The following is a 56,899-nucleotide window of genomic DNA, read 5'->3' as shown; positions in this document are numbered from 1 at the left end:
CCGGCCGGGGCGGTGAGCGGCAGGGCGGAGTCGTTGAGGCCGGCGGCCACGAGGAGTGTGTCCGGCCGGCGGGGAGCCAGCAGCGCGGGTGTCTGCTCGCTCACCTCGGACAGGTGACTTCCGGGTATCGCCAGGTTGAAGACCCGGTGCGCGGTCTCGTTCCGCGCGATGTGGGCGGCCGCCAAGCGCCCTGCCCATCCGCCGCGCGGGTCACAGCGCCCGTAGGCGATGCTGTCGCCCACGATCACGATGCGCTGCGCCGGGCGCAGCGGTTTCGCATCCAGGTAGGCCCAGACGCGCTCCCCGGAGGTGAGGACCACCTGCCGGCGGGCGTGGTCGTCGACTTCATGGGCGTCGACCGCGGCGAGGTCCTGGTCGGTGAGGCGCAGGACGGCGCCCTCGACCGCCGCGCCGAGCTTGCGCTCCAGGACCGGGCGGACGTCGAGGCCGCCGGCGGCGATCACGGACGGGCCGGTGATCGGCAGGGGCGGGGTGGTGTATCCGGCCAGCGAAGCCGCGGACGTGGGGACGGCCCGGCCGAACAGAGTGGTCTGTACCCGCTCGTCCGTCAGCGTGCCGAAGGAAAACAGGGTGTGGGGGCGTGATCCGGTCACTTTGAGTCGCGCGGCCTTTCCTGGGAGAGCGATCAACTCACCCTAACGGCCGGCCCCGTACCACCGAACGCAGGCCTCCCCCTCTGGTCAGCCCGGTACGCCGGGACGGCCGGGCGGAACGAGGGCGGGCCGCAGACCGACGGGATCCGGCCATGACCCCGGCGGTCGGCGGACGTGTGCGGCAACGCCCGGGCGGAGTCTTCCGGCTCGGGCTCCCCGCCCCGCGCCGACCACTGCGATCGGGCCAACCGGCCGAGTTCGGGATCGCCTTCTCCATGTCCCCCGCGGGACCGGAGAGGCCTTCGCCCACACCCCGGCGGGACAGGTACGCGTGTCGCTGGGCCCGGACGTCCAACGGCCGCGCAGCGAGCCGTCATGGCGTGGCGACGAGCCCGTCCACCAGTGCGCGGAGCCCGTCCAGGTACGTGTCCTCGGCGGTCAGCGGCGCCCAGCGGTCCGCGGCCTGTGTCAACCGGGGGAGCTCATCCGGGTCGAGACCGGCGAAGACCTCCTCCCGGTAGGTCGGACGCTCGTCGGCGCGCCGCCGGCCCGCCGCGGCCCGGACGATGACCTCTCCCGCCGTGTAATACCAGATCGCCCGGTAGCCGTGTACGGCCTGATCGAGGGTCAGTCCGCATTCGACCAAGCCGTCCACGATCTGCTCGACGAACCACAGTGCGGCCTTGGACATCAGGTCGTCGGCGGTCAGCACCTCCGCGACCCAGGGACAGTCGGCGAGCACCTCGTGGATCGCGGCCGCGGCGAGGACGACCCGTTCGCGGGGGTGGTCGGCCCGTTCCGGCCGGCGCAGTGTCCGCTCGGCGTGGTCGTCCAGCAGCAGGACGAGCAGTTCCTCCTTGTCGCGGACGTGGTGGTAGAGCGCCATGGGCGTGCTGCCGACCTCCGTGGCGAGCCGACGCATCGTCAGCCGGTCCACCCCGTCCTCGTCCACGATCCGGCGGGCCGTCCCGATGATCTCCTCACGGGAGATGCGGGGAGGCCGGCCGATGGTCTTGCGGGGTACGGATGGCTGAGGCATGCCCCCATCATCTCCCAAGGGTGTGCGGTCGGGTGAAGGCCCACGGTCCGGGTGTTCGCGCAGCTCCACCGGGGTCTAGGTTGGGGCCATGAGTGACAGCACTCCTCTGGGGGAGTTTCTCAGGGCACGGCGCGAAGCCCTCAAGCCTCAGGAGGCGGGCCTGCCCGGGCGCGGCCGCAGGCGGGTGCCGGGGCTGCGCCGCGAGGAAGTCGCCCTGCTCGCGGGCGTGAGCGTCGACTACTACATGCGCCTGGAACAGGGACGGGAGACCAGCCCGTCCTCCCAGGTCGTCGACGCGGTCGCCGCTGCCCTGCAGCTCGACGACGAGGCGCTCGGCCACCTGCGCAGGCTCCACCGGGCGCCCCGGGAGCGCCGCACCCTGCCCGTCGGCCACGACGGGGTCGGCAGCGGGCTGCTGCAACTGCTCGACAGCTGGCCCGACAACCCCGCCTTCGTCCTGGGGCCGGCCCTGGACGTCCTGGCGCACAACACCCTGGCCGCGGGCCTGCACAGCGGATTCCGGCGGTTCGACAACCTGGCCCGCATGGTCTTTCTCGACCCTGCCGGGCGCGACTTCCACCAGGACTGGGGGAGGGCCGCGCACTCCTGCGTCGCGGAACTGCGGGCCGCGTACGGACACGACCCCGTCTCCCCGCGGATCGCCGAGGTCGTCGACACGCTGGGCGCGAAGAGCCCGGAGTTCGCCGGACTGTGGGCCCGCCACGAGGTGCGGGCCAAGACCCGGCAGGCCAAGAGGCTCGCGCATCCCGAGGTCGGCGCTCTGGAGATCCGGTTCTCGGCCTTCACCGTCAACGATGCCCCGCACCAACAGCTGGTGGTCTACCAAGCCGAACCCGCCAGTGCCACCGCGGCCGCCTTCGCGGAACTCCGTTCCCGGGCCGGCCACGGCTTGTCCGCACGGGCGGATCAAGAGGAACCGGCGCGCCGGGCCCTCGGCGCCGTCTGACCTCCTGCCCGGCGAGGGCGCGCTCGTCGCCCTCGCGGCACCGTACGAGGTGTTCGCGGCGGAGGGCGCCGTGCGTCCACGGCCGGCAGGCACCCGGGCCGTTCTTCCGCGGCGGGGTCCACCCGGGTTCCGGCACCCGGCATGGCGACCGGCCGGCCGGACCGGTGCGGCGACCCCCGACACGGTGGCCCGGCGCGGCCGGCCGGCTCCACGGTGCGCACACCAGGTCAAGTCCCGTGCCTTTCCTGGGTGCGTGACACCCAGGAAGACGGCGACCTGGTTGGCGCGCCGAACGCCGACGAGGCTGGTGACCGGGCTGCCCCCGGGGCAGCCCGCCACCTCCCCCTCGTGCGTACGGAAGCAGACCTCCCATGAATCTCCACGACACCACCGGCGATGCCGGCCTGGACCGGATCCGGCGTCGTCCCGCCGACCGGCGGCGCATCCTGTTCACCGGCGCGACCATCGTCACCATGGATCCCGGCCCCGGCCCCGGTGTCATCGACCGCGGCGACCTCCTCGTCGAGGGCGACACGATCACCGCCGTCGGCCGCGGCCTCAGCGCGGGCGACGCCGCCGTCGTCGTCGACGCCACCGGAACGATCCTCACCCCCGGCTTCGTCGACACGCACCGGCATGCCTGGGAGGCGCAGCTGCGCCGGATCATGCCGGACGTCGACGACCTGGGCGGCTACGTCATGTCCACCCTGGCCGGCTACGCCCCCGTCTACCGGCCGGAGGACATGTACACGGGAACCAGGCTGGCCGCCCTGACGGCGATCGACAGCGGTATCACGACGATGCTCGACTTCTCCCACAACTCCCGCACCCGTGAGCACTCCGACGCCGCGATCCAGGCCCTCCTCGACACCGGGATCCGAGGCGTGCACGCCTCCATGGGCCCGCACTTCGGCGACTGGGACCGGCAGTGGCCCGGAGATCTGGCCCGTATCAAGGACCGGTACTTCAGCAGCGCCGACCAGCTGCTGACCCTGCGGCTGGCGACCCTGGCCACCGATGAGATCGCCGGCCCGGCCCTCGCCCATGGAGCCGAACCGGCCCGGTTCGCAGCCGAGTTGGGAATCGGCGTGAGCGTCGACGCCGTCTTCGGTGCGGCTTCCTCCGAGGCGGTACTGCGCTGGGCCGAGGGCGGCATCCTCGGCCCCGGAACCACCCTCATCCACTGCACCGGACTCACCTCCGAAGCATGGAAGGCCATGGGGGAGACCGGCACGACCGTGGCGCTCGCCCCGACCTCCGACGCCCAGATCGGCCTGGAGACCGCGATTCCCGCCATCGACGAGGCCCTGTCCGTCGGCATCCGCCCCGGTCTGAGCATCGACGTCGAAGTCGCTTTGGCCAGCGACATGTTCACGCAGATGCGGACCCTGCACGCCATCCAGCGGATGCGCGCGGTCGATGCCGCCTACGGCACCGGCCGGCAGCCCTCCCGCATCACGACCCGCGACGTCCTGGACTTCGCCACTCTCCAGGGCGCCCGCACCAACGGACTGGCGGGCGTCACCGGTTCACTCACTCCGGGCAAGAAGGCGGACCTGCTGGTCATCCAGGCCGAGGACCTCAACAACATGCCGCTCAACGACCCGATCGGCACGGTCGTGCTGGGCTCCGACGCACGCAACATCACCGCCGTCCTGATCAACGGCGAACCCCGCAAGTGGAGCGGGCAGGTCCTGGACGTCGACCTGCCGGCACTGCGCCGTGAGGTGCACGCCTCACGCGAGTACGTGCTGAACGGCACGGCCCGTTCCGGGGCGGGGGAGTGCCAGGGCCTCGACAGGGACGGTCGGACAGGTTAGTTTCTATACATGTATAAAAACTTAGGAGGGCGGCCGGGCGGCGTGCTCGCGGCAGCGGCCGTGGCCCAGTTCGTCGTCGCCCTGGACATGTCGGTGGTCAACGTCGCCCTGCCGGCGATCCGCACGGCACTGGGATTCGCTCCACTCGACCTCTCATGGGTCGTACACGTCTACGCACTCACCTTCGGTGGGTTGCTGCTCCTGGGCGGCCGTGCCTGCGACCTGTACGGCCGGCGCCGGCTGTTCGTGCTGGGCCTCGCCGTCTTCGGCCTGTGCTCGCTGGCCGGCGGCCTGGCCCAGGAACCCTGGCAGCTGATCGCCGCCCGCGCCGGGCAGGGCATCGGCGCCGCCGCACTCGCCCCGGCCGCGCTGGCGATGCTGACCACCACCTTCGCCGAGGGCCCCGGGCGCGTCCGTGCGCTCGGGGTGTGGAGCGCGGTGAACGCCGCGGGTGGCGCGCTGGGCGTACTGGCAGGCGGGCTGTTGACCGAGTACGCGGGCTGGCGCTGGGTGATGCTGATCAACCTGCCCATCGTGGCGGCGGCGCTCGCGCTGGTCCCCGCAGGCGTGCCGGCCGACACCCGGCAGACCCGGGGTGAGCGGCCGGACGCCCTCGGCGCCGTCCTCGCGACCGGCGGAACCGGGCTGCTGGTGTACGGGATCGTCCGTACCGATGCCCGGGGGTGGGGCTCCCCGGCCACGCTGACGACACTCGCCGCCGCGGCCCTCCTGCTGACCGCCTTCGCCCTCGTCGAGTCCAGGACCCCCGCACCGCTCCTGCGCCTCGGCCTGCTGCGCAGCCGATGGGTCGCGGGCGCGAACGTCCTGGTGTTCCTGGCCGCGGCCGGGCAGTTCGCCGCGTTCTACTTCGTGTCCCTGTACATGCAGCGGGTCCTGGGCATGGGCGCCGCTGCGACCGGCGCCGCATTCCTGCCCTTCTCCGCGGGTCTCGTCGCGGGGACCGTGGCCGCGACCCGCATCGCCGCGGCCCGCTCCCCCCGCGCGTCCCTGGTCCCCGGAGCCCTGGTGGCCGCCACGGGACTCGCCTGGTTCGCGTGCATCAGCCCCGACGGCGGTTTCCTCACCGACGTGCTCGGGCCTTCCGTCCTCACCAGCGTCGGCGCCGGGCTCGTCCTGGCCCCGGCCGCCGCCGCCGCGACCACCGGTGTCGCCCGTCGAGAGGCCGGTATGGCCTCCGGCCTCCTCAACAGCTCCCGCCAACTCGGCGGCTGCATCGGTCTGACCGTCCTGGCCACCCTCGCCGCACACCGTACCGGCACCGCCACCGACCCCGCCGCGCTGGGCGACGGGTACGCCCTCGGCCTGGCCGTCACCGCCGTCCTCTTCCTGCTCGCGGCGGCCGTGGCGATCGGCGTGCTGCCCCGCCGCGCGACCGCCACACGTCCCCTGTACTCCGCTGCCCCACAGAACACCAACGGGAAGGAACTTCCCAATCGTGTTGTCAAGCCGCTCCCGTGACGGGGGGTGAAACATGAAAGCACTCTCCGTCACGGATCATCGCCCACAGGACGTTGAGGCGTCGGCGTGCGAGAGCCGGCAGGGCCTGCTTGTGGCCCTTGCCCTCGCTCCGCTTCCGGCCGTAGAACGCCTTCGAGACGGGGCAGCTCTGAAGGCTCAGCATGGCCGACAGATACATGGTTCTCAGCAGACCGCGGTGGTATCGCCGGGGGCGGCGCAGGTTGCCGCTGACGCGTCCGGAGTCACGTGGCCTGGGAGCCGGGCCGGCGAACCCGGCCAGGCGGTCAGGGCTGCCGAAGGCGTCCATGTCGCCACCGGTGGCGGCGAGGAACTCGGCTCCGAGCTTGGTGCCCATGCCGGGCAGGCTGCGGATCACCTTGGCGTGCGGATGCTCGCGAAACCGGGCCTCGATCAGGGCATCGAGCTCGGCGATCTCCTTGTCCAGGGCCATCACCCCCTTCGCGAGTCGGACCACCATGGCGGCGGCCAGCTTCTCGCCGGGCAGCGCGGTCTGCTGGGCCTGGGCGGCCTCCACGGCCGTCTTCGCCAGTGCGGCGGCGCCGCGGACCTTGCGGTTCTTCAGCCACGTCTCGATCCGGCCCGCGCCTGCCCGACGAATCGCGGCCGGGGTCTGGTAGCCGGTCAGCAGCATCACCGGACCCCGGTTGGTCAGCTCCAGGGCCCGTTCCAACGCGGGGAATATTTCAAGCAGTTGAGCGCGGAGGCGGTTGATCTGCCGGGTCCGGTCGAAGACCGTGTCCAGGCGGCGGGTGGTCAGGGTGCGCAGGTCGACGGCGACCTCGTCGCCCGGCCGCAGCAGGCCGAGGTCACGGCGGACGCGGGCCTGGCCGGCGATGACGAAGGCGTCCTTCGCATCGGTCTTTCCCTCTCCGCCCTTGTAGGTCGCCGAGGCCCGGTGGACCGCCAGGCCGGTGAGGTAGGCGACCGGCTGGCCGTGGCTGACCAGCAGGCCGATCAGCAGCGCGGCACCGCCGTGGTTGAGGTCCACAGCCCACAGCGCGTCGGCGGAGATCTCCAGGACATCGCCGATCAGGGCGAGCAGTTCACTCTCGTCGTTCGCGACCCGGCGGGACAGCAGACGCTTGCCATCCGTGTTGATCACCACGCAGTGGTGGTGCGTCTTGCCGATGTCCACTCCAGCCCAGATCTCGGGCACGTTCCCCTCCGCCGGCTCGTCGTACATCGATCCCGCAGACGACCTCGCCGACGTTGTCCTACGCAGCGATCGGAGTCGCATCTCCCAATTGACGGTCGAGTCGTCGCGGGGCTCCGGGCGGCCAAGTTCCTTAAGCCATCGAGCGGTCTACGCCATGACAGCCATACCCAGAACCCCTGGGCCCTCCGATCTTACGAATGACCAGAGCAACCACACTTGAAAGGTAGGACACCGTCATGACGACGACACCCATCGACCTGTTCTCCTCGGCCCTGCACTTCCACCCCGACGGCGGTCTCCGGGCCGCGGACCGGCAGATGACGACCAGCGACTCCGGCGCCTGGCAGATCGCCGCCTTCCACGTGGAGAGCGCCGCCGACGTCCACGGCGACCACTGGGAGATGCACCCCGAGGCCGACGAGGCCGTGTGCTGCCTGACCGGCGGCGTGCGCCTCTACTTCCGCCCGACCCGGCCGGGTGCCGCCGAGGAGATGACGCAACTGCCCGCGGGCACTGCAGCGATCGTGCCCCGCGGCCGCTGGCACCGCCTGGAACTGGACGCTCCGAGCGACCTGATGTCGATCACCCTGCGCCGCGGTACCCGCGTCGAGGCGCGCACCGACACCCGCTGACCGGTATGCGGCCGGCCCGGCGGATCCATGCCGCCGGGCCGACCGCAGGCTCGCCAAGGGCTGCCCCTCCGTCCGACTCGCGTGTCATGATGTTGAGTCGCTGCCGAGGGGGAGGCCATGGCGAATACCGTGATCCGCGTACGCCTGACGCAAGGGGCGAGCGAGAGCGACATCGGGGCGTTGAAGGCGTGGCTCGAACGCGAGCAGAAGCTGGAAGCGCTCAGGAACAGCGGCATGCTGGAGATCCAGGAGCGGGCGGGAACCGAGGACGGGCCGGCCAGCCCCATGGGAGCCGGTATGGACATCACGCTGGTGCTGATCGGAGCGGCCGCCACCAAGTTATTCGACGAAGTGTTCGAGCAGGTGAAGAGCGGGGTCCGTGCGTGGCGCGAGAACCGCCGTGCCGTGGAACGCGGCGAACCACCAGAGGTCGATGTCGCGCCGGGCGGCGACGGGAGATAGCCCGGTGGTGCGCTTCGACCCGCGCGGGAAAGTCAACCGGGCGCTGCTCGTCGGGGTCCCCGACTACGACTACAAGCAGCCCGAGCACCCCTTCGGAGTGTCGGGCGATCTCAAGGCGGTCGGCCACAACCTCGCCGGCCTGGAACGGGCGCTCCGTGAGGGCGGGGTCTTCCCCGAGGACGGGATCACCGTCGCCCGGCCGCGCACCGTGGACGAGTTCGACCAGCACCTGGACACCGCCGTCGACACGGCCGAAGGGCTGCTCCTGCTGTACTTCTCCGGCCACGGCGCCGTACCCAGCACGGGTGACGAACTCTGGCTGCTGATGCGCCGCGCACGGATCGTCCCGGGCACCGAGTCCGTGTTCCTCGGCGCCGCCCCCTGGAAGAGCGTCCTCACCGTGCTGTCCCGCACCAGGGCGGAGCAGGTGGTCGTCGTCCTCGACTGCTGCTACGCGGGCAACGCCTCGGCGGCATGGGACGCGCTCGACACCGCCCAACGGCAGCGGACCTCGTTGCTGATGAGCGTCCAGGCCAACAACCGCATCGACGCGGGCGGGGGCGACACGCCGACGCCGTTCACCGCGCAGCTCGTCCGCTTCCTGCAGGACGGCCTTCCCGGACAGGACGGAGACGGCGACGGAGACGGCGGCGAGGTCGGCTTCGACGGCCTGGCCGACCGGCTCAGGACCCACATGTCCGCGCACCACACCACGCTGCGCGAGCCCCCCGAGCCATGGGAACCGCAGAGCCGCTCGGCCACCTCGGGCATCGACGTACTGCTCGCGGCCGCTGCCGGCCGCTCGCCGGGCGCGCCCTCGTCCATGCTGTTCGCCGACCCGGGCGGGGGTGGCGGCACGCGGCCTTCGCCGCATTCACCGGCTCCCGGAATCGGTGCCGGCGGCCCACGACCCGGTGTGATCGGCAGACTCCTCCCGCTCACCGGCCGCAGGCTCGCGGCCGTCGTCGGCGTGCCCGTGACGATCGCCTGCCTCGTCGCCACGGGCCTCGCCGTGTTCGGCGGCGGTGACCGGCCCCCTTGCAAGCCGCCCCTCGAACTCCGGCTGCTCACCGACCCCGATCTCGAACCCACCGTCCGCAAGGCGGCGGAGGCGTATCTCATGTCCGACGAGAACAGGACGGGAGACGGGTGCCGGCGCAGCGGCATCACCGTCTACAGCGCCGGAGCCGCCGCCGCTGTCGCCGCGTTCGGCAGGCAGTCCGACCCGTGGCAGCGTCCGGCGCGCGACGACAACAACCCGCAGCGCGACATCGGGCCCCAGCCGGACATCTGGATCCCGGCCTCGTCCGCGAGCGTCGAACGGACGCGTACCGCCACCTCCGAGCGGATCTACGCCGTGCTGGAGCAGGATCCCGAGCCGTTCGCGTACTCGCCGCTCGTACTCGCCGTACCGCAGAATCTGGCGGCCGAGGCGGTCGCCGACCGGGTGGGCGGCCTCACCGCCCTGCGGGATGCGCTGGGGAGGCGCGAGGTGAAGGGCGAATTACGGCGCACGGACCCGGAGAACACCGACGCCGGCCTCCTCGCGACGGTCGGCCTGTACGGCACCGGAGCGCCGGACCCGGCCGGCGCCGAACGCCTCGTGGCACAGCCGGGACCGCCCTCGCGCACCGGCGCGGACCTGCTGTGCACCCTTCCCGACAGCGAGGCGGACGAGCGGACCACCACCCTGGTGCCGGAGTTCCTGCTGAAGACCGCAGTGGGGTGCGACAGTGCGACCCGGGCCCGGCGGATGGCCGAGTACCCCGTCGACGTCCCCGGGCTCACCCCGACGTTCGTACGGGTGCGCTGGCGCGGCGCCGACCGGGACAAGGAGGCGCGGGACACCGCGGTGGAGGGGTTCCACGCGTGGCTGACCGGCAAGGAGACGGCCGGGAAGAACGGCGCGGCGAAGCCCGAGTCCACGGCCCGGGGCGGTCTCGCCGTATTCGGGCAGGACGGATTCCGCAGCGCATCGGGCGGCCACCGGCCCCTCGGCAACGGCACTGGCCCCTCCGCCGGCAGCGGCCCCGGTGTCGTCTTCAGTGACTTCGGGGCCCTGGAGGACCCCGGCCCGCTTCCGGCCTCCCCCATTCCGGCCGCGATGAACGCGGCGCTCAAGAGCTACCGGGAAGCCAACGGCCCGGGCCGGGTGCTCTTCCTGCTCGACTCCTCCGGATCCATGGGCGGCCTGTGGGAGGGCCCCGGCGGCGCGCCCGGCATCATCGGCCAGTCCCTCGCCGGACTCGGCGATCAGGACGAATACGGCGTCTGGGGCGTTGCAGCCGAGCCGGGCAGCCCCCGCCCGTACGGTGAAGTGCTGCAGTTCGGCAAACACCGCCGCGAGGAGGCCCAGACCACCATCGCGGCTTCCGCCCAGGTCAAGGACCTGGAAGCCGATCCCTACCGGGCGCTGGTGGCAGCCCTGGAGTTCATGGGGCAGCGCAGCACCGACGACCGCCGTCCGCAGCTGATCGTCTACATCACGGACGACGAGGACAACAACCGGATGACCGAAGGCGGCCGGCTCGGCGAGCTGCTCCAGACGGCGCGGGACAAGAAGACACCGGTGGTCATGGCGTCTCTCGACAGCGGTGGCTGCGACAAGGGCAAACCGGACGCGGCCGTCTCCGAGGCGAGCGGCGGCCGCTGCCTGGACACCAAGGGCGACCTGGTCGCCCGGCTGCGGGACGAGGTCGCCAGAACCGGAACGGGGGACCAGGGATGAGGCATGGCACCGGCCCCTTGCGGCGGGGCACTTGCGCGATGCTCCTCCTCCTGCTGTTCGCAGCAGGGTGCGACGCCGACGGACCGGGCGGCCCGGACGGTTCCGGCGGCGAGCCGTCCGGCGCCGCGGGCGCGGCCGACGTCCCGGGCGAGATCGTGCTGGCCAGCGGCCGGGACGTGACCGGCAAGGGCGGCATCCGCCAGCAGCTGATCGAGGAATGGAACCGGCAGCAGGAGAGCAAGGGCACCGGCTACCGCGCCCGCCTGGTCGAGCTGCCCGGCTCGGCGGACCAGCAGCGGAGCCAGCTGCTCGGCGCGCTCCAGTCCGACAGCGCCGAGTACGACGTGGTCAACCTCGACGTCACGTGGGTACCGGAGTTCGCCGCCGCGGGTCTCGTCCAGCAGCTTCCCGACAAGCTGGTCGATGCCGACGTCATCAAGTCCGTGGCCGCCACCGCCCGCTGGAAGGACAAGCTGTACGCCGTCCCCTTCAACAGCGACGTCGGGCTGCTCTTCTACCGCCGCGACTACCTGAAGAAGGCGGGCGTCACGGAGACCGACCTCGGCAAGGGCACCAGTTGGCCCGTCGTCCGCCAGCTGATCGGCGCGCTCGACGCCGCGGGCAAGAAGCTGCCCGCCTACGAGAAGGGGTGGACCGCACAGCTCGACGCTTCCTACGAAGGGCTCACCGTCAACGGCATCGAGGCCTTCGCCTCCGCCTCCGACGGGTTCGCCCTCACCGACAAGGAGGGCCGTTACGCCGGTTCGGTGGACGACCTGAAGGCAGGGCTCGACGAACTGCGCACCCGCATGCAGGCCGCCTACACCCTGCCGGACGCCGCTCACTCCGACGAGGCGGACACGCTCACCGACTTCGCGGGCGGCCGTACCGGCTTCCTGCGCCACTGGCCGTACGCCTACCGCACCCTTCACCAGTCCCTCTCCGAGCAGGACCTGGGCGTGGCCCCGCTGCCCGGCAGGGCGGTGCTGGGAGGCCAGAACCTGGCCGTGGCCCGGGGCTCGCAGAGGTCCACCGCCGCCCGGCAGCTCGTCGAGTTCCTCACCGGCAAGGACAGTGAACGCTGCCTGCTCGACGCGGGGTTCGCCGCCGCGAGGCTCTCCGCGTACGAGGACAACAACCTGACCTGCAAGGCGGCGAAGCCGCCCGGCCAGGCCACCGCGGCTCCGACGGCGGAGCGCACCGACCGGATGCCACGGGACGCCGCCGGCCGCCCGGCCTACGCACGGGACATTCTGCTCCCTGCCCTGGAGAACGCGGTCCAGCGGCCGCGCACCCCCCTCTACGGCGCCTTCAGCCAGACGTTCACGGCCGAACTGGCCCGGCTCCAGGGCGAGAAGCCGCCTTCCGACGCGGAACTCGCCAAGGATCTGGACGCCCGGCTGAAGAAGGCGCTGTCATCGGGCTGAGTCATCGGGCTCATGCCACCTGGCCGTCGTCGGCCTCCTGGTGCATGCCCCGGCACAGCGCCCAGACGATGAACAGGTTGACGGCGACCAGCGTGAGGGCCCACAGGGGGTAGTACGGCACCCACAGGAAGTTGGCGATCGCGCCGAGCCCTGCCACGAACACACCGAAGAAGCGCGCCCACAGTGCTCCGCCGAGCACGGCGAACCCGGCGAGGACGATGAGGATGCCCAGGATGAGGTGGATCCATCCCCAGCCCGTCAGGTTGAACTGGAACACGTAGTGACGTGTGGCGAGGAACAGGTCGTCCTTGGCGATGGCCGCGATTCCCTCGAAGATCGCCATCGCTCCACCGAAGATCATCAGTGCTGCCGCGAGGATGGTGGTGCCGGATGTGGGCCCGTGATGCGGCTGCGGTCCGGCGTGGGCGGATGCGGGTCGGGCGGGGTCACTGGCCATGTCGGCCTCCTTGCTTGGCGGCGCCCTCCGGTGAGCCGAGCGTGCCGGACCGGCGCGATCCCCCGTCCCAGCGTGGCACGGAGGCACTTCGTCGGCATTCCGGTGCGCGCACGGAAGTCAAGAATGCTTGACATGGTGTCGCCACTGCTTGACACTCCGAATGTCTGGTTTTCTTGACACGGCGTGGGGAGCGGGGAGTGGCGATGGCAGTCGAGGAGAAACGCGCCTGGAGCATGCTGGCGGTCACCGTCGGGTCGTACGCGGTGTACCTGTGGATCGTGCTGGGGCGCCCGGCAGGAGTGTCGTTGGCCCGCGCGCCCTATGCGGGAGCCCTGCTGTGGACGGTCGGCCTGTCGATCGCCGCGTCCATCGCCGCACACATCGCGATCACCGCCTTCTCGCCGAAGGAGGAGAACGCCAAGGACCAGCGTGACCGGGAGATCCATCGCTTCGGCGAGTACGTGGGGCAGTCGTTCGTCGTGATCGGGGGAGTGGCGGGCCTGCTGCTCGCGATGGCCGAGGCCGCTCCGTTCTGGATCGCCAACGCCATCTACCTGGCCTTCGTCCTCTCGTCGGTGCTCGGCTCGGTGGTCAAGGTCATCTCGTACCGGTTCGGGTTCCATCCGTGGTGAAGCCGACGAGGGTCACCAACACCATCCGGGCCCGGCGTTTCGAGCACGGCGAGATGACCCAGGCCGAGCTCGCCCGCCGGATCGGAGTGAGCCGCCAGACGGTCATCGCCATCGAACAGAGCCGCTACTCGCCCTCGCTGGAGATGGCCTTCCAGATCGCCCGGGTGTTCGGGGTCCCCCTCGACAGCGTCTTCCAGTACGAGGCCCCCGGCGGCGGCGGCACGAACGGCACGGGCACGAGCGGCAGTACCGGCAGCGAAGGGGGCAGCTGATGAGAGCCATCGTCCAGGACGTGTACGGACCGCCCGACGTCCTGCGCCTCGAAGAGATCGACCGGCCCCTCCCCGGGCCCGGCGAGGTGCTCCTGCAGGTGCACGCGGCCGGCCTCGACCAGGGCGTCTGGCACCTGATGACGGGGACGCCGTACGCGATCCGCGCGGCGGGCTTCGGCCTGCGGGCGCCCGGACAACGGGTCCGCGGCATGGACGTCGCAGGCTGCGTGGAGGCCGTCGGGCCGGGCGTCACCCGCTTCCGGCCGGGCGACGAGGTGTACGGCACCTGCGCCGGCTCCTTCGCTGAGTATGCGTGCGCCAAAGAGGACGAGCTGGCTCCGCGGCCGGCCCGGCTCACACCCGAAGAGGCGGCCGTCGTCCCGATCTCGGCGTGCACGGCCCTCCAGGCCCTGCGCGCCGGCCGGTTGGAGCCGGGAGGACGGGTCCTGGTGATCGGCGCCTCGGGCGGTGTCGGCACCTACGCCGTCCAACTGGCCCGGGCACTGGGAGCCGGACACGTCACCGGAGTGTGCAGTACTCCCAAAACGGACCTGGTCCGCTCCCTCGGTGCCGACGAGGTCGTGGACTACACCCGCGAGGACCCCGTCGACGGGATCCGCCGCCACGACCTCGTCCTCGACATCGGGGGCAACCGTCCCCTCCGCCGCCTGTGCCGGGCCCTCACCCCGCGCGGGAGCCTGGTCATCGTCGGCGGGGAGACCGACGGCCGCTGGATCGGCGGCCACGACCGACAGCTGCGGGCCCTCGTGCTGTCGCCCTTCACACGCCGGCGCCTGCGCGGACTCACCTCCAGGCCGCGCCCCGAAGACCTGCGCGTCCTCGGGGGGCTCATCGAGTCCGGTGCGCTCACCCCGGTGGTGGACCGTACGTACCCGCTGGCCGAAGTACCGGACGCGATACAACGCCTGCGGGAGGGCGGCGTACGAGGCAAGACCGCGATCCGGGTCGGGGGCCCGTCCGCACACGGCGGATGATGCGCGGAACCCGGGGCCGCCGGGAGCCGCCCGCATCGGGGGAAGTCGTGATGGCGACGTCCTTCGCCGCCCGGCCGCCCGCCACTGCCTGTCCGGAGGACTCCTCGCGCCTGATCCGGCAGGACCACACCATCCCGGTGGTGCCGCTGATCAGCCGGTGGCGTCGTGTGCCCGCCCTCGGCCGCGGAGAGCGGCGTCGAGTTCGCGCATGAGCTCTCCCACGCGCCCGCCGCCGGGCGGCGCTGCGGGCAGTCGGCCGAGCACCGCGGTGACCGCTGCGGGCGCGTGACGACAGGCCCACTCCAGGGTCCCGGCAGCGATGTGCCGGTCCTCTGCGAAGGCCAGCTCCTGTGCCCGGGCCGCATGCCCGGCCGCACCGAGAATGTGCTTCACCTGATGCGCGCTCGCCTTGGGATGAAGGTACGCGGCGGCGGCCGCGTGGCAAGCCGCTCGCGCCGCGTCGACCGCAGGGGGCGAAACGGCTTCCCCTGCCGCCCTGTACGCCGCCCACCCGCTCTGCCGCAGAGCATTCGTGCGCCGGCCGCCCCCGCCGAAGGCTTCTGCCGCTTCGATGGCTTCGCGGGGGCGCGGGTCGGCGGGAACACTCTGTTCGAAGATCGACAGCACCCTGCGCGCGCAATCGGCCGCGTAGCCCGCTATCTCACGAAGTTCGTGCTCGGTCAGTTCGATCCTGCCTGGTTCGGTGGCCACCCGTCCATCCTGCCGCAGGCCGCCGGTCCCTGCGCCGGAGAACCCGGCCATCACTCCCCGAACGCGCCGTGCCGCCCCGCGCCCGAGGCGAACCGTCCCGCACCCGCCTGGGTCTCCCCCGCGGACAGCGGCACCAGGCCGTGCCGGTACTCGCCGGCCAGTGCCTCCGCCTCGTCCAGGCCGTGCTGCTCCAGGACGGACAACCTGTCGTGGCGCAAGCACTGTTGGGGGAACGCGGCGATCTCGCGGGCGAGCGCCTCCGCGGCCGGGCGGGACTGCCCCGTGGGCACCACACGGTTGGCGAGACCGATTCCGTGCGCCTCGGCGGCGGGGACCGGACGGCCCGTCAGGGTCAGGTCCATGGCCCGGCTCTCGCCGATCAGACGGGGCAGCCGCACCGTACCGCCGTCGACCAGCGGCACTCCCCAGCGGCGGCAGAACACCCCGAAGACCGCGTCCTCCTCCACGACCCGCAGATCGCACCAGAGCGCCAGCTCCAGGCCCCCGGCCACCGCGTGCCCCGCCACGGCAGCGATCACCGGCTTGCCCAGCCGCATCCGGGTCGGCCCCATGGGCCCGTCCCCCGAGGCGAGCACACGATTGCCCCGCTCGGTGCCGATGGCCTTGAGGTCGGCGCCCGCACAGAAGGTCCCGCCCTCGCCCCAGAGCACGGCGACGGACGCCTCCTCGTCGGCCTCGAACCGGCGGAAGGCACCGGCGAGCAGTGCCGCCGTCGGACCGTCCACGGCATTGCGGACCCCCGGTCGGCTCAAGATCACCGTGTATACCGGTCCGTCCCGCTCCACCCGCACCGCGGCCTGCTCATCCGCCATGCCGTCCGCCCCCTCCCGCTCGCGGGTCCCCGCTCACCGGCCGTCCTCGGTGAGGGGGCCGTAGTGGTACGTGAGTTCCCTCCAGGTCAGCGCGCCGCCGGGCTGCTCCTCCTGTCCGGGGCGGGCGAACCGCGCCATCCGCCATGCGCCGCGGTTCGGCCCGTCGCCTAGGCGCGTCCACGCGTCGAGGTCGGCGTCGAGAACACGGGTGGGACCGTCCTCGCCGGGATCGGTGTCGTCCACGGGGGACCAGTGGCGCAGGTCGGGGCGCTGAGCCCGCCGTTCTTCGTAGGCGGCGGCCCGGGCCATGAAGTCTCGGCCGCCGGCCGGGGCACGTCTGACGTGTTCCAGCTCGTAGGCATGGGCGAGGCTGGTGAGCGTGTGGCGCATGTGACCAGCCTAGAAGTTCGCGCCGTGCTCCGGGAGGCGGTCCGGCGATCTGCTGCGATCCGGCCTTCGCACGGCCGCCTGCGCGCCGGGGGCCAGGGCCCCGGCCGCCGGGTCGGACACCGGTCAGGGACCTCGCCAGACGTTCGCGAACGCCGCCTTCTCGATGGACCGCCTCTGGCGTACGGCCTCCAGTTCCATCACCGCGTCATTGACGATGGCCAGCACGGTCGTGACCGCTTCGTCGTCGAGGTCCGGCTCCTCTCCGGACGGCTCGCCCTCCATTCCCACGACCGCCGCGAGGGCGGCGAGGACGGGCTCGTCCGCCTCCCGGCGGGTCAGGGCCTGCCGGCGAGCCGGTGAATCGACCAGTTCCATCCGTTCCGCCCCGAGGAGCAGCCGGCCGCTCCGTCCCGGGGCCAGCTGACCGTCCGCCTCCAGCGCCGCTTGATAGGCCGCGGAGAGGTCGCGGCCTCTGCGCCACAGCCAGTCCTCGACCCGCTCGTAAGGCGCCTGCCGGGTGAGGGCCGCCGACGCCTCGTTCAGGAGGCGGTCCTCCAGCGTCGTCTGCAGGCTCGGCACGATGCCGTCCCCGTCCAGCGTGACGGCCTGCGCACCGATGAGATCGATCAGCTCCGCTCCCGCGAGCGCGAGCGACAGATCGCCCTGTCCCACGGAACGGTTCGGCTGCGGGTCCATGGCGATGATGAACAGGTCTTTCGCCGTGGTCATGAACGGCTCCCCTCGAAGTCATCGGCAGTGGTGCGTCCGGCCTCCGCGGCCTGGAGTTCCAGTATCGCCCCCGGCTCCGTGGAAGACGGCGGAACGGATCTTTCGCCGGAAGGTAAAGAGTTCTCCAGGCGTGCGTACGGGTGTGGTAGGCGAGAGGCCCGCCAGGCCTGTACTGCATGAATGCAAATCCGGACCAGCTGATTCCGTATGGCGCCGGCGAGGCGAAGGAAGGCGTTGATAGCTCACTTAAACGGACATAGTGCTCAAATTTGCGTGCTCGGTAGAAGTGATTCCGCGTACACCGACATTGCCTGCGGCGAGCGAATTTGCACATAGTTGCCGTTGCCACGCCCCTGCCGGTCGTCTTCGGCACCCGCCGGAACGACAGGCAGGGGCGTGCCGATCACCGAGCGAAAGGGACTTGGCATGACTCACCCGGGCACTCCTGCCGGCCGCTCGGCCGCCGCCCCCGGCACGGCGGGGCCCAGATGAAGACCGCCCCCGAGCGGCTGCGCGCAGGCCTGGCCGCCGGAGCGGCCGTCGTCACCCTGCTGTGGGCCGCCCAGGTCCGTCTGTCCGCCCGCCCCGAGGAGCTCATCGGGGCGGCCGCGCACCTCACCGGCCTGCTGGCCGGCTACGGGGTCCTCGTCATGCTCTTCCTGATGGCGCGCGTTCCGGCGGTCGAGCACGGGGTGGGGGCCGACCGCCTCGCCCGCTGGCACGCCTACGGCGGCCGCCGGGTCCTGCTCCTGTGCGCCGCCCACGGGCTCTTCGCCGTTCTCGCTGCCGCCCTGCGCGGCGGGACCGACGTACTGACCGCCACCGGAGCCCTGTTCCGCTACCCCGCCGTCGCCGCCGCGTTCGTGGGAGCCGCCCTGCTGGCAGGTGTGGGCCTGTGCTCCGCCCGGGCCGTGCGCCGCAAGGTCTCGCACGAGACGTGGCGCGGCATCCACCTGCTCACCTACCTCGCCGTCGCGCTGGGCTTCGTCCACCAGCTCGCCGGCCCCGACGTCTGCGTCACCGCCTTCACCACCTGGTTCTGGGCGCTGCTGCACACGGTCGTAGGCGTACTGCTCGCCTGGTACCGCGGGATCGTCCCGGTCCGCCAGGCCCTGCGTCACGGGCTGCGCGTCGCCACCGTCGAACCCGAAGGCCCCGGTGTGGTCTCCGTCACGATCGAGGGCGGCAGGCTCCGCGAACTCCAGGCCGAGCCGGGTCAGTTCTTCCGCTGGCGGTTCCTGAGGGGCGGTCTGTGGCACACCGCCCTGCCCTTCTCCCTCTCCGCCCCTGCCCGCGACGACCGCCTCCGCATCACCGTGAAGGCGCTCGGCGGGCACTCCCGGAGGGTCCGCGGGCTGCGGCCCGGTACCCGGGTCCTCGCGACGGGCCCGTTCGGTGCGCTCACCGAGCGCCGGCGCACCCGCCCGAAGGTTCTGCTGATCGCCGGCGGCATCGGGATCACTCCGATGCGCGCCCTCTTCGAGTCCCTGCCCGCGGGCCCCGGCGACCTGACCCTGCTCTACCGCGCGGGCGAGGCCGGTCAACTGGTCCTCCGCAGCGAGCTGGAGGCCATCGCGGCAGACCGCCAGGCCGCCCTGCACTACCTCGTGGGACGTTCCGACGCCGCGTACGACCCGCTCGCGCCCCAGGCCCTGCGTGCGCTGGTTCCCGACCTGTCCGACCACGACGTCTACCTCTGCGGGCCGCCCGGCATGGCCGATGCGACGACGACGGCGCTGATCAGGGCGGGTGTCCCCGCAGCCCGCATCCACACCGAGTGCTTCACCTACTGAGGGCCCGATCTCCCATGAACTGGTATTCCACGCCCCGGGAGCCCGTCCGGCCGGGCGAAACCACCCCGAGCCCGGCTGCGGCGGACCTGCCGCCGTACCCGCCGACCGCCGGGCCGCTCCCGAGGGCCCGCCGGGCGGCCGCCCGGCACCGGAAGTCCTCGCCCTCCCGGTCGCTCGTCGCCGGGCTCGCCCTGGTGAGCGTGCTGAGTGCAGTGGCCATCACGATGACCGTCGACCCGGCCGCGCCGGCCGCGAACGGCAAACCGCACCCGCAGTCCGAGCGCTGAGCGCCGGGGGAGTCCGGTGAGCGCGCCGTCCGGCTCCGCCCGTGTGACATGAGCCTGCACGGCCGGCCCGAACACGTCTGCGTCTGCGTCGACGGCCGGCCGCGCACGTACACCTTGTGTGCAACCCGGGTGTACCGGCGCGAGGACGGCGAGTGGAGGGTGGCCCGCCGTCACCGTGACCGGATGACCGGACCCGCGGTCACCGTGCGAGAGCGCTACCGGGGCGCCGTGATCCCGGCACCGTCGCCCGCGACGCGGCGCCGGACCTGGTCCTCCTGGGCGAGACGCCGCAGCAGTTCGAACACCGGGGCGCAGATCGCGAAGACGATGACCGCCCGCTCGGCCAGGGCCACCGGGTCGTCGAGGCCCGCCGCGCGCTCCAGATCCAGCCGGGCCACCGACTCGGCCAGTCTCGCGTACGCGGCGAGCTCGCCCGGGGCGTACTGCGCGTCCAGCCGCCGCAGCTCCTTCATTGCCGCCGTCAGCCCCTTCACGTGCGGCGAAGTGCCGGGCGCCTGCCAGTCCAGGGCCGTGAGCAGCTCCGCCACCTCGGCTCCGGCGGCCGCGTCGGCCTCGGCCTCCTCCTCGTCGCTCGCGGCGGGCTGGGCCGCCAGTGGCACCGGAAGGGCGTAGCTGACCGCTCCGAGGGCGCCCTCGGAGGTGTCGGCCTGGTCGACGGCGCCGAGGACCTCGCGGGTGGCGGCGATGGACAGGCCGCCGAGCGTGGTCAGCGCCTTGATCAGCCGCAGCCGCTCCGCGTGCTCCTCCCCGTACTCCGCCAGTGTCGCGGCGGTCGCCCTCCCCGCGGGCAGCAGGCCCTGCCGCCGGAAGTACTTGATGCTGGCGACCGGCACGCCGGTACGCCGGCTGAGCTCCGAGATCTTCATACGGCTTCCCTGCTGGTCACGCGGTCCCGCGTCCGTCGTCGTCGATTGGACACCACAACAAGATACTGCCACTATCCAGTAGCTGGATACTTTTGGTATCCAGTCAAAGGAAACGTCGCCGCACCGGAGAATCGATGCCTCACCCCACGCCCCCCTCCGTGCTCCGCCGACCCAAGCTGTGGATCGGAACGGGACTCATCGCCGCAGTGGTCTCGATGGTGTTCGCCCTGCTCTACGTGGGCGGCAACGTCAACCCCCGGGGCAACCTCCGGGACCTGCCCGTGGCCCTCGTCAACACCGACGGCGGAGCCGACGCGGGCGGCCGCCACGTCAACCTGGGCGAGCAGATCGTCGCGGGTGTCCAGAAGGCCGCCAAGGGCGACAAGAGCATCGACTGGCAGGTCGTCAGCCGAGAGGAGGCCGACAAGCGGCTGGGCAAGGGCAAGGTCTTCGGCGCCCTCGTCATACCCAAGGACTTCAGCGCCACCGTGACCGCGCTCGGCTCCCCGCAGCCCGCGCCGCAGGGCAAGGCCGCCCCGCCGACCCTGACCGTGCTGACCAACCAGTCCGCCGGCAGCATCGGCTCCTCCATGTCCTCCCAGGCCGCCCAGAAGGCCGCCCACGCCGCCTCCGCCCAGCTCGGCCAGGAACTCCTCAAGCAGGCCGCGGCCCAGAAGACCCCGCTCCCGACCGCCGCCCAGCTCAAGCTGGCCGACCCCGTGACCGTGACCGTCGCCGACGGCCACCCCGTCGGCTCGCGCAGCGCCATGGGCCTGAGCGCGTTCTACTACGCGCTGGTCCTCGTCGTCTGCGGCATGCTCGGGGCCAACCTGGTCAACTCCCAGGTCGACACGGCCCTCGGCTACCTGCACACCGACTACGGCCCGGTGCGCAAGCGCGAGCCCGTCCAGCACACCAGCCGCGTCCGCACCCTGGCCATCGGCATGGCGCTCATGCTCGGCACATCGCTGGTCATGGGCACCCTGGTCGAGGTCGCCACCGTCGCGATCCTCGACATGGACGCCTCCCACCTGGGCCTGCTGTGGCTCTACTCCGTCGCCACCATCGCCGTGGTCGGCATCGGCAGCCTCGCCCTGTTCGCCGCCTTCGGCACCCCCGGCATGCTGCTGGCCACCATCGTCTTCGTCGCGATGGCCGTCCCCTCCTCCGGCGCGACCGTGCCGCTCCAGGCGCTGCCCGGGTTCTTCCGCACGCTCTCCCACTTCGAGCCGCTGCGCCAGATCACCGAGGGCATGCGCGCCATCCTCTACTACGGCGCCCAGGCCGACGCGGGCCTGACCCGGGCGTGGGCCTCGATGGGCATCGCCCTCGTCGCCGCGCTGGTCTTCGGCTTCGCCGTGACCCGCCTCTACGACCGCAGGGGACTGCACCGCATCCCCCGGCCCGACGCCGGCACCGGTGCCCCCGACGGGACCCCGGAGCCCCCGGCGTCCCCCGAGACCGCAGCACCCGCCACGGCCTGAGACAGCCTCGGACGGCTGTGACCCCGCCCCGCTTCCCGTCCCGGGAGGCGGGGCGGCGTTGTTCCCACCGGGTCACCCGTCCGCCGGGTGCACGACCTCCACCCCGTGGTCGCGCAGTTCCCCGACCACGGGGGAGTCGCCCGGCGCGTCCGTGACGACGAGGGCGATCTGCTCCATCGAGCAGATGCGGCCCAGCGCCGTACGCCCCAGCTTGTCGGCGGTCGCGACCAGGACCACCCGCTGCGCGGCGGCCACCGCGGCCCGCTTCACCTGTACGTCGTCGAGGTTGTAGGCCGTGGCCCCCTGCACCGGGTCGACACCGCAGCAGCCCAGGACGAAGGTGTCGAAGCACAGGTCCTTGAAGGTCTCGACAGGGGTGTGGCCGTAGAAGGAGAGCTCCTCGGGGCGCACTTGGCCGCCCGGCAGCAGCAAGCGGATGCCGGAGTGCCCGGAGAGGGCGAACGCGGCGTGCAGGGAGAGCGGGGTGACCGTGAACTGGCGGCCGGCCATGGCCCTGGCGACGGCCACGGCGGTGGTGCCGGTGTCCAGGGCCACGGTCTCGCCGTCGGTGAGCAGTTCCACCACGGTGCGTGCGAGCCGCTCCTTGGCCTGCACTCCGGACAGGGCGCGGATCGCGTAGGGCGGTTCGACGCCGCCGGGGAGGTTGCTCACGGCGCCGCCGCGCACCCGGCGCAGCGCTCCCCGGGACTCCAGTACCTCCAAGTCCCGGCGGACGGTCATCTCGGACGCCCCCGTGGCCTGGGCCAGCTCGGCCACGGTCGCGCGGTTCTGCTGCATGAGCAGCTGCACGACGAACTTGTGCCTCTCCATCACGTTCATGTGTCTGCTTTTAACACAAAGCGCGGTCGCGACGGGCGTTGCGCACATGCGATCTGTTGAAACGAACACATGATGTGCGTACTGTGCGGTTGGTCATGTGAACTAGCCCCCGATACGAACGCCACTCACGTTCATTCGGCCACGAATGATGAGGAGAACGATGTCCGCCACCAGTGGGGCCGATCTGCCCGAAGCGGGAAAGCCCCTCCTCACCACCGTCGCGATCACCGCCTCGTGCGTGGCGTTCGCGGTGATCGGTGCCCTGCAGGCGCTCTACGGTCCGGCGATACCTGCCCTGCGCGAGCAGTACGGCATCAGCCCCGCGGTGGCCGGGCTCAGCCTCAGTGCCCACTTCGTCGGCGCACTCCTGGGCGTGCTGATCTACCACGTTCTGCGCGGCCGCCTGAACAACCGGGTACTGCTCGGCGGCTCCTATCTGCTCATGGCGGCCGGCGCGGCGGCCTTCGCGTTCTCACCGGACTGGATCCCGGCCCTGGCGGGCGCCTTCGTGACCGGCCTGGGTTTCGGCGGCATCGACTACGGCCTCAACCAGCTGTTCGCCGTCGGCTTCGGCCGCCGCAGCACCGCCATGCTCAACCTGCTCAACGGGCACTTCGGTATCGGCGCCATCGCCGGCCCGGCACTCATCGGGTGGCTCGGGGCGGACCGGTACCCGGAGATCTTCCTCGGCATCGGGGTGGTCTGCCTGCTGATCCCGGTCACCCTGGGCGGGGTGGCCGCGCGCGAGCCGGCGCCGGCCGCGGTGGAGGGCGGGGCGGCGGCCGGGGCCCGGGTGCTGCCGGTCATCGCCGTGTTCATCGGCGTCTACGTACTGCACGTCGCCATCGAAACCGGCGTCGGCGGCTGGGAGCCCACCCATCTCGAAGCCGTCGGGTACGGCGCCGCCACTGCCGCCACCGCGACCTCCGCCTACTGGGCGGCGATGACCATCGGCCGGTTCGTGGTCGCCCCCCTCAGCCTGCGCTGGTCCGCACCGTCGATCCTGACCGTCTGCTGCGCGGGCATGGCGGGCTTCCTGGCCCTCGCGGCCGTGCCGGCGCTCGCCCCGTACGCGTACTTCGGCGTCGGCCTGATGATCGCGCCCATCTTCCCGACCTGCCTGCCCTGGCTGAACCGGGCCGTGCCCGGTGTGGCCGCGGCCGGCGCCTACGTGATCGCCGCCTCGATGATCGGCGGGGTGGCCTTCCCGCCGCTCCTGGGCGCGGTGATCGACACCATGGACGTCAAGACGGTGCCGCTGGTGCTGCTCGGGCTCGCCGCCGCGTGCGCGGCCATGAGCGTGTGGCTGCGCGGCAACGCCTCCGATCCCGACGGCGTGATCGGCCTCCGCGAGGCGGGTGCGGTCCGGACGGACACCCACGCCACATGAGGCGCACAAGGAACACCGGCCGCACGAGTTACGTCAGGCACCCGGGAAGTCAACGCACCGGCACGCCCGTTCGGGCGAAGAACTCGTGGACGACTCATCGCGAAGGGCTTGGCACCCGATAACTGACGGCGACAGCACCGAGATCCGTCCCACCCTCAGGAGCCGCGATGACCGACACGGCCGAACGGACCATCCCAGACTTCCTCCCGAACGCGGCCGAGCCGGTACGCGAGCACCTGGCAGCCTCCACCGGCCTGGCCACCTTCCTGCAGGGAGCCGGCGCGCTCACGCTGGACGAGCGGCGGCTCATCGCCGCCCAGGCGCTGGTCATGCTGGAGCAGAACTACGTGCACCTGCCGCTCAAGTCGGCGATGTACGCCGTCAATCCGCCCCAGCGCCTGAGGCTGCTCATCCACCGCATGGAACGCCAGACGCCCCAGACCATGCCGCCCGAATGGATGTTCCACGCCGAGATGTCGGAGATCTTCCACTCGGTCAGGGACCTGCACACCAACTACCTGCTCCCGGAGCCCTTCGTCGGCAAGATCGCCTTCCTGCCGTTCCTCGTCGACCGGTACACGGATGGGCAGGGCGCCCACTTCATGGTCACGCACGTGGCCGAGGGCTTCTCCGCCCCGGGCTTCAAGCCGGGCGTCGAGATCACCCACTGGAGCGGCATCCCCATCGCCGACGCCGTCGACCTCAACGCCGCCCGGTTCGCCGGCAGCAACCCGGAGGCCCGCCGCAGCCGAGGTGTGCAGTCGCTGACCCTGCGACCGCTGCGCATCCACCTGCCCCCGTTCGAGGAGTGGGTGAACGTCAGCTATCTCGACGAGGACGGCACCAAGCGCGAGTTCCGGGAGAGCTGGCGGATCGTCGACAACCTGCCCACCTTCGTCGACGCGGACTCGGCGAGCAGCGTGGCGGCATCCCAGGGGCTGGACCTCGAAGCCGACGAGATCGGCCGCGCCAAGCTGCTGCTGTTCGCCACGCACGTCCTCGCCCAGACCAGGGCCGCCGAGGCCGGCGAGCCCGCGCCCGCTCTGCGCGCCGGGGAGATCGCCACCACACTGCCGGAGGTCTTCCGGGCCAGGGAGGTGCAGACCTCTGCCGGCACCTTCGGCCACCTGCGGATCTTCACCTTCAGCGTGGACGATCTCGATGCATACCTCCAGGAACTCCTGCGGCTGATCAGCCTGTTGCCGGACCGGGGCCTGATCCTCGACGTCCGGGACAACGGCGGTGGCCTGGTCCTCGCGGCCGAGCTGGCCCTGCAGCTCTTCACGCCCCGCCGGATCACCCCCGAGCCCGTGCAGTTCGTCAACACCCCGCTCAATCTGCGGATCTGCAAGAGGCACCAGGGCGACCAGCAGATCGATCTCGGTGCGTGGGTGCCCTCCATGGACCAGGCCCTGGAGATCGGGGCCGTGTTCTCCGGCGCCTTCCCGCTCAGCCCCGAGGACGCCGCCAACTCCATCGGCCAGCAGTACTTCGGGCCGGTCGTGCTCGTCACCAACGCCCGCTGCTACTCCGCGACCGACATCTTCTCCGCCGGTTTCCAGGACCACGGGATCGGCCCGGTCCTGGGCACCGATCAGTGCACGGGCGCGGGCGGAGCCAACGTATGGACACAGGAGCTCCTCACCACCCTCCTGGCAGGCGATCCCGGATCGCCGTACGCACGGCTGCCCAAGCAGGCCGGCATGCGCGTCGCGATCCGCCGGACCCTGCGCGTACGCGACAACTCGGGCACGCCCGTCGAGGATCTCGGCGTCACGCCCGACGAACTCCACCGCTTGACGCGCGCGGACCTGCTGGAGGACAACGCCGACCTGCTGGAGCGGGCCGGCCAGATCCTCCGGGGCCTGACCCCGCACGCCGTGTCCATCACGGAAGCCTCCACCGACGACGGCGCCCTGCGGCTCAAGGTGAAGGCCAGCAACATCGACCGGCTGGACGTGTACGTCGACCAGCGGCCCCGTGCATCGATCGACCTCTCCGACGGCCAGGCCGACGTCACGGTGCCGGACGCCGCCGCCGCGCAGTCCGCCCGGTTGGAAGGGTTCGCGAGCGGTCGACTCGTCGCCAGCCGGACCGAGCAGTTCCGGTAGCCGTCTGCCGGGCGCCCCTGCCCCGGCCACCTCGTGCATTGCACGGGTGCCGGGGCGGGGGCGGCGGACGGTCTCACCCCGGTTCCGCCCCCCCGTACGCACCGCGCCCCCCGTACGCGGCGCCCCGGCCCTGCGGCTACGGGCGGGCCGTGACGCCCATGGAGCCTCCGCCGCCGAAGAAGACGGTGCCCGTGGGCCAGCCCGACCAGCTGTTCACGGCACCGGCGGACACACCGACCCCGGTGCCGCCCCACTTCGTCTCCGACCACTTCTCCTCGCCGTTCGCGGCCCTGACCCGTGCGTAATACGTCTTGTTGGTCTTGTTGGAGTACGCGTTGGCCCACGCGCTCCCGTCCGTGGCGACGTGGACGGCCACCCAGTCGCCCGTCCACCACTTGTCGCCGTTGTAGGCCATGCGGCACATCCGGTCGTTCTCGCCCACTTCGTTGATGCAGTACCGCTCACGGACGCTCAGTACGGACGCCCCGGACCCGGAGGCGGCGGTGGCCGCCTGCGCCGGTACGGCCAGTGCCGCACCGAGCAGCGCGAGCGAACTCAGGGCGGTCACGGCGAACTTCGTTTGCACGACGGATTCCTCCCGTTCCATGCCGCCCGCCCCGGTGAGGTCCGAGGCGGCGTCGGCGTTCTCGGGCACGACACTGCCGAGCCCCGCCCCGGTTCCGCCCCGGTTCCGCCCTGGTTGCGCCATGGCCGGGACCCGCCCCGGGCGGTTGGTGCGCCCTGCGGCCGTCTGGCAGGGTGGGGCGGTTGTCCGGCGGACGGGGGCGTGGAACCGGTGGAACTGAAGGTGTTGGGGCCGTTGGAAGCGGTGGTCGACGGCTGCCCGGCGGCCCTGCCCGGCGGTCGCGCCCGGGTCCTGCTCGCAGTCCTCGCCCTGCACCAGGGCACACCGGTGTCCGTGGAGCGGCTGACCGACGCCGCCTGGGGCACACGGCCGCCGGCCACGGCCCGCGCCCAGGTCCAGGCGATGGTGTCGGCGCTGCGCCGTGCCCTCGTCGTCGCCGACGGCAGCGGCAGCGGCGAAGGTCCGGCGCCGGCGACGTCGACAAAGGCGATAGGGACGCAGGGCGCGGGCTACCTCCTCGCCGCCGAAACCGTGGAGACGGATCTCGGCCACTTCGGACGCCTTGTCGGCCAGGGGCGCGCGGCGGCGGCGGAGCAGTGCACGGGGGAGGCGGTGCACCGGCTGCGGGCAGGGCTCGCGCTGTGGCGCGGTCCCGCGTTCGACGGACTGCCCTCGTCGGTGCTGGAGGCCGAGGCCACGCGCCTGGGCGAGGTCCGGCTGGAGGTCCTCGAAGAGTGTCTCGGCCTCGAACTGTCGCTCGGGCCGAGGCCGGACCTGGTCGCGGAGATCGGTGCCGTCGCGCGCGCCCACCCGCTGCGCGAGTCGGCCCACCGCCTGCTGATGCTCGCCCTGTACGGGGCAGGCCGGGCGGCCGAGGCGCTGACCGCTTTCCAAGAGGCACGTCGCGTCCTGTCCGACGAACTCGGGGTGGATCCCGGCCCGGCGCTCCAGGAGCTGCACCAGCTGATCCTCACCGACGGCCCCGTGTCCCCCGCATCCTCCGGCCTCGCCGGGCCCGCTCCTGCGGTGCGGTATCCGGCGCCGACCGTCCTCCCGTCGACGTCCCCGTCTGCGGCGGCGGAGCCTTCCGCGCCGGGGGCACAGCCGCCGTCCGGCACCCCCGCGCTCCAGCGGGTCCGGCTGTTCGGGCGGGACGCGGACGTGAACGCCCTGACGGGCACCGTCGCCGCCCGCCGGCTGGTGACCCTGGTCGGCCCGCCCGGCGTCGGGAAGACACGGCTGGCCCTCGCCGTCGCCGACCGGGCAGGCGCCGTGTTACGGGACGGCGGCCGGGCAGTGGAGCTGGAGTCCGTGAGCCGCGCGGAGCTCGTCCCCGCGGCAGTCGTCGAGGCCCTGGGGTTGCCCGCCGGGCCGGGCCGGCCCCTCCTGGACGCCCTCTGCGCGGGCCTGGCCGGACACGAGATGCTGCTCGTCCTCGACAACTGCGAGCACCTCGCGGACGCCTGCGCGGACCTCGTCGACACCCTGCTCTCGCGCTGCCGCGGGCTGCGCATCCTCGCCACCAGCAGGGAGCCGCTGGCGGTACCGGGCGAGACCGTGCACCCGGTCGGGCCGTTGGACGTGCCGGCGCGGGACACCCCGGAGGCGGTCCTCGCCTCGGCGGCGGGCCGTATGCTGGCCGACCGCGCGGCCGCCCAGTCGCCCTCGTTCGCCCTGACGGCGCTGACGGCGCCGGCGGCGGCCCGGATCTGCCGGGCCGCCGACGGACTGCCCCTCGCGTTGGAACTGGTCGCCGCACAACTGCGCGTGTTCTCCCTCGCCGACGTCGCCGCCCGCCTCGACCGGCAGCTGGAACTCCTGGCGCGGCGCCGGGCCCGCCCCACCCGGCACAGTTCGCTGCGGGCGGCGATCGACTGGAGCCACCGGCTGCTGACCGACGAGGAACGGGTGGTGTTCGCCCGGCTGTCCGTGTTCGCCGGCGGGTTCACCGCGGAGGCCGCGCAGGCCGTGGCCGCACCGTCATCCGCCCGTAGCGTGGAACCGGTCCTGCGCGACCTGGTGGAGCGTTCCCTCGTCGTCGTCGACCACGACACCGATCCGGTCCGCTACCGGCTGCTCGCTGCGGTCCGGGAATACGCCGGGGAGCGCCTGGAGCCCGCCCCGGGTGCGGATGCCGGTACGGGTGCGGGGCCGGGAGCGGCCACGGAGCCGGACGCCCGGACGCAGATCCGCCGCCGTCATGCGGAGTACTACCGTGCGCTCGGCACCCGCGCCGAGTCGGCGGCCCCGGGCGGTGCGGACATCGTCCTGAGGCGCCGGCTGCGCCGGGAGCTGCCGAACCTCCGGGAGGCCCTCGCCTGGGCACTGGGTTCCGACGGTCCGGAGGCGTCCCCGGCGGACGGCTCCGATCCGGTTCTGGGAGCCGATCTCGTGGGCGCAGTGGCCTGGCTGTGGGCCGGTCTGCCGCGCGAGGGACTCCACTGGGTACGGCGGGCGTTGGACGGGCTGGCGCATGCGGGACCCCCGGGCCCGGCATCGCCGGCACCGCTCGCAGCACACCGGAACGTGCTCCATGCGGCAGGCATGATCTCCTTCAGCGTCGACCTGGCCGACTCCGCGGCCACACTGGGCGAAGCCGCCCGGCTGGCCGCGCAGTCCGGCGACTTCCGGCTCCAGCTGGAGGCCCTCGCCCAGCTCTCCGTCGTCCGCTGTCTCCAAGGCCGTGCGGCGGAAGCCCTTGCCGTCGCCGAGGCCGTCCTGCCGCCCGTGCTGCAGTACGGCACGGAGCACGCGGCCGCCAGGGCACGCACGGCGGTCGCCATCGCGCACTGCGGCCTGGGGGAGTTGGCCCGAGCGGGCGCCGAGCTGGCCCGGGCCGAGGAGGTCCTGGTCCGCGCCGGAGCCCGTACGGACCTGGCCACGACCCGCTGGGCGCAGTCCGAGGTCGCGTACTACGCCGGTGACCCGGAACGCGCCGCGGCCCTCTCCGAGGCGGCGCTTCGGGACACGGCCCTGGGCGACGACCTGTTCACCTCCGTGTGCCGACGGTCCCAGCATGCCCGCAACCTCCAGGCCGCCGGCGACCCGTACCCCGCCACCCGGTGGCTGACCGCGGTCCTGCGCGACTGTCTGGAAGCCGGCCTGTGGATGCCGGCGGTGGACGCCCTCACCAGCGCTGCCCGTCAGGAGGCCGCGGAGGGACGCGCACAGCGGGCGGTCGCCCTGCTGGCCGCGTGCGCGCAACTGCGCGAACGGACGGGCCGGCAGCCCGCCCCCGTCGAACTCCCCTTGCTGCGCGAGCTCGACGAAGCCCTGCGCGCCGCCCTCGACGAAGCCGACCACACGGCAGCACACAAGGCCGGCGCGGCCCTGACCGCGGAGCAGGCCCTCGAATACGCCCTGGCATCCGCGCCGTGACGTCGGGTACGCCCTCCACCCCACGGTCCGGCGGCCCGGTCAGGCCGTGCGGTCGCCGAGAGCCGTGACCGCGGCGACCATCCGGTCCCAGAACGGGCCGGTCTCCAGCGTGACCGCGACCTGTGCGTTCACCGGTCGGTCCAGGTACCGGTGCAGGTCCACGACGGTGGCTCCCCGTGTGTAGCGTCCCTGCAGCTCGACGACGACATTGGCATCCACGCAGTGCACGATGCCTGGGTCGATCACCCGGGCGACCGCGACCGGGTCGTGCAGTGGCGGGGCCTGGAACCCCCACAGCGTGCGGTAGGTGGATGCGAAGTACGTCAGCAGCTCGGCGCAGACACGTCCGAGGCCGGTGCCAAGGCCCTCGAAGCGGGCGACGATCTCGGGCGTGGCCAGCGCTTGGTGAGTGACGTTCAGGCCGCACATGGTGAGGGGCACACCACTGCGGAAGACGATGTCCGCGGCTTCCGGGTCGGTCCGGATGTTGAACTCGGCAGCCGGGGTCCGGTTGCCCCGCTCCGTCGAGCCGCCCATGAGCACGATCTCCCGGATCCGGTCGGCGGCCCCGGGATGGCGCGTCAGCAGCAGGGCGATGTTGGTCAACGGCGCCGTCGGGACGAGGGTGACCGGCTCCGGGTATGCGGTCAGGATCCGGTACATGAGGTCCACCGCATGCTCGGGTACCACGTCCACCGTGGGTTCGGGGAATCGCGGGCCGTCGAGGCCGGACACGCCGTGCACGTCGTCCGCCACGGTCAGCGCCTGAACCAGGGGTCGTGCGCAGCCGGCCGCGATGGGCACATCGGTGATGCCCGCGACGGTGCAGACCCGGCGGGCGTTCAGGGTGGTCTTCGCGAGGGTCTGATTGCCCGCAACCGTGGTGATGGCCAGCAGATCGACCGCGGGGTCACCGGCCGCAAGCATGATCGCGAGGGCGTCGTCGTGTCCGGGGTCGCAGTCGATGATGATCGGTACGGGCACGGACTCTCCTGCGCAGGGGGACCGCTGACCCCGACAGTGTGCCGCTCCGGCACCCTCGTGGCCAGGAGGCGTTCGGGCCGGGCGCGGGTGACATCCGATCCGACGAGCGCGGCCCAAGGATCGGGCAGCCGGACCCCTCGCGTGTTACTTGGCAGTAAGGAATGATGGCAGTGACCATCCACACGGCGGGGGCTGAGGCAGCGGTGACGACTTTCGACGACGATGCCAGGGTGCACGCTTTCCGGGACGACGCACTGGGAGAGCACGACGCAGTCGGTCTCGCTGCGGCGATCCGGCGCGGTGACGTTTCCGCAGCCGAGGCGGCCCGGGACGCGCAGGCGCGGGTACGGGCGGTCGAGTCGCGGCTGAACGCGGTCCAGGCACACATCGACGTTCCGGCGCACGCCGCCGGAACGGGCGGCGCCTTCGCCGGCGTGCCGACCTTCGTCAAGGACAACACCGACTACCGGGGAATGCCCACGGGCCACGGCAGCGCGGCCTTCCGCCCGAGGGCGGCGCGGCGGCACGCGCCGTTCGCCCGGCAGTTCCTGAGCAGCGGCGTCACGGTGCTGGGCAAGACCCGGCTGCCCGAGTTCGGGTTCAGTCCGACCACCGAGTACGAAGGCGCAGAACCGGTCCGCAACCCGTGGCACACGGGCTACTCGGCCGGCGGTTCGTCGGGCGGTAGCGCAGCGCTTGTCGCAGCCGGAGCGGTTCCGATCGCGCACGCCAACGACGGTGGTGGCTCGATACGGATACCCGCCGCCTGCTGCGGACTCGTCGGACTCAAGCCGACCCGCGGCCGGGTCGTGGCGAACGCCCAGAGCCGCCAACTGCCGCTCGACATAGTCTCCGACGGGATCGTGAGCCGCTCCGTACGGGACGCGGCCGCCTTCCTCGCCGCCGCCGAGACGTACTGGCGGAGTCCCAAGCTGCCGCCCCTGGGCCTGGTCGAAGGCCCCTCGGGGCAACGGTTGCGCATCGGGTTCCTGCTGGACTCGCCGAACGGAGTCCGCTCCGACCCCGCCACCCGTGCGGCGGTCACCGAGACCGTGGCGGCCCTCGAACGGCTCGGCCACACCGTGGAGCCGGTGGAGCCGGCCATCGACCCGAGCTTCACCGACGACTTCCTCACGTACTGGGGGATGCTGTCCTTCCTCCTCGGCGTCACGGGCCGGACCCTGGGCACGGACTTCGACCGGCGCCGCATGGACGGCCTCAGCCAGGGGCTGCGCGAGGCGTACCTGAGGAACTGGCAGCGCACTCCCGGCGTGCTGCGGAGGCTGAAGCGTACGAGGGAGGCGTACGCAGCGGCGTTCCGCGGGCTCGACCTCGTGCTGTCGCCCGTGCTCGCCCACACCACGCCGCGGATCGGCCACCTCAGCCCGGCCGTTCCCTACCTGACGCTGATGGAACGGATCCTCGCGTACGTGACGTTCACCCCGGTCGACAACGTCGTCGGTACGCCGTCGATCTCGGTGCCCACGACGAGCGCGACGCCGGACGGGCTGCCCATCGGCGTCATGCTCTCCGGCCGACCTGGAGCCGAACGGAAGCTGCTGGAGATCGCGTTCGAGCTGGAGGCCGACCGCCCCTTCCGGCGTGTCCAAGACATCTGACACCGCCGCCCGCCATGTGATTGCTTCCTGCATCCAGCCGACGGCTGCCGGAGTGCGTGCGTCCGCACCGCGCGGTACCGTCGAACTGCGCGCGTTCCGCCCACACTGCCGCGGCTTGGGCCGGCTGGGCAGCCGTAGACGTCGGCAGAGGAACGGAATCCCATGACACACCACCGCCTCAACGCGGCGGCTGCCGGGGCTGCTCTGGCCTGCCTGGCAGTGTTCGGCTCGACACCGGGCAGTGCCGCCTCACCACCTGCTCACACCGTCGGCCCCAGCCCGGCGGCTCCGGCGCGATTCGTGGCCGGCCCCTGTCCGAAGACGGCCGAGCCGATCGCCGCCCTGAGCACGGCACGGTGCGGTTTCCTGGAGGTACCCGAGAACCGCGGCCGGCCCGGCGGCCGGACCGTCAAGCTGGCCGTGGCGGTCATCCCGGCCGACTCGGCGAAGCCCGCCGCCGACCCCGTGGTGTTCATGGCGGGCGGCCCAGGTGGCGACACGTTCGACGATATTCCCTTCCTGGTCGAATCCGGCCTGAACCGGGGCCGCGAACTGATCATCATGGCCCAGCGCGGAAATCTCCACGACCGGCCGAACCTCGCCTGCCCCGAGATCGACCGGTTCAACGAGCAGGCCGTCGGGCTGGGTTACGACGCGGCGTCGGCTGAGCGGCTCATGCTGGACGCGGTGAAGAAGTGCCGGGACCGCCTGGCGGCCGACGGGGCCGACCTGAGCGCCTACAACTCCACCGAGAACGCTGCGGACTTCGCCGACCTGCGCAAGGCACTGGGCATCCGCCAATGGAACGTCTACGGCTACTCCTACGGCTCCGACCTGGCCCTCACCTACCTGCGCCTGCACCCCGAGGGGATCCGCGCGGTGGCGATCGACTCGGTCACACCCCCGCAGAGCGCGGTCCTGCCGTGGGGCTGGAGCAGCGCCCGGGAGGGGATCGACAACATCCTGAAGGCGTGCGCGGCCGAGCCCCGCTGCAAGAGCCGCTACCCGGACCCCATGGGCACGTTGACGGAACAGGTGCGCAAGCTGGAGGCCCAGCCCCTGACGCTCAACGCCCGTCCGCCGAACGGCGGAAACCCGGTGAAGGTCGTCCTCGACGGCGGCGCGGTGCTGAACCTGCTGGTCGCCAATGCCATCAAGCCCAAGGACCTCCCGGCGGCGATCGACGAACTCGGCCGCGGACGTCCCGACCGCTTCGCGAGGGCCCGCGCGGCCGACTCGGTCCAGCCCGTCGGGGAGACGGCCCACGGCCTGACGCAGTCGGTGGCGTGCAGCGAGTGGGCGCCGGGAAGTACGGAATCCGACGTGCTGAAGGCAGGGCGCCGGGCCTTCTCCGGCTGGCCGGACACGGTCCTGGCGCAGGTACCGCAGCTGCCCTTCCAGTACGGGATGTGCCGGATCTGGGATGTTCCCGACCGCGCCGCCGTCCAGCGGGTGGCCACCGCCGGCGCGGTGCCGACGCTCCTCCTCTCCGGGACGTTCGATGCGAAGACCGGGGCGAGTTGGGCGAACGAGGCCGCCCGTACGCTGTCCCGATCGACCTCCGTGCGGATCCCCGGAACCACCCACTGGGTGGTCCCCCAGTCGCCGTGCGCCCAACGCGTGCTGGCCTCGTTCCTCGTCCGTCCGACCGCACCCGACACCGGTTGCGCGGCCGGTCTCACACCGCAACCTTTCACGATCACCCCGAAGTGACCGGGAGGACAGATGGCTTCCCACCACGCGCCCCGCCGTCGGCGCGCCGTTCGACGGATCCAGGCCGCCGGGGCCGGTGCGGCGACCGGGCTCCTCATCACCGGCCTGCTGGCAACGCCCGCCCGAGCGCAGGACGACACCGGAGGGCCGATCGGGACGACGGCCGGGAAGGCGGGCGACGCCCGCTACGAGCCCGGCCCCTGTCCGAAGACGCCGGAGCCGGTTGCCGCGCTCGAAGGGGCCCGCTGCGGGACGCTCACCGTGCCCGAGAACCGCACCAGGCCGGGCGGTCGCACGATCAAGCTGGGCGTCGCGATCGTGGCGGCGGTCACCGCGAACCCGAAGCCCGACCCGATCGTGTGGCTGGCCGGCGGACCAGGCGACGACGCGGTCGGCGAGGCGAAGATGGCGATCGACGGCGGCCTGAACCGCGACCGTGACGTGATCTTCATGTCCCAGCGCGGCACGTACTCGGCCGACCCGGAGCTCCTCTGCCCCAACATCGATGAGTTCAACGCACGCGCGGTCGGCCTCGTCTACGACGCGCCGTCCACCGAGCGCCTGCACGTCGAGGCCACGAAGGCCTGCCGCGACAAGCTGGCGGGCCGCGGGATCGACCTGAGCGCCTACAACGACACCGAGAGCGCCGCCGACTACGCGGACCTGCGCGCCGCCCTGGGCATCAAGGAATGGAACCTGTTCGGCATCTCCTACGGCACCCACCTGGCGCTCGTCTCCATGCGCCAGCACCCGGAGGGACTCCGCTCGGTCGGCATCGACGGCATCCTGCCGCCGTCCAGAGCGGGCTCGGCCCTGACCTGGAGCAGCGCCCGGCAGGGCTTCGACGGCCTGTTCAAGGCCTGCGCGGACCAGCCCGCCTGCAACAAGCGGTACCCCGGCCTGCCGGCCACTTTCGACCGGCTCGTCCGACAGCTGGAAGCCAAACCGGTCACGACCACCGTCACGCTGCCCGGCAGCCCCAAACCGGTGAAGGTCGTCCTGGACGGCGGGGCACTGGTGAACTGGATGACCTCCGCCACGCACGTGGCGCCGCAGGTACCCCTGGCCCTCGACGAGCTGGCCCACGGCAAGCCGCAGCGGATCGCCCGGCAGTGGGCGGGCGGCAAGCTCAGCCCCCAGGCCATGGGGCGGGTCGCGCACGGGCTCGGCTACGGCATCTTCTGCAGCGAGTGGACCCCGTACGAGAGCCAGGAGCAGGCGCTCCGAGGAGGACGGGAAGCGTTCCCGTCCTACCCCCGCTCGGTACAGGCCCAGGCTCCGCAGCTCACCTTCCTCCGCCCTGACTGCGCTGCCTGGAACGTCCCGGCGGCGCCGCGCTCGATCCGGGACGTCACGCGCGGCGACATCCCCACCCTCGCCATCTCGGGCGGGTTCGACTCCCAGACCGGCGCGGACAACGGGCCGTACGTCGCCCGCACGCTGAGCAAGGCCAAGGTGGTCACGGTCCCCTACGAACCCCATGTGGTCTTCGCTTCGTCACGGTGTGCGCAAGAGATCACCGTCTCGTTCTTCGACAACCCGACCGCCCCGAAGACCGGATGCCTCCGAGGTCTCAAGTCGCCCCGGTTCGAGGTCGGCCCCTGAACGGCGAGACCCCGACTGCCTGGTGCTGCGCACGTACGACCCCGTCGTCTCCCGAGCCGTGTTCGACCAGGCGGCGGTGCTTCCAGGCCTGGGGCCCGGCCAGTACGTCTTGACGGCGATCCGCGCGGCAGAAGCAGCGCCCGGGAGCCCGGCACACCGCCTGACCTGGGATCGGTCACACTTTCGTGCCGCCATCCGTCAGGTCGGTGACAGCACCACACGAACACTTCTTCGTACCGATCGCGCTCATCGCCAAGCCGGTGCCCGGACGGTCGTCCACCGATCCGTGGAAGTGAGTCCACCCGGGGCACCCGGCCGAGCGCTCGGCGGGGTACCCGGATGAACGGAGGGGCGGTCCGCTCGGACCGCCCCTCCGACACGTCTGCCCTGGTGGCCGAATCCCGGGTCGTGGGACGGCGCTCCGGCGGCGATGATGGCTCGATGGACAGACGGGTGGACACGCGACGGGCCCCCGCCGGCAGCCCGTACACGGGCCTGCCGGAGGCCCGTCCGGGCGGCGGAGTGCCGGGGCAGGCATACGCCGTGTCGGCCGAGTTCTACGACTTGTTGCACTCCCGGTCGTACCACCGGCACGCGCTGGCACTGGCCGGGCCGGCGGCCGCGGCGCGGGTGGGGATCGTCGAGGTCGGCGCGGGCACCGGGCTGGTCACCGACGTGCTGATCGGCGCCTCGTGTGTGCCGGTCCATGCCGTGGAGCCGGCGGCGGCCATGCGGGCCGTCCTGCTGTCCCGGCTGCACCCGCCCGCCGGGGGCTCCGTCGGGGACCGGGTGACCGTGCACGCCTGTTCGGCGGTCGAGCTGTCGCTCAGCGGGCAAGCCGATCTGGCGGTCTGCCTGCGGATGGCCTCCTGTCTGCCTCCCCATGAGCGGCGCGCGCTGTGGCGGACACTGGCCGATCTGCTGGTCCCGGGCGGCCTGCTCTTCCTGGACCGCCCGCCGGCCCGGCTACCGGCCCGGCCGGCCCGCCGCTCGCTGGGGGAGGTGCGGCTCGGCATGGACACCTACCGGGGGCAGGTCACCGCCCGCGCCGAAGGCGACCGGATCCGCTGTGACTACACCTACCTGGTGTGCCGTCAAGGCCGCGTCATGCGCCGGGCACAGGAGTCGTTCCTGCTCTGGCCGCTGTCCCGGCAGGCGCTCGGTGCGGAGCTGGCGGACGCGGGCCTCGCCCTCGAAGGCGAGCTGCCGCCGGACCTGCTGCGCGTACGGCGGCGGGTCTGAAGCTCGCCCCGGTGAGCACCCGGCGCCAGGCCGCCGCACACGCCACGAGCGGTCCGGGCCTCACCGCCCCCCTTCCCCCTCGCCCTCCTCCTCGATGAGATGCACGGCGGCCTCCTCTGCCGATGCCGCGCCGCCGTTCACACCCACATCGCGCGCGAGTACCGAGATGTGGCGTACGGGCCCGGTCTCTTCCGTGTCGGCCAGCCGGCCGGCCCGCACGGGGCCGGCCTCGGGCGCCACATCGGCCGTTTCGGCCGACTCGTCCCAGTCGGCCACGTCGGCGGCGTCCGGGTCGGGAAGCTCGCGGGCGAGCCGCTGGTCGAGGGTCTCGCCGAGGTGCTGTTCCTCGGCCGTCGTGCCGTGGTCGGCGACGGCCAGCGGCCGCTCGGGCGGCGAGTACCCCGTGTCCAGGGTCTCGTCGAGGTCGGGCTCGTCCAGGGCGTTCTCCATGTCGGGCTGAGCCTGGGCCGGGTCGTCCGCGTCCTGCGGCTGGTACACCTCGTCGCCCTGCGATTCCGTACTGCTCATGGCGTCTCCTTGCTCGAAGGGGTTCAGAGGTTCGCGCACCCCGGCCGGCCACCCCGCGGCAGCACGCCGTCATGCCGGGGATGTTTCCGGTCATACCTGGTGGATCCCCGTGATCGGCGCCGCCATGCACGCCCGACCGCCTCTCTTGTGCTCCCGGGCACGCTTCACGGGGCACGGTGGAGGTCGGGAGTGTGGCCCCGGGGCTCAGTCGCCGGGCGCCCAGAAGGCTGTCAGACGTGCTCCGCCCCAGGTCACATCCGCCCAGTCGCCCGTCACGGTCAGTACGGCGACGGCCGCGGTGGGAAACTCCGCACCGACGCGGTTGACCAGCTGCTTCGGGCCGTCCCCGCACAGGCGGTGCGCCAGCTCGTGCACGGCCGGGTTGTGGCCGACGATCAGCAGACCGGCCACCGCGACCGGCGTCTGCGCCAGGACCGTGAGCAGGCCGTCCGCGTCGGTACGGTAGAGCCTGTCCTCGTAGACGGTCGGCGGCGGGTCGGGCAGCTGCGGCAGCATCAGCCCCCATGTCTGACGGGTACGCCGCGCCGAGGAGCAGCGGGCCAGGCCGAGCGGCAACCCCTGCCGCGCGAGCCAGCGGCCGCCCTCCGGCGAGTCGCTCCGGCCGCGGTCGGCCAGTGCCCGGTCGAAATCGGCCGCCACGTCCTTCGGTACGGCCTTGGCGTGCCGGACCACGACGATCCGGCGTTCGCGAGCCGACACGTCCGCCTCCCGAGGGGTCAGCGACCGGACCGGTCGCGCCGGACTGCCCGGCCCTGGGCCGCGGCGTTCGGGGGCGTTCCGTCCCGCTTCTTGCCCGCGCTCATCTCTCGCCCTCCTGGTGTCGGCCGGGGATACCGGCGGGCCGTCGTGCCGGGCTCGCCTGCCCGACCCGTGAAGTCTCACACCCGGCGCGGGGTTTTCCCTGAAGCCATGGCCGGATCCGGTTCCGTTTCGCGCGTCGCCGGCCCTCCTTGACCGGTGGGGCGTTGCCGACTTGCCTACCTAGGATCCCTAGGATAAAACTAGGGCTCCTAGGGAATGGGGAGGGCGCATGGTGCGGGCCGGGTTGACGGCGGAGCGGGTGACGGTCGCGGGTGCCGAGCTGGCGGACGAGGTCGGGTTCGAGCAGGTCACCATGGCGCGGGTGGCGCGCCGGCTGGGCGTGAAGGACGCGAGCCTCTACGCCCACGTGCGCAGCCTGGAGGATCTGCGTGGTCGGATCGCGTTGCTGGCGGCGGACGAGAAGACCCTCCGTATCGCGGAGGCCACCGCCGGGCGGGCGGGCAAGGACGCGCTGGTCGCGTTCGCCGACGCCTGGCGGGAGTACGCCCGTGAGCATCCCGGCCGGTACGCGGCGACGCAGACCTCGATCCGGATCGACCCCGAGTTGGCCGCGCAGGCGCCCGGGCCGCGGCGCGCGGTCGAGCTGACCTACGGGATGCTGCGCGGCTACCGACTGGCCGAGCCCGACCTGACCGACGCGGTCCGGTTGCTCCGCAGTACCTTCCACGGCTTCGTGGCCCTGGAGGCCGCAGGCGGGTTCGCGCACGAGCGTTCCCCGCAGCAGTCCTGGGTCCGATCCCTCGACGCCCTGCACGTCCTCCTGGATCACTGGCCCCCGTCCCGAGAAGGAGACCCCTCATGACCGACCCGATCACCGGCACCCTGCGCGTGAACGGCGCGACGCTGCACTACGAAGTACGCGGCGACGGCCCGCTCCTGCTGCTGATCCCGGGAGGGACGGGCGGCGCGGCCTCCTTCGACGGCATCGCCGACGACCTGGCCGCGGAGTACACCGTCGCGACGTACGACCCGCGCGGCATGTCCCGCAGCACACTGGACGACCCCGGGGCCGAGCAGCGGGTTTCCGAGCATGCGGACGACGCGCTGCGGATGCTCGACCTGCTGTCGCCCGATGCGCCCGCCCGGGTCTTCGGATCCAGCTCGGGCGCGATCGCTGCCGTACACCTGCTCACCGTCGCCCCCGAACGGGTCGAGCGCCTCGTGGCACACGAACCGCCGCTCGTGGAGGTACTTCCCGACGCCGCCCGGCACCGCATGCTCCTTGCGCGGGTGCAGGAGACGTTCCACAGCGACGGGCTCATGCCGGCGATGGCCCTGTTCGCCGATGGCCTGAAGAAGGACGGTGACGCTGCCCCCCGGCCGAAGGCCGAGCTCAGGCTGCCACCGCAGGCGGCGGCACGGGCCGAGCAGACGATGGCCGACCTGCCGTTCTTCCTCGGACGCATCGTGCCGGCCTTCATGTCCCACGGCCCGGACATCCACCGGCTGGAGCCGCTGAAGGACCGCCTCGTGCTCGCCTGCGGCGAGGACTCCCGGGGCGAACTGCTCTACCGCCCGGCCGCATTCCTGGCCGAGTGCCTGGGTACGGAACTCCTGCACTTCCCCGGCGGACACACCGGCCTGACCACACACACCACCGAGTTCGGCGCTCTCCTGCGCAAGGCGTTCCGCGGGTAGGGCCACGGTCAGTGCCTGCACCGGCCACACGCAGGGTCAGCCCATCCGGCCGGGATCCGCGGGCGGCTCCCCGATCGGCCGGATGACCACCGGGTACTCACGCGAGCCTTCGGGAACGGGGCAACGGGCAACACGGGCGGCGATCTCGGTGACCCGGTCCAGACTCGCGCAGTCCAGCACCCAGTACCCGGCCATGAGGACCTCGTTCGGCCCGTACGGGTCGTCCGTGACCACCGCTCGCCCGTCGCGGTCGGCGGTCACCATCCGGGCGTCGGCCGGTGAGCTCAGGCCCTGCGCGTCGACCAGCTCCCCCGAGGCTGCGAGATCGGTGTTGATCTCCTCCATGAACGCGAACATCGCATGCAGTTCCTCCGGGCTCCAGGCGGGCGCCCGTGCGGAGGCCCTTCCGTCCATGGCGTCGTAGTCGGCCCGGGCTCCCTGCACCATCACGAGGTATCTCATCCCGTCAGGGGACTACCTCCGCCCGCCCGCCCCGCGGCACCCCGCCGACCGGGTCACCCGTGCGCTGGACGAATTCGCCGGGAGGACGTCCGGCCACTGGCACGGGCTGCGCCGACCGGCTCGACCTGCACCGCGAGAGTGCGGTGGCCGATGCGGTCCCACGCACCTGCTGCCGGTCGTCGCGGCCGCGCCGGCCGCGCCGGCGCGCCTGAGCCCCGGCGGCGGCGCGAGCAGCTGTGGGACGAGGGAGACGCCCCTCGCCCCGGCTGACGGGTGGGATCAGAACGCGAAGACGGCGTTGCCGTTCAGGGTCGCCGACATGGTGCAGCTGTTGGCGAAGGTGTGCTTCCAGGAGACCCGGCTGCCCTGCCAGATGCCGTCCGCGGTCACGGTCACGGGCGCGTAGTGCATCGGGCACGCGCGGTTCACGTCGGGCGCCGCCAGCAGCCGGTCGAAGGTTCCGCCGGTGGAGTTGAGGGCCGTACAGGCGGCCTTGGGATCGGGGTGCGTGCCCTGCGCGGACGGGATGCAGCTGAGGGTGGCGGCGCGCAGGACCGTGCCGGCGGTGGCGTTGTCTCCCTGGGTGATGGAGAAGACCATGGCGGACGGGGCGTACAGGCTGGTGGGCTTGGCCTCCGCCATGCCGGTGGCGCCGGCCAGGCACAGGAGGGCGGCGGCAGAGACGGCAGCGAAGCGATAGCGCACGACAAGACTCACTTTCGATACGAAGGTTGAGCGCGACAAATACTTGAGTCGTCGGGCTCCGATGCGGCCGAGTCTGTCGGATTCGAAGGTGTGTCGCATGTTGATGGCCGTTTTACGGACACGTCGTTCGTATATCGGATAACGAATGGTCGTTCGGGCAGCTCGCGCGGGGTGCGCCCGCTCCGCGACCGCACGGAAACAGGGGGTGACGGCACGAACGGCCGCCCGCATGCAGGACGCTGACCTGCCGTCGAGCTTCTTGCGTTCACCTGAAGGCCATTCGGCTTGTCCGAATCAGTGTGGTTCCGCCTCCGTCACCGTCCCGACCGGACCCCGAGGATGCCCCGGTCGGCCGACGAGCGGCCTGCCGACCGGGGCATCGGCCCGGGTCCGGGCTCAGGAGAGGTCGAACCGGTCGAGGTTCATCACCTTGTCCCATGCGGTCACGAAGTCACGCACGAACTTCTCTCCCGCGTCCGCGGATGCGTAGACCTCCGAGACGGCGCGGAGCTGGGAGTGCGAACCGAAGACGAGGTCGACGGCGGTGGCGGTCCACTTGAGCTCGCCAGTAGCGTGATCGCGGCCCTCGAACACGTTCTCGGCCGAAGCCGAAGCCTTCCACTCCGTGCCCATGTCGAGCAGGTTGACGAAGAAGTCGTTGGTCAGCGTCTGCGGCCGATGGGTGAACACGCCGTGCGGGGACTGCTCGAAGCCGGTGTTCAGGGCCCGCATGCCGCCGACCAGGACCGTCATCTCGGGAGCGGTCAGCGTGAGCAGATTGGCGCGCTCCAGGAGCAGGGTCTCCGGCGGGAGCTTCTCTTTCGGCCGGAGGTAGTTGCGGAATCCATCCGCCCTGGGTTCGAGCACCGCGAACGCCTCCACGTCCGTCTGCTCCTGCGAGGCGTCAGTCCGCCCCGGCGCGAACGGGACCGTGATGTTGTGACCGGCGTTCTTCGCAGCCTGCTCGACAGCCGCACACCCGGCCAGGACGATCACGTCGGCGAGCGAAACCTTCGTACCGCCGGCCTGTGCTTCGAAGTCCTGCCGGATCTGCTCCAGTCCCTGCAGCACCTCCGCCACCTCGGACCGGGAATTGACCTCCCAGTCCCTCTGCGGCGCGAGCCGGATCCGCGCCCCGTTGGCCCCGCCGCGCTTGTCTGTGCCGCGGAAGCTCGCCGCCGACGCCCAGGCGGTGGTGACCAGTTGGGAGACGGAGAGTCCCGAGGCGAGGATCCTGCTCTTGAGGGCGGCGATGTCCTCGTCGGTGACCAGCGGGTGATCGACCGCGGGGACGGGGTCCTGCCACAGCTGCGGCTCGGGGATCCACGGGCCGAGATAGCGCGAGAGCGGCCCCATGTCACGGTGCAACAGCTTGTACCAGGCCCTGGCGAAGGCGTCCGCCAGCTTGTCGGGGTTCTCGTGGAAGCTCTTCGCGATCGGCGCGTAGATCGGATCCAGCTTCAGGGAGAGGTCCGTCGTCAGCATCATGGGCGCGTGCCTCTTCGACGGATCATGAGCGTCCGGCACGGTGTCCTTGGCCGAGGGGTCCGTGGGAGTCCACTGGTGCGCCCCGGCCGGGCTCGTCGTCAGCTCCCAGTCGTACTTGAACAGGTTGTCCAGGTATCCGTTGTCCCACTTCGTCGGCGCGGTGGTCCACGCCCCCTCAAGCCCGCTGGTGAGCGCATAGGCGCCCGAGCCGGTGCCGTACGTGTTCCGCCAGCCGATGCCCTGCTGCTCGATGGGGCAGCCCTCGGGTTCCGGACCGATGTACGCCGGATCGACCGCACCGTGGCACTTGCCGAACGTGTGGCCGCCGATGATGAGCGCGGCCGTCTCCTCGTCGTTCATCGCCATGCGCTTGAACGTCTCGCGGATGTCCTTGGCGGCGGCAATCGGATCCGGGTTGCCGTTGGGCCCCTCCGGATTGACGTAGATCAGCCCCATCTGCACGGCACCGAAAGGACCGGTGAGTTCCCTGTCGCCGACGTAGCGCTCATCTCCGAGCCATGTGTCCTCGGGCCCCCAGAAGATTTCCTCGGGTTCCCAGATGTCCTCCCGCCCGAAGCCGAACCCGAAGGTCTTGAAGCCCATCGATTCCATGGCGCAGTCGCCGGCGAAGATCAGAAGGTCGGCCCAGGAGATTTTGCTGCCGTACTTCTGCTTGACCGGCCAGAGAAGACGGCGCGCCTTGTCGAGGCTCGCGTTGTCCGGCCAGCTGTTGAGGGGGGCGAAGCGCTGAGCGCCGGCGCCGCCACCCCCTCGGCCGTCGGCGATCCGGTAGGTTCCCGCGGCGTGCCAGCTCATCCGGATGAGGAGCGGACCGTAGTGACCGTAGTCGGCAGGCCACCAGTCCTGCGACGTGGTCATCACCTCGAAGACGTCCTGTTTCAGCGCGTCGCAATCGAGGGCCGTGAACGCTTCCGCGTAGTTGAAGTCCTCGCCCAGCGGATTGGACTGCGGTGAGTTCTGGTGGAGAACCTGAAGGTCCAGTTGATTCGGCCACCAGTCCCGGTTCGTCCTGGGCCGAGTCGGCGCGGGGGCCGGAGAGGGGATTGCGGGGTTCTCGCTTTCGCTGCCGGACACGTCCGCCCTTCTTCCTGTCTCGGTGTTTCCTTCTGGTGGCCGTTTGCTCTTGCGTCGGTTGTCTTGCTGGGCCAGCGTCCGTATGGTCGCGCACCGCACACCGCACTGCTGCGAGAACACGCAGAGCGCTCCGGATCGATCGGTTACACCAGTACCCCCGCGAAGAACATCGCCCCCAAAAGGGCGTACTGGATCGAGCAGACCGCCAACAGTGGCGCCTGGATCCAGCGGGGCAGTTTCTTGATCAGAATGAGCCCGGCAAACATCTGCGCATGGTTGCGGTACCACGACATTTCCGCGCCGGCGAAGAACGGCAGCAAGAAGATCGCCACCGTCAGGATCAGGGCGGCCCACTCCTCTGTGGCGAGCCGGCGGCTGCGGATGAGCTGAACCGCGGCCGTCGCCACGATCAGCAGGACGAAGGCCACGTTCAGCCAGAGCTGGGTCCGGTGCGCGGAGAGACCGTGCTCCACCAGCCACGGCAGCTTCCCTGCGGGCTTGTACCAGTCGCTGAACGGAAAATCGTAGGCCTTCCTCATCTCGGCGAGGGGCTGACGCAGGCCGCCTTGTCCGTAACTGGATTCCTGAATGGTCTCGTACGCGTCCCAGCGGCCCGTCGCCTGCCACATCAGCCATTTGGCCCACAGCACGCCGCAGCCGGCGATGGTCGCCGACAACCCCGCCTTCGCACACCGTACGGGCCACGTGTCCCCTCGCCACGCGAAGAACGCGCTTGAAAGCAGCATCGCGACGGCGGCCGCACCGACAAGATGACAAGCGGCCGCAGTGAAACCGCCGGCAGCGGCAATGCCCCAGGAACCGCGCTTCACTCCGGCGATACAGACGAGCAGTGCCAACGTCCCCGTCGCGATCGGGAACATCGCGTGGAGATAGATACCGCCCGGGAAAACCGTACCGATGGCGAGGGTGAGGCCGGTGGCCCAGGTGAGCCGTGCGCCGAGCAGCCACCACAACACCGCGAACATGCCGAACAGAGAGGCTTCGGTGACGACGACGGCGGACATCTCGTAGGAAAGCCCGGTGGCGGAAACGGCCCGGACCGACATGGGGTATCCCGGAAACCAGGCGACGTTTCCACACATGACATCGGGAAAGTCCGGGTAACGATCCCGGCACCAAAACATCTCGTAGCCGGTCTTGGCGATGGACAGGTAGTGCTCGGAATCCCAGCGGCGACGAGCGTCCGTGGACCAGTAGGGCACCGTGGATCCGCCGCCGGCGATCGATGCCCGCGCGACCAGCCAGGTGATGAGGTTCGCGATCAGCCATGCGGCGACCGGCGGCAGCAGACGATGACGCCCATCGCGGTGCGACGGGCGTACGGTTTCCGCCGGAGCGGAACCGGTGACGGTGTCGATCGCCGGTCCCGGACCGGCAGCGCCCGGCGAACCGGCCTTGCCATCGACGCGGGAGCGCGCGGACAGGGGGAATTCGATCATCTCCAGCTCCGCGATCGTCTCGTCGGTGGGCCGGATGGAGATTTGCGTTGCGCCGCACGGCCGGGCCGGACGGTCAAGAGACCCGGCAGCCCGTGTCCCGGGCCGTGCTCGGCGGGACGGTCCCGAAGGATTCAGCCTGGCCGACGGCCCCCGGTACGGCGCCATGCTGCACGATCAGTCTGGCGAACACCTCACGGAGGTGCACCTGGAAGCCCTCCGCCGGCCGGGTACGTCCGCTGTCCCGCCGCAAGGGGAACCTTTGGCCCGGACGCCTCGTTGCCCCGGGGTCCACTGCACCGGAGCGCACCTGGGGGAAGCGTGCCCACAACCTCGTCCATCGCCACCGTGTCCGCTCTCCCGCCGCTCACCACCCAGGCCGGGCGCCTGATCGAGCTGGGCGTGCACGAGCTGTTGCGGCTGCCTGCCGACAAGGTGCGTGCCTTCGCCGAGGGAGCCGACGCCGGACACGGCGACGCCCTGCTCGCCGTCCACCCGGACCTCGCCCCCGCTTCGGCTCTCGCGCCACTGCTCCGCCGGGACGGCAAGCCCGGCTTCGTCGTCGACATGCCCGACGTCGACCGCTTCGCCCCGTCCGACAGCGTGGCGCTGCCCGACGCCCCCTTCTATCTCGTCGCCGGTCTCGATCGCGGCGACCACATGGCCAACTGGAGCCCTGACGAGGCGCTGCCCGCCCTCACCGCGCAGGAGCGCACTCCACTGCTGCTCACCGAGGGCATTCACTGGGTGCTTCAGCAGCCGGCGGTCCTGGAACGCAACCGCTGCTTCATGACCATCGGCTCCCGACTGCGCAAGGCCGACGGCGCACTGGACGCCCGCACCCCGGCGATCTGGATCAGCAACGGCACCGGGCGGGACGGCCGCGAGCGGCGCAACGCCCCGAAGGTCGGCTGGTGCTGGTGGGGCAACCGCCACACCTGGCTGGGCTTCGCCTCGGCCGCGGGTCGCACACCCTGACCGGGCGGGCAACCCCGTTCCGTCAAAGAGGCCGTGTCCGCGTGCGACGACCTCTGCCGGTCCGACCCGGCAGGCGGTCGCGGTCCGGGCCCGGTCTTCCTCAGGTGGCGGAACCTGCAGCCGAACCCGTCGCGAGATCCGCGCCCCAGCGCGCCATCGCGGCCGGCAGGTCGAGCGCGCCCGGGCGCAGGTCGGAGTCCTCGGCCGGCCAGTCCTCGCGGGGGACGCGCCACATCACCTCGAACTCGTTGCCGTCCGGGTCCTTGGCATAGAACGACTTGGACACCAGGTGGTCGCTCGCGCCGACCAGTGCACCGCGCTCGGTGAGCTTGCGGCCCAGCTCCGCCAGCTCGCCGAGCGTGCCGACCTCCCAGGCCAGGTGGTAGAGGCCGACCCGGCCCTGCTCGGGACCGGGCGCGTCGGCGCCGATCGCGAAGAGTCCGAGGTCGTGGTCGTTGAGGCTGCCGGGAGCGCTCAGGAAGGCGGCGCGGCCGGCGGCCATGTGGTCGACCTGGAATCCGAAGACGTCGGTGTAGAACGCGACGGAGCGTTCGACGTCGCGGATCCAGAGCACGGCGTGGTTCAGGCGGCGGACGGACATGCGGGTGCGCTCCCGGTGGCTCGAATGGTGTGGCTCGATGTGGTTGGGATGCATCATAACGTTCAAATTCGAACTACTGGTCCGTCCCGGCATGCAACCCCGGTCGGTCACCGGTTGCGATACCGGGAGTGATCTGCGGGACTCGCTGTTCATCCTCGACGGGCTCCACAACCGGGACGGCGGGGCCTGCATCGCATCCGCGCGAACTGCCGGCCGGCGAGGGGGACGGCGGCGAGCTGGAGGCGGGGCCGGGACCGGCGCATGGGGCGCGCGCCGGTCAACCGACCACCTGGTTCATCGCCTTTGCAAGGCGCTACCGCTCCGTGTCTGCGCCTGCGGACTCGGCGGCGGCCTCCACGAGGTTCTGCTCCAGGCGCTCCAGGGTGTGCAGGGCCGCGGTGCGTTCGTCTGCGGTCAAGCCGTCGGTGACGAGGTCTTCGAGCTGACTCCAGCTCTTCTCGACCTCGTGGCGCAGGGCGTGGCTGGCCGCGGTGGGTTCGATGAGTGACGCGCGCTTGTCGGAGGGCGAGGGGCGGCGGCGGACGAAGCCGGCCTGCTCAAGGCGCTGGACTGTGCGGGTCATGGTGGCGGCGTCGGAGTCCATGAGCCGTACCAGGTCGGTCTGGCGCTGGGCGCCGAGTTCCCACAGGTGCATCATGACCAGCTCCTGGCCGGGGTGCAGGCCGATGCGGCGCAGGAGCTGTCCGGCGTACATGCGGTGCAGGCGGGCGAGGCGGAAGATCGCGTGGCTGATGGGCCCGCCGCTGGCCGCGGACGGCACCGGGACGGTCACCTCCTCCCGGGCTCCCGCGGGATCCTTCCCGGTCTCCGGGGCGGACTGCTTCATCTCTTCCTCACTTCCTGATCAGGCAGCTAATGCTACCGCGTGACGCCGGTCCTCGCGGGCCCATCTGCCCCCGACTGGGAATTTTTGCTGGTGGGTAGGCGTGACGTGCGTCACGCGCAGGTCGGAAAGTGGCTTCAGGGCATTTACTTGTTCGGGCAGGTATCTGTTACGTTGAATGTGTCGGGGCCACCGCCCCACCACTTGCGAGGAAGAGATCATGACCACTGCTTTCGATCCGATCGTGCTGGGCGGCAAGCGCCTGGCCAGCCGCGTCGCGATGGCGCCGATGACCCGCAGCCGCGCCTTCGGGCCCGGCGCGGAGTCGACCGAGCTGATGGCGGAGTACTACGCGCAGCGCGCCGGTGCCGGGCTGATCGTCACCGAGGGCAACCAGCCCTCGGCGGTCGGCCAGGGCTACCCGGACACCCCCGGCCTGCACACGCCCGGCCAGGTGGCGGCGTGGCGGCGGGTGACGGATGCGGTGCACCGGGAGGGCGGTGTGATCTTCGCGCAGCTGATGCACACCGGCCGGATCGGCCACCCCAGCCTGCTGGCCGACGGGCTGGTGCCGGTGGGGCCGTCGGCGGTGGCCGCCAAGGGCCAGGTGTTCACCCACGAGGGCCCGCGGGACTTCGTGGTGCCGAAGGAGCTGAGCGAGGCGGAGGTCCGCGAGACGATCGCCGACTTCGCGGCCGCCGCGCGGGGCGCGATCGAGGCCGGGTTCGACGGGGTGGAGATCCACGGCGGCAACGGCTACCTGGTCCACCAGTTCCTGTCCACGAACGCCAACCGGCGCACGGACGCCTGGGGCGGCGAGGTCGAGGGCCGGATCCGCTTCGCCGTGGAGGTCGCCACCGCCGTGGCCGACGCGATCGGCCCCGAGCGCGTCGGGCTGCGGATCTCGCCCGGAAACCCGTACAACGACATCGCCGAGGACGACCACCGCGCCACCTACCGCGCCCTGGTGGCCGCGCTGGAGCCGATCGGCCTGGCCTACCTGCACGTGCTGGAGGGCCCGGACCGGGAGCTGACCCTGGAGCTGCGCAAGCAGTTCCCCGGCACGTTCGTCCTCAACCCGTTCACGTACCCGGCACCGACCGGCCCGGACGCGCTGGCACTGATCGAGGACGGCACCGCCGACATGATCGCCTACGGGGCGCTGTTCCTGGCCAACCCCGACCTGCCGGCCCGCCTGGCGGCCGGCGGCCCGTTCAACACCTTGGATACGGCCACGATCTACGGCGGCGACCACCGCGGCTACACCGACTACCCCACCCTCGCCGCCTGACCGGCGAGGCCAGCGGCGCGGCCGCCTTCGTGGTCGCCTCCGGGACCGCACCTTGAGTCAGAACCGCCTGGTTTTCCCCTTCTCCACCCCTGCTACCTGGGAGTTTCCGATGTCCACTGCGATCACTTTCTCCGAGTACGGCGCGCCCGAGGTGCTCCACCTGACCGAGGTCACCCCGCCGGAGCCGGGTCCGGGGCAGGTCCGGATCAAGGTCAGGGCCGCCTCGGTGAACCCGCTCGACATGAAGATCCGGTCCGGCCTGATGGCCAAGCTCGTCCCCGCGCGCTTCCCGGTGATCCTGGGCCTGGACGCGGCCGGAGTCGTCGACGCGGTCGGCGAGGGTGTCGAGGCGTCGGTGGGGGATGAGGTCCTGGGTGCCACTGTGGGCGGCGGCTACGCCGAGTACGCCCTGATCGAGCGACCGGTGGCCAAGCCCGACGCCCTGTCGTGGGAGGTCGCCGCCTCGCTGGTCACGGTCGGCCGGACCGCGTCCCGGGTCCTCGGCCAGCTGGGGGTGCGGACGGGGCAGACCCTGCTCGTCCACGGCGCGGCCGGCAGCGTCGGCGTCATCACGGTGCAGCTGGCCGCCGCCCGCGGCATCACCGTCATCGGAACCGCCGCCGAGCGCGACCTGGACCGCGTCACCGCCCTGGGTGCCACCGCGGTCCGCTACGGCGACGGCTGGGCGGAGCGCGTACGGGCCGACGCCCCGGGCGGCGTGGACTACGTGTTCGACGCCTCCGGCGCCGGCGTGCTCGCCGACTCCGTCACCCTGACCGGCGACGCGGGCAAGGTCCTCACCATCGCCGACATGTCCGCCCAGCAGCACGGGGTGCGCTTCAGCGCCGGCACCACCGAGCAGGGCGAGGACGCCCTGCCGCAGCTGGTGGAGCTGGCGTCCGCCGGAAAGCTCACCGTGCCGGTCTGGCGCACCTACCCCCTGGCCGAGGCCGCCCAGGCCCACGCCGACCTGGAAGCCCGCCGCAACCAGGGCAAGGCCGTCCTACTGCCCTGACCCCTCATGCCGCCGCCTCGCGTCGCCGGAACGGGCGGGGCGGCCCCGGGGGCCGCAGTCGGCGCCACCCACGACCTGCTCCCGCCCGGACCCGCCACCTCCACGCTCACCACCGACGGCCGGGCCATGCTGACCGCCCTGGAGCAGATCCGCTCCTGGTCCCACTACCGAACCACCTGGCCCCGTCACTCCTCCAAGGAACGGAACCCACCACGTCCGAGCGCACCCTCCCCGAAGCGACCTTCGCCCGCACCGTCCTGGGCTCCGGCCCCGGCCTCGCCCTCGCCCACGGCGCCGGCAGCAGCATCGCCGGCACCTACGGCCCGATCCTGGAAGGCCTCGCCGCCCGCCACACCGTCGTCGGCGTCGACTACCCCGGCAGCGGCGACACCCCCCGCTCCACCACCCCGCTCCAGCTGGACGACCTGGCCGACCAGCTCGTCGCCGCCGCCATCGCCGAGGGCCTGGACACCTTCGCCCTCCACGGCTACTCCCTCGGCGGACCCGTGGCGATCCGCGCCGCCGCCCGTCACCCCGAGCGCGTCACCGCGCTCGTGCTGACCGCAACCTTCCCCCACCGCGACAACCGCCTCCGACTCTCCACCTCGATCTGGCGCAAGCTGGCCGAGTCCGGCGACCGCGAACTGCTGGCCGAGTTCATGACGATGACGGCCGTGGGTCCCGACGCGCTGGAGGCGATGCCGGACGAGCAGTTCCAGCAGGCCGTCGGCTTCACCGCCGCCAGCGTCGCCGACGGCACCCCCGAGCACGCCGAGCTGGCCCCCCCGCATCGACGTCCGCGACGACCTGGCGCGCATCCAGGCACCCACCCTGGTCATCTCCACCACCCAGGACTGGTTCACCTCCACCCGCCTGCACCACCAGCTCGCCGACGGCATCCCCGGCGCCCAGCTCGTGGAGATCCGCACCGGCCACCTGCCCATGGTGGAGCGGCCCGAGGAATGGCGGAAGCTCATCACCGACTTCCTCGCCGAGCACAACGCCTGACACCAGCCAGGACCCGCGGCCCGGACCGCGGACCTCATGCCACAAACAGCGCGGACACCCCCATAACTGTGATTGCAGTACTAGCCGCCGGGGGTGAACGTCACCGGCAGGCCCTCGGGACCACGCAGTCCGCCGGGTCGCCAGCGGATGTCGTCCGGCGGTACGGCAAGGGCGAGCCCGGGCAGTCGGCGCAGGGCGGTACCGATGGCGATCTCCCCCTCCAGCCGGGCCAGCGGAGCACCCAGGCAGTAGTGGATCCCGTGCCCGAACGCGAGGTGGGCGCTGTCCTGTCGGGTGATGTCCAGGCGGTCGGGGTCGGGGAACCGCGCCGGGTCCCGGTCGGCGGGTGCGGAGCCGATCAGTACGGTCGCGCCGCGCGGGATGCTCACGCCCGCGATCTCGACGTCCTCGCGCGCGAACCGCGCGATGCCGGGGCTGACCGGGCCGTCGTAGCGGAGGAACTCCTCGATCGCGCCCGGCAGCAGTCCCGGGTCGGAGCGCAGCAGGTCGAGCTGGCCGGGATGGGCGAGCAGCATGGCGATGCCGCCGCCGATCAGGTTGACCGTGGTGATGTAGCCGGCGGCCAGCAGCAGGAACACCATGGCGACCAGCTCGTCCTCGGACAGCTGCTGTTCCTCGTCCCGGGCGGTGATGAGGCCGCTGAGCAGGTCGTCGCCGGGGTCCGCCCGCTTGGCACGGATGAGCCCGGTCAAGTACGCGCGCATGTGCTGCCATGTCTCGTTCACCACGGCCGGGTCCAGGGGCTCCTCGCCCTGCCTGATCATCCGGTCGGTCCAGTGCTGGAAGTCGTGGCGGTCGTCCACCGGCACCCCGAGCAGTTCGCTGATCACCGTGACCGGCAGCGGCAGCGCGAAGTCCGCGACGAGGTCGGCGTGCCCCGCCGGGACGAGCGCGTCCAGCAGCCGGTCGGTGAGGGCCTGGATCCGCGGCCGCATCCCGGCCACTCGGCGGGCGGTGAACGCCTTCGAGACCAGCCGGCGCAGGCGGGTGTGGTCGGGCGGGTCGCTGCGGAGCATGTTGCTCAGCATCGACTCGCGCTCCGTTTCGGGCAGCTGGAGCAGGAGCCGGGCGTCCGAAGCGTCGCGTACGTCACTGCTGAGCCGGGAGTCGGACAGGGCCGCGAGTGCGTCGTCGTACCGGGTGACGAGCCAGGCCTCCAGGGCGCCCGCGACGATGACGCGGCGCACGGGGCCGTCCTCGCGCAGCTGCCGGTACAGCGGGAACGGGTCCGTGACGAAGGCCGGGTCGGCATAGGGCAGAAGGACCGGCCGCTCACTCATGTTGCCTCCTGAAGATGTCGTTCTCGCCTTGGAGAACGAGGGTGCAACGCCGACCGGCCGCGCCTCCGGCGGCGCGCCTCGTTCAGCGGAGTGATTCCTTCGGCGGCTGTTCGCGCAGGGCCCCGTAGGCGAGGAAGTAGGCCGGCAGCCGGTTCAGCCACGGCGACTCGGTGATGAGCTCGGTCAGCCGTTTGGCCAGCCGGGGATGGCCGAACGCGACGCGCCCCGACAGCAGCGGCTCGATGACCCGCGTGTGGGCCAGGCGTTGGAGGCGCTGGGTCACCACGGTAGTGGGCAGGCGGCGGCGCTGGACGCGGCGCACGTCCCGCAGCCCCACGGTGCCCTCGCGCAAAGGCCCCACGAGGCAGCGGGCCGCGGCCACCGCGTCCTGGACGGCGAGGTTGATGCCGATCCCGAAGACCGGTGACATGGCATGGGCCGCGTCGCCGATGCACAACAGCCCCGGGCGGTGCCAGCGGCGCAGCCGGTCGAGCCGTACATCGAGCAGTTTGACCTCGTCCCAGGAGGTGACGGCGTGGGCCCGGTCGGCCAGCCAGGGGACGGCTGCCGTGAACCGGGCCATGAAACGTTCCAGGCCCTCGGCACGGCGCCCGGCGTCGGATCCCTTCGGAATGAGCGCCGCGACCTGCCAGTAGTCACCGCGGTCGATGAGCGCGGAGAACAACCTGTCGCCGAGACCTCCCACGAGCCCGCCGGGATCATCCTCACGGCGCGGCAGCCGGAACCACCAGGCGTCCATGGGGCACGGGAAGTCCTCCAGCCCGAGCTCGGGCAGGGCTCTGGCCAGCGAACCACGGCCGTCGCAGGCCACGGTCAGCGAGGCCCTGAGCTCCCCGGTGCCGCCGTCCGCGGTGCGGTAGCGCACGCCCGTGACCCTTCCGCGCTCGATCAGGAAGGACGTCGCCTCGGTGTCCATCCGCAAGTGGAAGGAAGGCTCCCGGCCCGCTTCATCCGCGAGCAGGTCGAGCAGGTCCCACTGCGGCACCATCGCAATGTAGTTGTACTTTCCGTGCAGCGACCCGATGTCCCCGACCGTGACGAGGGACCGGTCCGGGCCGATGGGCAGCTGCACCGAAGTCACCCGTCGCTGCGGCAGCCGGGCGAACCGTTCGGCGAGGCCGATGTCGTCCAGCAGCGACAGGGTGGAGGGGTGCACGGTGTCGCCGCGGAAGTCGCGCAGGAAGTCGCCGTGCTTCTCCAGTACGGTCACCTCGACCCCGGCCCGGGCCAGCAGCAGGCCCAGCACCATTCCGGCGGGCCCTCCTCCCACCACACAGCAGGCCGTTCGCTCCACGGCAACCACTTCCTTCGCAGGTTCGGGCAAGCCCCAGAGGACGTATACCGCACCCACGGCGGCGGGCCCGGCAACGGCGCCGACATCACCACGTCCCACACCCGTCGCCCCGCCGCGCGGGATCGCGCCGAACGGCGTACGGGAGTGCCCGGGCGGCGCTAGGGTCTGCGGCAGGGCAGAGCGGGATCAGGCGGGGTCAGGGGGCACTGGTGCCTGGTGCGGAGTTGGCGTATCTGGCGGCGCAGGCGAGCAGTGCCCTGATCGCCGCCGCGACATCGGACACCTGGATCCAAGTTCGCGCCCGGGTCGCCCAGCTGCTGGGGCGCCGGGACACCGACCGCGAGCGCCTTGAACTGGAACGCCTGGATCAGACGGCCGACGCGTTGAGGGCCGTACACCTGGACACGGCGGACCGGGAGGTCGAAGAGGCCCGGCACATCTGGCAGGCACGCCTCGAACTGCTGCTGGAGGACCAGGATCCGGCCGACCGGGCCCACACGGTCAACGAGCTGCGCGCGCTCCTCGACGACCTCGGATCCGGTACCCGGGTACATCAGCCGGCGGTGGTCAACACCGGCCGCGTTGTGCACAGCGGTGTGATCGTGGGCGACCACCACCGCATCGCCGGCCCGTCCAGGGCCCGGTCCGGCGAAGAGCAGGACGACGCCGGGCCGTCCTTCGCGATCACCGGCGACGCCGCGATCGTACAAGTCTCCAACGTCTCCAACGTCTTCATCGCGACACCGCGCGGGCACACCCGGCCCGCCTGGCCGCACCGGATCGGACCGCTGCCCCGGAGGGCCGACGCCTTCCGCCGCACCAGCACGGTCGGCGCCCTGGAGTCGGCCGCCGGGACCTCCGGCACCGTCGTCCTCGTGGGCCCCGCCGGCGTCGGCAAGACACAGGCCGCCGCCGACCTCGCGGCCCGGGTCCTTCCGGCGGGAGGTGCGGACCTGCTGGTGTGGGTGACCGCCGGCTCGCGCGCCGCCGTCGTCGCCGGGTACGCGCACGCGGCGGCCGAGATCCTCGGTGACCAGGATCCGGACGCCGAACTCGCGGCCCAGCGCTTCCTGGCCTGGCTGTCGAACCAGCCCGCCGGTGGTGTCGGGCGATGCCGCTGGCTGGTCGTACTGGACGACGTCGCGGATCCGGCGGACCTGCGCGGGCTCTGGCCGCCGGACCACCAGCAGGGCCGGGCCCTGGTCACCACGCGCCGCCGGGACGCGTCACTGCACGGCGGCGGCAACAGGATCGTGCCCGTGGGACTGTTCACCGAGGAGGAGTCCCTCGCCTACCTCACCGAACGGCTCGCCGTGCACGAGCGTCACGAGGACACCGCCGAGTTACGGGCGCTCGCGGCCGAACTCGACCACCTGCCCCTGGCGTTGAGCCAGGCAGCCGCCTACCTCGTCGACGCCGGCGTGGACTGCGCGTACTACCGCCGCCGGCTCGCCGACCGGGCGACCAGCCTCGCCGATCTCACCCCCGCCCCGGGCATGCTGCCCGACGACCAGACGACCACCCTGGCCGCCGCCTGGTCGCTGTCGGTGGAAAGCGCCAACCAGATGCGGCCGCTCGGACTGGCCCGGCCCATGCTGCGGCTGCTGTCGCTGCTCGACCCGAACGGCGTCCCCGCACCAGTCCTGACCGGCCTGCCGACGCTGTGGTTCCTCGCCGCGCAGCGCAACACCGAACCGCCGCGGCAAGAGGAACCCGACCCCCCGACCGCAGACGAGGCGGCCCTCGCCCTGCGGGCGCTGCACCGCTTCAGCCTGATCGACCACGACCCGGCCCAACCCGACCAGGCGGTCCGCGTCCTGGAGACCGTGCAGCGCACCACGCGCGACTCCCTGACCATCGACGAGCGCGACGCCGCCGCGGTGGCGGCCGCCGACGCGCTGCTCGCCGTGTGGCCGCCCGTCGCCCGCGACAGTGCGCTCGCCCAGGCCCTGCGCGCCAACGTCTCCGCCCTCACCCGCCACGCGCTGAGCTCCCTCTTCGACGGCGGCCGCGCCCACCCGGTCCTGTTCCGGGCCGGCGAGAGCCTCGGGGCGAGCGGGCAGGTCGCCGCCGCCCTCGACCACTTCCGCCGGCTCGCCGAGGCCGGGGGCCGGTTCCTCGCCCCCGACCACCCCGACACCCTGGTCGCCCGGAGCCGGACGGCCTTCTGGCTGGGGGAGTCAGGGCAGATCCAGAACGCCCTGCACGCCTACCGGGAGGTGCTGGAAAGACTCCGGGAGACCCTGGGGCCGGACAGCCCCGAAACCCTCACCGCCCGCGCCGAACTCGCCTGGTGGCAGGGACACGCCGGCGATGTGGCCGGAGCGGTCTCCGCCACCTCCGACCTGCTCGGCGACCTGATCCGCGTGCTGGGCCCTGACCACCCCTCCACCCTTACCACGCGTCACAACCTGGCCTGGTGGCGCGGCAAGGCAGGCGACATCGCGGGGGCCGCCACGACCACGGCCGAGCTGCTCGGTGACTTCGTACGGGTACTCGGCCCCGACCACCCCGCCACCCTGACCGCCCGGCACAGCCTGGCCCAGTGGCGCGGCGAGGCGGGCGACGCCCCCGGCGCGGCCGCCGCGTACGAGGAACTCCTCGACCTCATGCGCGGCGTGCTGGGCCCGGACCACCCGGCCACCCTCGCGGGCCGGCACGACCTCGCCTGGTGGCGCGGGCAGGCCGGCGACTCCGCGGGTGCCGCGGCCGCGTACGAGCAGGTCCTCGACGACCGCCTCAGAGCCCTCGGACCGGACCACCCCGACACGCTGGCCACCTGCGCCGACCTCGCGTGGTGGCGCGGGCAGGCCGGCGACTCCGCGGGTGCGGCGGTCGCGTACGAGCAGGTCCTCCACGACCGCATGAGGGTCCTGGGCCCCGACCACCCCGACACGCTCGCCACCCGCGCCGACCTCGCGTACTGGCAGGCCATGGTCGGGCAGACTGCCGAGCGCGGCGGCGAGCCGGGCGAGGCCTGCCCGGGGGCGCCCGGCTGCCGGGTCGGGCTGACCCTGCTCGACGACGAGGCCCCCGGTGTCGACCGG

The 56,899-nt window shown here is 72.1% G+C and carries 48 protein-coding genes and 1 pseudogene (2 of these 49 only partly in view); 27 read left to right on the top strand and 22 right to left on the bottom strand.

All coding sequences use genetic code 11. The features are described from left to right. Together ABTY04_RS21360 and ABTY04_RS21355 are read right to left on the bottom strand one after the other, a co-directional pair. Nucleotides 1-614, bottom strand: the 5' portion of a protein-coding gene (locus tag ABTY04_RS21360; protein WP_352214932.1) for a GDSL-type esterase/lipase family protein. The gene continues 325 nt to the left of window position 1, outside the view; 614 of the gene's 939 nt are visible here — the first part of the coding sequence; its start codon is at nt 612-614; its stop codon lies beyond the left edge, outside the window. A 373-nt stretch (nt 615-987) separates the two neighbouring features. Then, nucleotides 988-1,653, bottom strand: a complete 666-nt coding sequence (locus tag ABTY04_RS21355; RefSeq protein WP_352214931.1) for a TetR/AcrR family transcriptional regulator — start codon at nt 1,651-1,653, stop codon at nt 988-990. Nucleotides 1,654-1,741: 88 nt separating this feature from the next. On the opposite strand from ABTY04_RS21355, the gene ABTY04_RS21350 reads away from it, so the two are divergent. From ABTY04_RS21350 to ABTY04_RS21340, 3 genes are all read left to right on the top strand, one after another. Then, on the top strand, nt 1,742-2,620 hold the full coding sequence (locus ABTY04_RS21350; RefSeq protein ID WP_352214930.1) for a helix-turn-helix domain-containing protein: 879 nt from the start codon (nt 1,742-1,744) through the stop codon (nt 2,618-2,620). 371 nt (nt 2,621-2,991) lie between these two features. Continuing rightward, nucleotides 2,992-4,440, top strand: a complete 1,449-nt coding sequence (locus ABTY04_RS21345; protein WP_352214929.1) for an amidohydrolase family protein — start codon at nt 2,992-2,994, stop codon at nt 4,438-4,440. A 9-nt stretch (nt 4,441-4,449) separates the two neighbouring features. Beyond that, the gene (locus tag ABTY04_RS21340; protein ID WP_352214928.1) at nt 4,450-5,919 is read left to right on the top strand and encodes an MFS transporter; all 1,470 of its coding nucleotides are present in this window, start codon (nt 4,450-4,452) and stop codon (nt 5,917-5,919) included. Here ABTY04_RS21340 and ABTY04_RS21335 read toward each other — a convergent pair. After that, nucleotides 5,903-7,123, bottom strand: a complete 1,221-nt coding sequence (locus tag ABTY04_RS21335) for an IS110 family RNA-guided transposase (RefSeq protein WP_352214927.1) — start codon at nt 7,121-7,123, stop codon at nt 5,903-5,905. The two genes, ABTY04_RS21340 and ABTY04_RS21335, sit on opposite strands and share 17 nt — an antisense overlap. Before the next feature lie 209 nt (nt 7,124-7,332). Here ABTY04_RS21335 and ABTY04_RS21330 point away from each other — a divergent pair, with 209 nt between their 5' ends. The 4 genes from ABTY04_RS21330 (at nt 7,333) to ABTY04_RS21315 (ending at nt 12,345) form a co-directional block, all read left to right on the top strand. Then, a complete protein-coding gene (locus ABTY04_RS21330; protein WP_352214926.1) occupies nt 7,333-7,728 on the top strand; it encodes a cupin in 396 nt (131 codons plus the stop codon). A gap of 117 nt (nt 7,729-7,845) precedes the next feature. Further along, nucleotides 7,846-8,190, top strand: coding sequence for a hypothetical protein (locus tag ABTY04_RS21325; protein WP_352214925.1), 345 nt, complete (start codon nt 7,846-7,848; stop codon nt 8,188-8,190). Between the two features lie 4 nt (nt 8,191-8,194). Beyond that, nucleotides 8,195-10,918: a VWA domain-containing protein gene (locus ABTY04_RS21320; RefSeq protein ID WP_352214924.1), complete on the top strand. Its 2,724-nt coding sequence runs from the start codon at nt 8,195-8,197 to the stop codon at nt 10,916-10,918. Nucleotides 10,919-10,956: 38 nt separating this feature from the next. Beyond that, on the top strand, nt 10,957-12,345 hold the full coding sequence (locus ABTY04_RS21315; RefSeq protein WP_352214923.1) for an extracellular solute-binding protein: 1,389 nt from the start codon (nt 10,957-10,959) through the stop codon (nt 12,343-12,345). Nucleotides 12,346-12,355: 10 nt separating this feature from the next. Here ABTY04_RS21315 and ABTY04_RS21310 read toward each other — a convergent pair whose 3' ends face one another. Beyond that, nucleotides 12,356-12,802, bottom strand: a complete 447-nt coding sequence (locus ABTY04_RS21310; protein WP_502996687.1) for a DUF7144 family membrane protein — start codon at nt 12,800-12,802, stop codon at nt 12,356-12,358. A 203-nt stretch (nt 12,803-13,005) separates the two neighbouring features. Here ABTY04_RS21310 and ABTY04_RS21305 point away from each other — a divergent pair, with 203 nt between their 5' ends. Genes ABTY04_RS21305 through ABTY04_RS21295 form a run of 3 tightly spaced genes read left to right on the top strand, consistent with a single transcriptional unit; the run spans nt 13,006 to nt 14,701 of the window. Continuing rightward, the gene (locus ABTY04_RS21305; RefSeq protein WP_352214922.1) at nt 13,006-13,434 is read left to right on the top strand and encodes a hypothetical protein; all 429 of its coding nucleotides are present in this window, start codon (nt 13,006-13,008) and stop codon (nt 13,432-13,434) included. After that, entirely contained in the window at nt 13,428-13,706 is a 279-nt protein-coding gene (locus ABTY04_RS21300) for a helix-turn-helix transcriptional regulator (protein WP_502996686.1), read from the top strand. Before ABTY04_RS21305 ends, ABTY04_RS21300 begins: the two co-directional genes overlap by 7 nt. Next, nucleotides 13,706-14,701 (top strand): NAD(P)-dependent alcohol dehydrogenase, encoded by a 996-nt coding sequence (locus ABTY04_RS21295; RefSeq protein WP_352214921.1) that lies wholly within the window; start codon nt 13,706-13,708, stop codon nt 14,699-14,701. The genes ABTY04_RS21300 and ABTY04_RS21295 overlap by 1 nt, the downstream gene beginning before the upstream one ends. A gap of 150 nt (nt 14,702-14,851) precedes the next feature. On the opposite strand, the gene ABTY04_RS21290 is transcribed toward ABTY04_RS21295, so the two are convergent. The 4 genes from ABTY04_RS21290 to ABTY04_RS21275 form a co-directional block, all read right to left on the bottom strand. Continuing rightward, on the bottom strand, nt 14,852-15,412 hold the full coding sequence (locus ABTY04_RS21290; protein WP_352214920.1) for a putative immunity protein: 561 nt from the start codon (nt 15,410-15,412) through the stop codon (nt 14,852-14,854). A 50-nt stretch (nt 15,413-15,462) separates the two neighbouring features. Further along, entirely contained in the window at nt 15,463-16,245 is a 783-nt protein-coding gene (locus ABTY04_RS21285; protein WP_352214919.1) for a crotonase/enoyl-CoA hydratase family protein, read from the bottom strand. Between the two features lie 33 nt (nt 16,246-16,278). Continuing rightward, a complete protein-coding gene (locus tag ABTY04_RS21280; protein WP_352214918.1) occupies nt 16,279-16,635 on the bottom strand; it encodes a PHD finger domain-containing protein in 357 nt (118 codons plus the stop codon). A 123-nt stretch (nt 16,636-16,758) separates the two neighbouring features. After that, nucleotides 16,759-17,364: a GOLPH3/VPS74 family protein gene (locus ABTY04_RS21275; RefSeq protein ID WP_352214917.1), complete on the bottom strand. Its 606-nt coding sequence runs from the start codon at nt 17,362-17,364 to the stop codon at nt 16,759-16,761. A 488-nt stretch (nt 17,365-17,852) separates the two neighbouring features. Between ABTY04_RS21275 and ABTY04_RS21270 the strand changes: the two genes are divergently transcribed. Together ABTY04_RS21270 and ABTY04_RS21265 are read left to right on the top strand one after the other, a co-directional pair. Next, nucleotides 17,853-19,157, top strand: coding sequence for a ferredoxin reductase family protein (locus ABTY04_RS21270; protein WP_352214916.1), 1,305 nt, complete (start codon nt 17,853-17,855; stop codon nt 19,155-19,157). Between the two features lie 14 nt (nt 19,158-19,171). Next, nucleotides 19,172-19,444 (top strand): hypothetical protein, encoded by a 273-nt coding sequence (locus ABTY04_RS21265; protein ID WP_352214915.1) that lies wholly within the window; start codon nt 19,172-19,174, stop codon nt 19,442-19,444. A gap of 215 nt (nt 19,445-19,659) precedes the next feature. Here the strand turns inward: ABTY04_RS21265 and ABTY04_RS21260 are convergent, their stop codons facing one another. Further along, nucleotides 19,660-20,331: a MerR family transcriptional regulator gene (locus tag ABTY04_RS21260; protein ID WP_352214914.1), complete on the bottom strand. Its 672-nt coding sequence runs from the start codon at nt 20,329-20,331 to the stop codon at nt 19,660-19,662. Between the two features lie 134 nt (nt 20,332-20,465). Here ABTY04_RS21260 and ABTY04_RS21255 point away from each other — a divergent pair, with 134 nt between their 5' ends. Further along, complete coding sequence (locus ABTY04_RS21255) at nt 20,466-21,815, top strand: YhgE/Pip family protein (protein WP_352214913.1); 1,350 nt, start codon at nt 20,466-20,468, stop codon at nt 21,813-21,815. Nucleotides 21,816-21,887: 72 nt separating this feature from the next. Here ABTY04_RS21255 and ABTY04_RS21250 read toward each other — a convergent pair whose 3' ends face one another. Beyond that, nucleotides 21,888-22,655, bottom strand: a complete 768-nt coding sequence (locus ABTY04_RS21250) for a DeoR/GlpR family DNA-binding transcription regulator (RefSeq protein WP_352214912.1) — start codon at nt 22,653-22,655, stop codon at nt 21,888-21,890. A 160-nt stretch (nt 22,656-22,815) separates the two neighbouring features. On the opposite strand from ABTY04_RS21250, the gene ABTY04_RS21245 reads away from it, so the two are divergent. Continuing rightward, nucleotides 22,816-24,045, top strand: coding sequence for an MFS transporter (locus ABTY04_RS21245; protein ID WP_352214911.1), 1,230 nt, complete (start codon nt 22,816-22,818; stop codon nt 24,043-24,045). A 167-nt stretch (nt 24,046-24,212) separates the two neighbouring features. After that, complete coding sequence (locus ABTY04_RS21240; RefSeq protein WP_352214910.1) at nt 24,213-26,156, top strand: S41 family peptidase; 1,944 nt, start codon at nt 24,213-24,215, stop codon at nt 26,154-26,156. Nucleotides 26,157-26,292: 136 nt separating this feature from the next. Here ABTY04_RS21240 and ABTY04_RS21235 read toward each other — a convergent pair whose 3' ends face one another. Continuing rightward, nucleotides 26,293-26,811, bottom strand: a complete 519-nt coding sequence (locus tag ABTY04_RS21235) for a hypothetical protein (RefSeq protein WP_352214909.1) — start codon at nt 26,809-26,811, stop codon at nt 26,293-26,295. A gap of 132 nt (nt 26,812-26,943) precedes the next feature. Between ABTY04_RS21235 and ABTY04_RS21230 the strand changes: the two genes are divergently transcribed. Beyond that, entirely contained in the window at nt 26,944-30,120 is a 3,177-nt protein-coding gene (locus ABTY04_RS21230; protein ID WP_352214908.1) for an AfsR/SARP family transcriptional regulator, read from the top strand. 39 nt (nt 30,121-30,159) lie between these two features. Here ABTY04_RS21230 and ABTY04_RS21225 read toward each other — a convergent pair whose 3' ends face one another. Next, on the bottom strand, nt 30,160-31,104 hold the full coding sequence (locus ABTY04_RS21225; protein ID WP_352214907.1) for a nucleoside hydrolase: 945 nt from the start codon (nt 31,102-31,104) through the stop codon (nt 30,160-30,162). A 203-nt stretch (nt 31,105-31,307) separates the two neighbouring features. Here ABTY04_RS21225 and ABTY04_RS21220 point away from each other — a divergent pair, with 203 nt between their 5' ends. From ABTY04_RS21220 to ABTY04_RS21205, 4 genes are all read left to right on the top strand, one after another. Then, on the top strand, nt 31,308-32,723 hold the full coding sequence (locus tag ABTY04_RS21220) for an amidase (protein ID WP_352214959.1): 1,416 nt from the start codon (nt 31,308-31,310) through the stop codon (nt 32,721-32,723). A 162-nt stretch (nt 32,724-32,885) separates the two neighbouring features. Beyond that, nucleotides 32,886-34,436, top strand: coding sequence for an alpha/beta fold hydrolase (locus ABTY04_RS21215; RefSeq protein ID WP_352214906.1), 1,551 nt, complete (start codon nt 32,886-32,888; stop codon nt 34,434-34,436). 12 nt (nt 34,437-34,448) lie between these two features. After that, nucleotides 34,449-36,041: an alpha/beta fold hydrolase gene (locus ABTY04_RS21210; protein WP_352214905.1), complete on the top strand. Its 1,593-nt coding sequence runs from the start codon at nt 34,449-34,451 to the stop codon at nt 36,039-36,041. Between the two features lie 441 nt (nt 36,042-36,482). Next, nucleotides 36,483-37,283, top strand: coding sequence for a class I SAM-dependent methyltransferase (locus ABTY04_RS21205; RefSeq protein WP_352214904.1), 801 nt, complete (start codon nt 36,483-36,485; stop codon nt 37,281-37,283). Between the two features lie 60 nt (nt 37,284-37,343). Here the strand turns inward: ABTY04_RS21205 and ABTY04_RS21200 are convergent, their stop codons facing one another. Continuing rightward, a complete protein-coding gene (locus ABTY04_RS21200) occupies nt 37,344-37,811 on the bottom strand; it encodes a DUF5709 domain-containing protein (RefSeq protein ID WP_352214903.1) in 468 nt (155 codons plus the stop codon). A 204-nt stretch (nt 37,812-38,015) separates the two neighbouring features. Further along, complete coding sequence (locus ABTY04_RS21195; protein ID WP_352214902.1) at nt 38,016-38,531, bottom strand: SixA phosphatase family protein; 516 nt, start codon at nt 38,529-38,531, stop codon at nt 38,016-38,018. A gap of 331 nt (nt 38,532-38,862) precedes the next feature. Between ABTY04_RS21195 and ABTY04_RS21190 the strand changes: the two genes are divergently transcribed. Next, the gene (locus ABTY04_RS21190; protein ID WP_352214901.1) at nt 38,863-39,456 is read left to right on the top strand and encodes a TetR/AcrR family transcriptional regulator; all 594 of its coding nucleotides are present in this window, start codon (nt 38,863-38,865) and stop codon (nt 39,454-39,456) included. Then, nucleotides 39,453-40,292, top strand: coding sequence for an alpha/beta fold hydrolase (locus tag ABTY04_RS21185; protein ID WP_352214900.1), 840 nt, complete (start codon nt 39,453-39,455; stop codon nt 40,290-40,292). Before ABTY04_RS21190 ends, ABTY04_RS21185 begins: the two co-directional genes overlap by 4 nt. Nucleotides 40,293-40,328: 36 nt before the next feature. Here the strand turns inward: ABTY04_RS21185 and ABTY04_RS21180 are convergent, their stop codons facing one another. From ABTY04_RS21180 to ABTY04_RS21165, 4 genes are all read right to left on the bottom strand, one after another. Further along, entirely contained in the window at nt 40,329-40,754 is a 426-nt protein-coding gene (locus ABTY04_RS21180) for a YciI family protein (RefSeq protein WP_352214899.1), read from the bottom strand. 279 nt (nt 40,755-41,033) lie between these two features. Beyond that, on the bottom strand, nt 41,034-41,471 hold the full coding sequence (locus tag ABTY04_RS21175; protein WP_352214898.1) for a subtilase-type protease inhibitor: 438 nt from the start codon (nt 41,469-41,471) through the stop codon (nt 41,034-41,036). Nucleotides 41,472-41,855: 384 nt separating this feature from the next. Beyond that, nucleotides 41,856-44,042: a catalase/peroxidase HPI gene (gene katG, locus ABTY04_RS21170; RefSeq protein WP_352214897.1), complete on the bottom strand. Its 2,187-nt coding sequence runs from the start codon at nt 44,040-44,042 to the stop codon at nt 41,856-41,858. 143 nt (nt 44,043-44,185) lie between these two features. After that, nucleotides 44,186-45,502, bottom strand: coding sequence for a hypothetical protein (locus tag ABTY04_RS21165; protein WP_352214896.1), 1,317 nt, complete (start codon nt 45,500-45,502; stop codon nt 44,186-44,188). A 318-nt stretch (nt 45,503-45,820) separates the two neighbouring features. On the opposite strand from ABTY04_RS21165, the gene ABTY04_RS21160 reads away from it, so the two are divergent. Then, nucleotides 45,821-46,477 (top strand): DUF5701 family protein, encoded by a 657-nt coding sequence (locus tag ABTY04_RS21160; protein ID WP_352214895.1) that lies wholly within the window; start codon nt 45,821-45,823, stop codon nt 46,475-46,477. Between the two features lie 100 nt (nt 46,478-46,577). On the opposite strand, the gene ABTY04_RS21155 is transcribed toward ABTY04_RS21160, so the two are convergent. Together ABTY04_RS21155 and ABTY04_RS21150 are read right to left on the bottom strand one after the other, a co-directional pair. Then, nucleotides 46,578-47,078: a VOC family protein gene (locus tag ABTY04_RS21155; RefSeq protein ID WP_352214894.1), complete on the bottom strand. Its 501-nt coding sequence runs from the start codon at nt 47,076-47,078 to the stop codon at nt 46,578-46,580. Nucleotides 47,079-47,391: 313 nt separating this feature from the next. Further along, nucleotides 47,392-47,925: a MarR family winged helix-turn-helix transcriptional regulator gene (locus tag ABTY04_RS21150; protein WP_352214893.1), complete on the bottom strand. Its 534-nt coding sequence runs from the start codon at nt 47,923-47,925 to the stop codon at nt 47,392-47,394. A gap of 217 nt (nt 47,926-48,142) precedes the next feature. Between ABTY04_RS21150 and ABTY04_RS21145 the strand changes: the two genes are divergently transcribed. From ABTY04_RS21145 to ABTY04_RS21135, 3 genes and pseudogenes are all read left to right on the top strand, one after another. Next, nucleotides 48,143-49,213 (top strand): alkene reductase, encoded by a 1,071-nt coding sequence (locus ABTY04_RS21145; RefSeq protein ID WP_352214892.1) that lies wholly within the window; start codon nt 48,143-48,145, stop codon nt 49,211-49,213. A gap of 109 nt (nt 49,214-49,322) precedes the next feature. Next, nucleotides 49,323-50,228, top strand: a complete 906-nt coding sequence (locus ABTY04_RS21140) for an NADP-dependent oxidoreductase (RefSeq protein WP_352214891.1) — start codon at nt 49,323-49,325, stop codon at nt 50,226-50,228. Beyond that, nucleotides 50,138-50,746, top strand: a pseudogene (locus ABTY04_RS21135) (alpha/beta fold hydrolase); the annotation flags it as partial. The gene ABTY04_RS21140 and the pseudogene ABTY04_RS21135, both read left to right, overlap by 91 nt. A gap of 570 nt (nt 50,747-51,316) precedes the next feature. On the opposite strand, the gene ABTY04_RS21130 reads toward ABTY04_RS21135, so the two are convergent. Beyond that, nucleotides 51,317-52,537, bottom strand: coding sequence for a cytochrome P450 family protein (locus tag ABTY04_RS21130; RefSeq protein WP_352214890.1), 1,221 nt, complete (start codon nt 52,535-52,537; stop codon nt 51,317-51,319). Nucleotides 52,538-52,619: 82 nt separating this feature from the next. Next, complete coding sequence (locus ABTY04_RS21125) at nt 52,620-53,852, bottom strand: FAD-dependent oxidoreductase (RefSeq protein WP_352214889.1); 1,233 nt, start codon at nt 53,850-53,852, stop codon at nt 52,620-52,622. 209 nt (nt 53,853-54,061) lie between these two features. Here ABTY04_RS21125 and ABTY04_RS21120 point away from each other — a divergent pair, with 209 nt between their 5' ends. Continuing rightward, on the top strand, nt 54,062-56,899 hold the 5' portion of the coding sequence (locus tag ABTY04_RS21120) for a tetratricopeptide repeat protein (protein WP_352214888.1). 327 nt of this gene lie beyond the right edge of the window; only the first 2,838 of its 3,165 coding nucleotides appear in the window; the start codon lies at nt 54,062-54,064; its stop codon lies off the right edge, out of view.

Source organism: Streptomyces sp. NPDC097981 (genome assembly GCF_040302565.1).
Taxonomy (GTDB): Bacteria; Actinomycetota; Actinomycetes; order Streptomycetales; family Streptomycetaceae; genus Streptomyces.
This window is presented reverse-complemented; position numbering and strand designations above follow the sequence as displayed.

What these genes read in the sequence shown, in the direction of transcription:
- ABTY04_RS21355 (WP_352214931.1), bottom strand. Translation starts at nt 1,653, where the DNA reads ATGCCTCAGCCATCCGTACCCCGCAAGACCATCGGCCGGCCTCCCCGC.
- ABTY04_RS21350 (WP_352214930.1), top strand. Translation starts at nt 1,742, where the DNA reads ATGAGTGACAGCACTCCTCTGGGGGAGTTTCTCAGGGCACGGCGCGAA.
- ABTY04_RS21345 (WP_352214929.1), top strand. Translation starts at nt 2,992, where the DNA reads ATGAATCTCCACGACACCACCGGCGATGCCGGCCTGGACCGGATCCGG.
- ABTY04_RS21340 (WP_352214928.1), top strand. Translation starts at nt 4,450, where the DNA reads ATGTATAAAAACTTAGGAGGGCGGCCGGGCGGCGTGCTCGCGGCAGCG.
- ABTY04_RS21335 (WP_352214927.1), bottom strand. Translation starts at nt 7,123, where the DNA reads ATGTACGACGAGCCGGCGGAGGGGAACGTGCCCGAGATCTGGGCTGGA.
- ABTY04_RS21330 (WP_352214926.1), top strand. Translation starts at nt 7,333, where the DNA reads ATGACGACGACACCCATCGACCTGTTCTCCTCGGCCCTGCACTTCCAC.
- ABTY04_RS21325 (WP_352214925.1), top strand. Translation starts at nt 7,846, where the DNA reads ATGGCGAATACCGTGATCCGCGTACGCCTGACGCAAGGGGCGAGCGAG.
- ABTY04_RS21315 (WP_352214923.1), top strand. Translation starts at nt 10,957, where the DNA reads ATGCTCCTCCTCCTGCTGTTCGCAGCAGGGTGCGACGCCGACGGACCG.
- ABTY04_RS21310 (WP_502996687.1), bottom strand. Translation starts at nt 12,802, where the DNA reads ATGGCCAGTGACCCCGCCCGACCCGCATCCGCCCACGCCGGACCGCAG.
- ABTY04_RS21305 (WP_352214922.1), top strand. Translation starts at nt 13,006, where the DNA reads ATGGCAGTCGAGGAGAAACGCGCCTGGAGCATGCTGGCGGTCACCGTC.
- ABTY04_RS21295 (WP_352214921.1), top strand. Translation starts at nt 13,706, where the DNA reads ATGAGAGCCATCGTCCAGGACGTGTACGGACCGCCCGACGTCCTGCGC.
- ABTY04_RS21285 (WP_352214919.1), bottom strand. Translation starts at nt 16,245, where the DNA reads ATGGCGGATGAGCAGGCCGCGGTGCGGGTGGAGCGGGACGGACCGGTA.
- ABTY04_RS21280 (WP_352214918.1), bottom strand. Translation starts at nt 16,635, where the DNA reads ATGCGCCACACGCTCACCAGCCTCGCCCATGCCTACGAGCTGGAACAC.
- ABTY04_RS21275 (WP_352214917.1), bottom strand. Translation starts at nt 17,364, where the DNA reads ATGACCACGGCGAAAGACCTGTTCATCATCGCCATGGACCCGCAGCCG.
- ABTY04_RS21270 (WP_352214916.1), top strand. Translation starts at nt 17,853, where the DNA reads ATGAAGACCGCCCCCGAGCGGCTGCGCGCAGGCCTGGCCGCCGGAGCG.
- ABTY04_RS21265 (WP_352214915.1), top strand. Translation starts at nt 19,172, where the DNA reads ATGAACTGGTATTCCACGCCCCGGGAGCCCGTCCGGCCGGGCGAAACC.
- ABTY04_RS21260 (WP_352214914.1), bottom strand. Translation starts at nt 20,331, where the DNA reads ATGAAGATCTCGGAGCTCAGCCGGCGTACCGGCGTGCCGGTCGCCAGC.
- ABTY04_RS21255 (WP_352214913.1), top strand. Translation starts at nt 20,466, where the DNA reads ATGCCTCACCCCACGCCCCCCTCCGTGCTCCGCCGACCCAAGCTGTGG.
- ABTY04_RS21250 (WP_352214912.1), bottom strand. Translation starts at nt 22,655, where the DNA reads ATGAACGTGATGGAGAGGCACAAGTTCGTCGTGCAGCTGCTCATGCAG.
- ABTY04_RS21245 (WP_352214911.1), top strand. Translation starts at nt 22,816, where the DNA reads ATGTCCGCCACCAGTGGGGCCGATCTGCCCGAAGCGGGAAAGCCCCTC.
- ABTY04_RS21240 (WP_352214910.1), top strand. Translation starts at nt 24,213, where the DNA reads ATGACCGACACGGCCGAACGGACCATCCCAGACTTCCTCCCGAACGCG.
- ABTY04_RS21215 (WP_352214906.1), top strand. Translation starts at nt 32,886, where the DNA reads ATGACACACCACCGCCTCAACGCGGCGGCTGCCGGGGCTGCTCTGGCC.
- ABTY04_RS21210 (WP_352214905.1), top strand. Translation starts at nt 34,449, where the DNA reads ATGGCTTCCCACCACGCGCCCCGCCGTCGGCGCGCCGTTCGACGGATC.
- ABTY04_RS21205 (WP_352214904.1), top strand. Translation starts at nt 36,483, where the DNA reads ATGGACAGACGGGTGGACACGCGACGGGCCCCCGCCGGCAGCCCGTAC.
- ABTY04_RS21200 (WP_352214903.1), bottom strand. Translation starts at nt 37,811, where the DNA reads ATGAGCAGTACGGAATCGCAGGGCGACGAGGTGTACCAGCCGCAGGAC.
- ABTY04_RS21190 (WP_352214901.1), top strand. Translation starts at nt 38,863, where the DNA reads ATGGTGCGGGCCGGGTTGACGGCGGAGCGGGTGACGGTCGCGGGTGCC.
- ABTY04_RS21185 (WP_352214900.1), top strand. Translation starts at nt 39,453, where the DNA reads ATGACCGACCCGATCACCGGCACCCTGCGCGTGAACGGCGCGACGCTG.
- ABTY04_RS21180 (WP_352214899.1), bottom strand. Translation starts at nt 40,754, where the DNA reads ATGAGATACCTCGTGATGGTGCAGGGAGCCCGGGCCGACTACGACGCC.
- ABTY04_RS21165 (WP_352214896.1), bottom strand. Translation starts at nt 45,502, where the DNA reads ATGATCGAATTCCCCCTGTCCGCGCGCTCCCGCGTCGATGGCAAGGCC.
- ABTY04_RS21155 (WP_352214894.1), bottom strand. Translation starts at nt 47,078, where the DNA reads ATGTCCGTCCGCCGCCTGAACCACGCCGTGCTCTGGATCCGCGACGTC.
- ABTY04_RS21150 (WP_352214893.1), bottom strand. Translation starts at nt 47,925, where the DNA reads ATGAAGCAGTCCGCCCCGGAGACCGGGAAGGATCCCGCGGGAGCCCGG.
- ABTY04_RS21145 (WP_352214892.1), top strand. Translation starts at nt 48,143, where the DNA reads ATGACCACTGCTTTCGATCCGATCGTGCTGGGCGGCAAGCGCCTGGCC.
- ABTY04_RS21140 (WP_352214891.1), top strand. Translation starts at nt 49,323, where the DNA reads ATGTCCACTGCGATCACTTTCTCCGAGTACGGCGCGCCCGAGGTGCTC.
- ABTY04_RS21130 (WP_352214890.1), bottom strand. Translation starts at nt 52,537, where the DNA reads ATGAGTGAGCGGCCGGTCCTTCTGCCCTATGCCGACCCGGCCTTCGTC.